This window comes from Aeromonas sp. 3P (genome assembly GCF_051919745.1).
Classification (GTDB): domain Bacteria; phylum Pseudomonadota; class Gammaproteobacteria; order Enterobacterales; family Aeromonadaceae; genus Aeromonas; species Aeromonas veronii.
Window position 1 is genome coordinate 691,089 of record NZ_JBQBED010000001.1, and the last position, 57,671, is coordinate 748,759.

The 57,671-nt window shown below is 57.9% G+C and carries 48 protein-coding genes and 1 pseudogene (2 of these 49 cut by a window edge); 22 read left to right on the forward strand and 27 right to left on the reverse strand.

From position 1 onward, the window contains the following. The 3 genes from nrfF to ACTG19_RS03085 all read left to right on the forward strand — a co-directional run. A protein-coding gene (nrfF, locus tag ACTG19_RS03075) for a heme lyase NrfEFG subunit NrfF (protein ID WP_439988723.1) crosses the window boundary here: on the forward strand, window positions 1-783 show its 3' portion. Its footprint begins 423 nt before the window's first position; only the last 783 of its 1,206 coding nucleotides appear in the window; the start codon falls outside the window, past its left edge; it ends in the stop codon at window positions 781-783. Between the two features lie 91 nt (window positions 784-874). After that, on the forward strand, window positions 875-1,504 hold the full coding sequence (locus ACTG19_RS03080; protein ID WP_416245645.1) for a DUF2268 domain-containing putative Zn-dependent protease: 630 nt from the start codon (window positions 875-877) through the stop codon (window positions 1,502-1,504). Between the two features lie 54 nt (window positions 1,505-1,558). Beyond that, window positions 1,559-2,011, forward strand: a complete 453-nt coding sequence (locus ACTG19_RS03085) for an NUDIX hydrolase (protein WP_439970460.1) — start codon at window positions 1,559-1,561, stop codon at window positions 2,009-2,011. Window positions 2,012-2,109: 98 nt separating this feature from the next. Here ACTG19_RS03085 and phnX read toward each other — a convergent pair whose 3' ends face one another. Genes phnX through phnW form a run of 3 tightly spaced genes read right to left on the reverse strand, consistent with a single transcriptional unit; the run spans window position 2,110 to window position 5,520 of the window. Continuing rightward, window positions 2,110-2,949 carry a phosphonoacetaldehyde hydrolase gene (gene phnX, locus ACTG19_RS03090; protein WP_439970461.1) on the reverse strand — a complete coding sequence of 280 codons (840 nt, stop codon included), beginning with the start codon at window positions 2,947-2,949 and terminating at the stop codon, window positions 2,110-2,112. After that, entirely contained in the window at window positions 2,942-4,381 is a 1,440-nt protein-coding gene (locus ACTG19_RS03095; RefSeq protein ID WP_439988724.1) for an aspartate aminotransferase family protein, read from the reverse strand. The genes phnX and ACTG19_RS03095 overlap by 8 nt, the downstream gene beginning before the upstream one ends. Continuing rightward, window positions 4,378-5,520: a 2-aminoethylphosphonate--pyruvate transaminase gene (gene phnW, locus ACTG19_RS03100; RefSeq protein WP_113739954.1), complete on the reverse strand. Its 1,143-nt coding sequence runs from the start codon at window positions 5,518-5,520 to the stop codon at window positions 4,378-4,380. Before phnW ends, ACTG19_RS03095 begins: the two co-directional genes overlap by 4 nt. Before the next feature lie 265 nt (window positions 5,521-5,785). Here phnW and phnR point away from each other — a divergent pair, with 265 nt between their 5' ends. The 6 genes and pseudogenes from phnR to ACTG19_RS03130 all read left to right on the forward strand — a co-directional run bounded on the left by phnR (window position 5,786) and on the right by ACTG19_RS03130 (window position 14,177). Beyond that, entirely contained in the window at window positions 5,786-6,493 is a 708-nt protein-coding gene (gene phnR / locus ACTG19_RS03105; protein ID WP_005352498.1) for a phosphonate utilization transcriptional regulator PhnR, read from the forward strand. A 120-nt stretch (window positions 6,494-6,613) separates the two neighbouring features. Further along, window positions 6,614-7,633, forward strand: coding sequence for a putative 2-aminoethylphosphonate ABC transporter substrate-binding protein (locus ACTG19_RS03110; protein WP_113739953.1), 1,020 nt, complete (start codon window positions 6,614-6,616; stop codon window positions 7,631-7,633). A 272-nt stretch (window positions 7,634-7,905) separates the two neighbouring features. Beyond that, window positions 7,906-9,000, forward strand: a complete 1,095-nt coding sequence (locus tag ACTG19_RS03115; protein WP_425855296.1) for a putative 2-aminoethylphosphonate ABC transporter ATP-binding protein — start codon at window positions 7,906-7,908, stop codon at window positions 8,998-9,000. Beyond that, window positions 8,997-10,732 (forward strand): annotated as a pseudogene (locus tag ACTG19_RS03120) (putative 2-aminoethylphosphonate ABC transporter permease subunit). The gene ACTG19_RS03115 and the pseudogene ACTG19_RS03120 overlap by 4 nt, the downstream one beginning before the upstream one ends. A gap of 18 nt (window positions 10,733-10,750) precedes the next feature. Beyond that, window positions 10,751-12,157 carry an FAD-dependent oxidoreductase gene (locus ACTG19_RS03125; RefSeq protein WP_113739950.1) on the forward strand — a complete coding sequence of 469 codons (1,407 nt, stop codon included), beginning with the start codon at window positions 10,751-10,753 and terminating at the stop codon, window positions 12,155-12,157. Window positions 12,158-12,674: 517 nt separating this feature from the next. Continuing rightward, complete coding sequence (locus ACTG19_RS03130; RefSeq protein ID WP_162628419.1) at window positions 12,675-14,177, forward strand: hypothetical protein; 1,503 nt, start codon at window positions 12,675-12,677, stop codon at window positions 14,175-14,177. Window positions 14,178-14,313: 136 nt separating this feature from the next. On the opposite strand, the gene sucD is transcribed toward ACTG19_RS03130, so the two are convergent. The 8 genes from sucD to sdhC form a co-directional block, all read right to left on the reverse strand. Next, window positions 14,314-15,186 carry a succinate--CoA ligase subunit alpha gene (gene sucD, locus ACTG19_RS03135; RefSeq protein ID WP_005333542.1) on the reverse strand — a complete coding sequence of 291 codons (873 nt, stop codon included), beginning with the start codon at window positions 15,184-15,186 and terminating at the stop codon, window positions 14,314-14,316. Then, a complete protein-coding gene (sucC, locus tag ACTG19_RS03140) occupies window positions 15,186-16,352 on the reverse strand; it encodes an ADP-forming succinate--CoA ligase subunit beta (protein WP_005361097.1) in 1,167 nt (388 codons plus the stop codon). The genes sucD and sucC overlap by 1 nt, the downstream gene beginning before the upstream one ends. Window positions 16,353-16,523: 171 nt before the next feature. Continuing rightward, complete coding sequence (odhB, locus tag ACTG19_RS03145; protein ID WP_005333546.1) at window positions 16,524-17,714, reverse strand: 2-oxoglutarate dehydrogenase complex dihydrolipoyllysine-residue succinyltransferase; 1,191 nt, start codon at window positions 17,712-17,714, stop codon at window positions 16,524-16,526. A 35-nt stretch (window positions 17,715-17,749) separates the two neighbouring features. Beyond that, window positions 17,750-20,557 carry a 2-oxoglutarate dehydrogenase E1 component gene (gene sucA, locus ACTG19_RS03150; RefSeq protein ID WP_439988725.1) on the reverse strand — a complete coding sequence of 936 codons (2,808 nt, stop codon included), beginning with the start codon at window positions 20,555-20,557 and terminating at the stop codon, window positions 17,750-17,752. Between the two features lie 115 nt (window positions 20,558-20,672). Beyond that, window positions 20,673-21,389, reverse strand: a complete 717-nt coding sequence (locus ACTG19_RS03155; RefSeq protein ID WP_005333549.1) for a succinate dehydrogenase iron-sulfur subunit — start codon at window positions 21,387-21,389, stop codon at window positions 20,673-20,675. Between the two features lie 16 nt (window positions 21,390-21,405). After that, window positions 21,406-23,172: a succinate dehydrogenase flavoprotein subunit gene (gene sdhA, locus ACTG19_RS03160; protein ID WP_346201523.1), complete on the reverse strand. Its 1,767-nt coding sequence runs from the start codon at window positions 23,170-23,172 to the stop codon at window positions 21,406-21,408. A 1-nt stretch (window position 23,173) separates the two neighbouring features. Further along, on the reverse strand, window positions 23,174-23,518 hold the full coding sequence (gene sdhD, locus ACTG19_RS03165; RefSeq protein ID WP_005333558.1) for a succinate dehydrogenase, hydrophobic membrane anchor protein: 345 nt from the start codon (window positions 23,516-23,518) through the stop codon (window positions 23,174-23,176). Then, window positions 23,512-23,889 carry a succinate dehydrogenase cytochrome b556 subunit gene (gene sdhC / locus ACTG19_RS03170; protein WP_021231296.1) on the reverse strand — a complete coding sequence of 126 codons (378 nt, stop codon included), beginning with the start codon at window positions 23,887-23,889 and terminating at the stop codon, window positions 23,512-23,514. Before sdhC ends, sdhD begins: the two co-directional genes overlap by 7 nt. A gap of 442 nt (window positions 23,890-24,331) precedes the next feature. Between sdhC and ACTG19_RS03175 the strand changes: the two genes are divergently transcribed. Continuing rightward, window positions 24,332-25,618 carry a citrate synthase gene (locus tag ACTG19_RS03175; RefSeq protein WP_439988726.1) on the forward strand — a complete coding sequence of 429 codons (1,287 nt, stop codon included), beginning with the start codon at window positions 24,332-24,334 and terminating at the stop codon, window positions 25,616-25,618. Between the two features lie 92 nt (window positions 25,619-25,710). Then, window positions 25,711-26,031 (forward strand): DUF4377 domain-containing protein, encoded by a 321-nt coding sequence (locus ACTG19_RS03180; RefSeq protein WP_005352532.1) that lies wholly within the window; start codon window positions 25,711-25,713, stop codon window positions 26,029-26,031. A gap of 77 nt (window positions 26,032-26,108) precedes the next feature. Here ACTG19_RS03180 and ACTG19_RS03185 read toward each other — a convergent pair whose 3' ends face one another. Both ACTG19_RS03185 and ACTG19_RS03190 read right to left on the reverse strand, forming a co-directional pair. Then, window positions 26,109-26,549 carry an acetyltransferase gene (locus ACTG19_RS03185; protein ID WP_005352535.1) on the reverse strand — a complete coding sequence of 147 codons (441 nt, stop codon included), beginning with the start codon at window positions 26,547-26,549 and terminating at the stop codon, window positions 26,109-26,111. Window positions 26,550-26,606: 57 nt separating this feature from the next. Further along, window positions 26,607-27,452: a DUF5718 family protein gene (locus ACTG19_RS03190; protein WP_439988727.1), complete on the reverse strand. Its 846-nt coding sequence runs from the start codon at window positions 27,450-27,452 to the stop codon at window positions 26,607-26,609. Between the two features lie 299 nt (window positions 27,453-27,751). Between ACTG19_RS03190 and ACTG19_RS03195 the strand changes: the two genes are divergently transcribed. The 4 genes from ACTG19_RS03195 to ACTG19_RS03210 all read left to right on the forward strand — a co-directional run bounded on the left by ACTG19_RS03195 (window position 27,752) and on the right by ACTG19_RS03210 (window position 30,744). Then, window positions 27,752-28,339 carry a class IV adenylate cyclase gene (locus tag ACTG19_RS03195; protein ID WP_236282375.1) on the forward strand — a complete coding sequence of 196 codons (588 nt, stop codon included), beginning with the start codon at window positions 27,752-27,754 and terminating at the stop codon, window positions 28,337-28,339. Next, window positions 28,336-28,728, forward strand: coding sequence for an NUDIX hydrolase (locus ACTG19_RS03200; RefSeq protein WP_236282372.1), 393 nt, complete (start codon window positions 28,336-28,338; stop codon window positions 28,726-28,728). Before ACTG19_RS03195 ends, ACTG19_RS03200 begins: the two co-directional genes overlap by 4 nt. Window positions 28,729-28,819: 91 nt before the next feature. Continuing rightward, on the forward strand, window positions 28,820-29,326 hold the full coding sequence (locus ACTG19_RS03205; protein WP_236282370.1) for a GNAT family N-acetyltransferase: 507 nt from the start codon (window positions 28,820-28,822) through the stop codon (window positions 29,324-29,326). Between the two features lie 299 nt (window positions 29,327-29,625). Next, window positions 29,626-30,744 carry a glycerol dehydrogenase gene (locus tag ACTG19_RS03210; RefSeq protein ID WP_439988728.1) on the forward strand — a complete coding sequence of 373 codons (1,119 nt, stop codon included), beginning with the start codon at window positions 29,626-29,628 and terminating at the stop codon, window positions 30,742-30,744. Window positions 30,745-30,846: 102 nt separating this feature from the next. Here ACTG19_RS03210 and pdxY read toward each other — a convergent pair whose 3' ends face one another. The 3 genes from pdxY to ACTG19_RS03225 form a co-directional block, all read right to left on the reverse strand. Next, window positions 30,847-31,710 carry a pyridoxal kinase PdxY gene (gene pdxY / locus ACTG19_RS03215; protein WP_019446110.1) on the reverse strand — a complete coding sequence of 288 codons (864 nt, stop codon included), beginning with the start codon at window positions 31,708-31,710 and terminating at the stop codon, window positions 30,847-30,849. Window positions 31,711-31,884: 174 nt separating this feature from the next. Continuing rightward, window positions 31,885-32,661, reverse strand: coding sequence for a DUF429 domain-containing protein (locus ACTG19_RS03220; protein WP_439988729.1), 777 nt, complete (start codon window positions 32,659-32,661; stop codon window positions 31,885-31,887). Window positions 32,662-32,745: 84 nt separating this feature from the next. Continuing rightward, the gene (locus tag ACTG19_RS03225; RefSeq protein ID WP_439988730.1) at window positions 32,746-33,309 is read right to left on the reverse strand and encodes a VC2662 family protein; all 564 of its coding nucleotides are present in this window, start codon (window positions 33,307-33,309) and stop codon (window positions 32,746-32,748) included. Window positions 33,310-33,569: 260 nt separating this feature from the next. On the opposite strand from ACTG19_RS03225, the gene ybcJ reads away from it, so the two are divergent. Continuing rightward, entirely contained in the window at window positions 33,570-33,803 is a 234-nt protein-coding gene (ybcJ, locus tag ACTG19_RS03230) for a ribosome-associated protein YbcJ (RefSeq protein WP_005361116.1), read from the forward strand. A 33-nt stretch (window positions 33,804-33,836) separates the two neighbouring features. Here the strand turns inward: ybcJ and ACTG19_RS03235 are convergent, their stop codons facing one another. From ACTG19_RS03235 to ACTG19_RS03250, 4 genes are all read right to left on the reverse strand, one after another. Beyond that, entirely contained in the window at window positions 33,837-34,310 is a 474-nt protein-coding gene (locus tag ACTG19_RS03235) for a DUF4442 domain-containing protein (protein WP_019446113.1), read from the reverse strand. 167 nt (window positions 34,311-34,477) lie between these two features. Then, complete coding sequence (locus ACTG19_RS03240) at window positions 34,478-36,229, reverse strand: ABC transporter transmembrane domain-containing protein (protein WP_439988731.1); 1,752 nt, start codon at window positions 36,227-36,229, stop codon at window positions 34,478-34,480. Further along, on the reverse strand, window positions 36,226-37,962 hold the full coding sequence (locus ACTG19_RS03245) for an ABC transporter transmembrane domain-containing protein (protein WP_439988732.1): 1,737 nt from the start codon (window positions 37,960-37,962) through the stop codon (window positions 36,226-36,228). Before ACTG19_RS03245 ends, ACTG19_RS03240 begins: the two co-directional genes overlap by 4 nt. A 166-nt stretch (window positions 37,963-38,128) precedes the next feature. Next, a complete protein-coding gene (locus ACTG19_RS03250; protein ID WP_439988733.1) occupies window positions 38,129-40,933 on the reverse strand; it encodes a response regulator in 2,805 nt (934 codons plus the stop codon). 187 nt (window positions 40,934-41,120) lie between these two features. Here ACTG19_RS03250 and trxC point away from each other — a divergent pair, with 187 nt between their 5' ends. Next, a complete protein-coding gene (trxC, locus tag ACTG19_RS03255; RefSeq protein WP_005352560.1) occupies window positions 41,121-41,555 on the forward strand; it encodes a thioredoxin TrxC in 435 nt (144 codons plus the stop codon). A 161-nt stretch (window positions 41,556-41,716) separates the two neighbouring features. Then, the gene (locus ACTG19_RS03260) at window positions 41,717-43,099 is read left to right on the forward strand and encodes an SLC13 family permease (RefSeq protein ID WP_005333606.1); all 1,383 of its coding nucleotides are present in this window, start codon (window positions 41,717-41,719) and stop codon (window positions 43,097-43,099) included. Between the two features lie 63 nt (window positions 43,100-43,162). On the opposite strand, the gene ACTG19_RS03265 is transcribed toward ACTG19_RS03260, so the two are convergent. Beyond that, complete coding sequence (locus tag ACTG19_RS03265; RefSeq protein ID WP_182963738.1) at window positions 43,163-45,637, reverse strand: glycogen/starch/alpha-glucan phosphorylase; 2,475 nt, start codon at window positions 45,635-45,637, stop codon at window positions 43,163-43,165. A gap of 375 nt (window positions 45,638-46,012) precedes the next feature. Continuing rightward, entirely contained in the window at window positions 46,013-46,210 is a 198-nt protein-coding gene (locus tag ACTG19_RS03270) for a DUF4250 domain-containing protein (protein ID WP_005333612.1), read from the reverse strand. Window positions 46,211-46,440: 230 nt separating this feature from the next. On the opposite strand from ACTG19_RS03270, the gene ACTG19_RS03275 reads away from it, so the two are divergent. From ACTG19_RS03275 to ACTG19_RS03285, 3 genes are all read left to right on the forward strand, one after another. Next, window positions 46,441-46,926 (forward strand): cell division inhibitor, encoded by a 486-nt coding sequence (locus ACTG19_RS03275; RefSeq protein ID WP_113739938.1) that lies wholly within the window; start codon window positions 46,441-46,443, stop codon window positions 46,924-46,926. Window positions 46,927-47,150: 224 nt separating this feature from the next. After that, a protein-coding gene (locus ACTG19_RS03280; protein ID WP_100654772.1) for an IS3 family transposase occupies window positions 47,151-48,355 on the forward strand; the annotation gives its coding sequence in 2 pieces (ribosomal slippage) (window positions 47,151-47,469 and window positions 47,469-48,355; 1,206 coding nt in all). A 321-nt stretch (window positions 48,356-48,676) separates the two neighbouring features. After that, the gene (locus ACTG19_RS03285) at window positions 48,677-49,111 is read left to right on the forward strand and encodes a YcgN family cysteine cluster protein (RefSeq protein ID WP_005361134.1); all 435 of its coding nucleotides are present in this window, start codon (window positions 48,677-48,679) and stop codon (window positions 49,109-49,111) included. A gap of 551 nt (window positions 49,112-49,662) precedes the next feature. On the opposite strand, the gene pflB is transcribed toward ACTG19_RS03285, so the two are convergent. The 4 genes from pflB to ACTG19_RS03305 form a co-directional block, all read right to left on the reverse strand. Then, window positions 49,663-51,945: a formate C-acetyltransferase gene (gene pflB / locus ACTG19_RS03290; protein ID WP_005352571.1), complete on the reverse strand. Its 2,283-nt coding sequence runs from the start codon at window positions 51,943-51,945 to the stop codon at window positions 49,663-49,665. Window positions 51,946-51,991: 46 nt separating this feature from the next. Continuing rightward, the gene (gene focA, locus ACTG19_RS03295) at window positions 51,992-52,840 is read right to left on the reverse strand and encodes a formate transporter FocA (protein ID WP_005333620.1); all 849 of its coding nucleotides are present in this window, start codon (window positions 52,838-52,840) and stop codon (window positions 51,992-51,994) included. A gap of 381 nt (window positions 52,841-53,221) precedes the next feature. Continuing rightward, window positions 53,222-54,982: a 30S ribosomal protein S12 methylthiotransferase accessory factor YcaO gene (gene ycaO / locus ACTG19_RS03300; RefSeq protein ID WP_103251413.1), complete on the reverse strand. Its 1,761-nt coding sequence runs from the start codon at window positions 54,980-54,982 to the stop codon at window positions 53,222-53,224. 190 nt (window positions 54,983-55,172) lie between these two features. Then, window positions 55,173-56,093, reverse strand: coding sequence for a LysR family transcriptional regulator (locus tag ACTG19_RS03305; RefSeq protein ID WP_113740037.1), 921 nt, complete (start codon window positions 56,091-56,093; stop codon window positions 55,173-55,175). Between the two features lie 127 nt (window positions 56,094-56,220). Between ACTG19_RS03305 and ACTG19_RS03310 the strand changes: the two genes are divergently transcribed. Continuing rightward, window positions 56,221-56,979 carry an SDR family NAD(P)-dependent oxidoreductase gene (locus ACTG19_RS03310; protein WP_069556261.1) on the forward strand — a complete coding sequence of 253 codons (759 nt, stop codon included), beginning with the start codon at window positions 56,221-56,223 and terminating at the stop codon, window positions 56,977-56,979. Between the two features lie 90 nt (window positions 56,980-57,069). On the opposite strand, the gene ACTG19_RS03315 is transcribed toward ACTG19_RS03310, so the two are convergent. Then, window positions 57,070-57,671 carry the end of a glycoside hydrolase family 1 protein gene (locus ACTG19_RS03315; protein ID WP_439988734.1) on the reverse strand. 832 nt of this gene lie beyond the right edge of the window, so the window shows 602 of its 1,434 coding nt (coding positions 833-1,434); its start codon lies beyond the right edge, outside the window; the stop codon is at window positions 57,070-57,072.

Consider the following 57,671-nt stretch of genomic DNA (forward strand, 5'->3'; position numbering starts at 1 on the left):
GCAATGATTGAACCCATTCATCAACCTGCGGCCGATCCCCGCAGCAAATTGAATTGGCTGATCATGCACGGGGAGCAGGCAGGCCTCGCCCCCGACCAACCACTCTACAGGGAGCTGAGCGCCGCCCGCCTGGCCAACGCCATCCCGGCGGCTGAGCTGGCCCTGCGCGCGCAACTGGCCAGCCAGCGTGACAATCGCGGCCGCAATAACCAGCACGGGCGGGCCTTGTTGCTGCTTGGCATCATGGCCATCGCGGCCGTTGCCGCTGTGTATTTCAGCAGCGGCCGCTATCAGGCATGGCAGGATTATGCATCCCGTCCCGATCCGCTGGCGGGGTTGAGCCCGCGGGATCTGCAGGACAAGGAGCTGGGGAGTCTGCATCAGAAGCTTCAACGCAGCCCCGCCGATCTCGACAGCTGGGCGGCGCTCGGCCAGCTTTATCTCTATCGGGGTGAATATGACAACGCCCTGCTCGCCTATAAGCGTATTGCCCTGCTGGAGGGGGGCGCCAGTGCAGCGACCCAGGCCGCCCAAGCCACTGTACTCTACTATCAGGCGGGCCAGCAGCTGACTCCCGAGGCAACCCGCCTGCTGGAGAGTGCCCTCAAGCAGGACGCGGGGGAAGTGAGCGCCCTGATGCTGCTCGCCTCCGATCACTTCCTGCATGGCCGCTACAGCCAGGCCATTGCGCTGTGGCAGCAACTGCTCGATGGCGAGCGCCCTCGCATCAACCGGGCCGCGCTGATTGAGGCGATCCAGACGGCAAGCATAATGGGCGGGTAACACCTTGATTGAAGGAGGGTAATCGTGGTGATATGGCGCCGCGACCACGCAAGTGGCTCAGCACTCTCTTTCAATAGACAAGGATGTCTGGATGCAACTCACCCTGTTAAACGACTCGGGCAAATTCGATGGACTCGATGACACCATTAGGCACGTTTTTGCCGAGACGGCGCACAAATTGAATGCCTTGTTCGATCTCCCCCAACTGGATGTCACCTTCAGCCCTTTTGCCGAGGGGGATGCGCCCGACTCGGGTATCGGTGGCTGGGCCATCAACATGTATCGAATAGAACTCCAGCTTGATCTGGAACGGCCCGACATCAAAGAGGTGATCATCACCGAATTGCCTGCCGTGCTAGCCCACGAAGTCCACCATATCGTGCAAAAGAAGAACAAGGTGGAAGCAGAAACACTGGCCGAAAACCTGATTTTTGAAGGGCTGGCCTGCTACTTTGAGCAGAGGTTCAATGGTGGCACACTCCCCTCGCTGTTCAAGGAGTCTCATCATCATGACTGGCAATCGCTCCTGGCAGAGATGACGCCCCATCTATCCAGCAAGCAGTTCAACTTTTTAGACTTTTTCTACTGCCGTGATAACCGGCCATTTCCCAAATATGCCGGTTACTGGGTGGGGTTCAATCTGGTGGCCAACTATCTGGCCAAAAATGGCCTGAATGAAATAGAGGTCATGGGCCTACCCGCCGAGGCGTATTTCAATTAACACGCCTTCACACTGTTCGTGGCTATCACAGAGCCCAAATCCGGAGAGAAGATCATGATCCCCATTCGCTGCAAGGCCGTCTCTGGCGTTGCCCTTACCACTGTCGATGGCGAAACCAAATTGCTGGTAATGAAACGGGTCAAGGGGGGCTTCTGGTGCCATGTGGCGGGCACGGTGGAGGCGGGTGAAACCGGCTGGCAGACCATTATTCGGGAGTTTGGCGAAGAGACGGGGATCAGGGTCACCGAACTCTACAACGGCCAGTATCTGGAGCAGTTTTATGAAGCGAGCTTGAATACGGTGGAGGTGGTGCCGGTCTTTGTGGTCTATTGCCCGCCCAATCAGGCGGTGACCCTCAACGATGAGCACACCGAATATCGCTGGTGTTCCCTGGCCGAAGCCAAGGCACTGGTGAGTTTCCCCGGCCAGAAGGCGCTCTACGACCATATCTGGCACCACTTTGTCGACAACGTCCCCTCTCCCCTGATGCGGGTCAATATCCGCTGACTGCGCACGGCTTCCCCCTGTAAATGCAACACGCCCCCGGATGGGGGCGTGTTGTATCTCAAGCCAGCCAAGCGCTTTTGTTAGACCAAGCAGATGGCCTACGGCCGCTCGCCAGCGGCCAGACGGCGGTTGATATCGGCGATAACCGGAGCGATTTCGGCAAGGGTATCAATCACATAGTGCGCCCCCGCCGCCCGCAGTTTGGCCTCGGCCGGTGCGCGCCGGGCGGCGATCTCAGCCTCACTCATGGCGGCAAACTCGTCCCAAGTGGCACCAAATTCGTTGCCGGAAACCGACAATCCCACCGTCCACATGCCCGCGTTAAGCCCTTCGCTGATACCCGGCACGGCGTCATCCACCTTGATGCAGCGATGCACGGCGCTCACTCCGAGCTCAATTACGTTGGCCAGCGCCATCCAGGGGCTGGGACGACCACCGGCTTTGAGATCGTCGGTGGCGACCCAGTGATCCGGGCGGTAGCCGTGATTGGCCGCCGCTGGCACCAGCGCCTCCATCACAGGACGGGGGTAACCGGAGCAGGAGCCGATTTTCATTCCCTGCCCCCGCAAAGCATCCAGCACCGGCAGCACACCTGGGATGGGGGCGGCAAAGCGGGTCACGGCGACAATCTGCAGCGGCATAAAGGTGCGATAAATGTGGTCAACCTCGGCGTGGCTCATAGGGTGGCTAAAGCGGGCCTGCCAGCGCGCATCCACCGAAGGCAGACGGCCCAGCGCGGCAATATGATCCCACTTGCCAAGGCCCATGGGCTGGCGTGCTTCGTCCAGGGTAACGGGGAAGTCATAGGCGCGGGCGAAGGCCTCGACGAAGATGGAGGTGGGGGCGAAGGAGCCGAAATCGACGACGGTACCGGCCCAGTCGAGGATCAGCGCCTCCACGTCGGTGGTCGGGTCGATGGCAGTCTGCAAGTCAGTCATGGTGATGTTCCTGTTTCGGTGAAAGTGCGATCTCGCCCAATGCGCGATCGAGAATGGTGATGGCCCGCACCAGATCGGCGCGAGCGATGTTGAGCGGCGGCGAGAGCTGGATGACATTGCCCTGAGAGACCTTGAAGCTGAGCCCAAGCTCCAGACAGCGGTAGAGCAGCCGTTCGGCAGCCTGGCTGTTGCGGGTGCGACTCTGGTGATCGACCACCAGATCGAGCGCCCAGAGCATACCAATACCGCGCACCTGCCCGATCAGCGGGTGACGCTCGGCCAACTTGCCGAGCTCGGCCGCCATAAAACGGCCATCCTCCTGCGCTTTTGCCAGCAATCCCTCTTCACGGATGGTAGTGATGGTGGCGAGCGCCGCCGCGCAGCCGATGGGGCTCTTCTCGTGGGTGTAGTGACCGAGCGAAATAGCTGCGGCCTGATTGAAACGGTCGCGGGTGATGAGCGCCGCAAACGGCACCACCCCGCCCCCCAACCCCTTGCCCAGACAGATGATGTCGGGTTCGATGCCGAACTCCTCGAAGCTGAACCAGTGGCCGGTGCGGCCCAGGGCATTGGGGATTTCGTCGACGATCAACAGCACCTTGTGGCGATCGCAGATCTCCCGCACCCGCTGCCAGTAGGCCTTCGAGGGCACCTGTACGTCGGTGTTACGGATGGGCTCGGCGATAAAGGCGCCGATCCCTCCCTCCTTCTCGATGACGTACTCCAGATAATCGGCGTAGTGCAGGTCATCCCCCTCCCCGCGATACCAGACGCCGCGATAACGGGTGGGCGGCGGGATGCGCTCCACTCCGGCCATCAAGGGGCCCATACCGGCGCGAAAACAGGCCTCGCCGCCGACCGAGATGGCATCGAGGGAGGCGCCGTGAAAGGCATCCCACAGGGACACCACCTTGCTGTTGCCGGTGATGAAACGGGCAAGCTTAAGAGCAATCCCCACCACCTCGCTGCCGCCGGGGGCGAACAGCACCCGGTTGAGATCGCCGGGGGCCAGCTCGGCCAGGGTGCGGGCACAGTCGATGGCAACCTGATGGGTGTAGCGGCGGGGCGCAAACGGCAGATCGGCGAGTTGCTGCTGCACCGCGGCCACCACCCTGGGGTGGCCGTGGCCCAGCTGATGGACGCTGTTGCCGTGAAAATCGAGGTAACGCTTGCCCGATACACTGGTCAACCAGCTCCCCTGCGCGCGCTCAAGCAGATCCAGACAGGGGGTGGAGAGTGCCTGATGGAGGAAGTAGCGGCTATCCTCAGCCAATCCCGCCTGCACCGCCTCGCACTGGTCTGCCCACCAGCGCGCCCGCCCCTCGCCGAGGTTGATATCCCCTTCGCTGTCGGCGCGGCCGCTGCCGTGCAGCTTATGGTCATGCAAATCGCGGCCACGCAGATCACGACCCTGAGCCAGCATGCTGGTCATCGCGCGTCCCCTTGCCAGTAGCAGGCGCTGGCCATGGCGGCGAGCAAGCTGCGCACCCGCTCCGGGGTCACGTCGCCGATATTGCCGATACGGAAGCAATCGGCCTGGGAGACCTTGCCTGGATAGATAACAAAACCCTGCGCCTTGAGCCGCTGGTAGAAGTCGGCGAAGCGGTAGTCAGGGTGGGCCGGAGAGTAGAAGGCGGTGATGATGGGAGATTGCCATTTTTCTGGCAGCAGCGGCGCAAAGCCGAGCGCCGCCATCCCCGCCACCAGCGTGCGCTGATTCTCGCTGTAGCGCTGATGACGGGCTTCAATGCCCCCCTCCTCGTCCAGCTCGCGCAGGGCCTGGGCAAAGGCAAGCACGGTATGGGTGGGCGAGGTAAAGCGCCACTTGCCCCCCTGCTGCTCCATGGTCTGCCACTGGGCATGCAGGTCGAGGGAGACCGAGCGGGCGCGCCCGGCGCAGGCCGCCAACGCGACGCGGCGAGCGATGACAAAGCCAAAACCCGGCACCCCCTGAATGCACTTGTTGGCCGAGCTGATGAGAAACTCGATGCCAAGGCGACCCATGTCGATGGGGATACCGCCAAAGCTGCTCATGGCATCGACGATCAGGCGGATGCCGCGGCGCTGGCAGAGCTCAGCTACCTCTTCAAGGGGGTTGAGCATACCGGTGGTGGTCTCGCAGTGGACCATGGCCAGATGGGTGATCTCGGGGTGGCGCGCCAGCATCGCCTCGATGGCGGTGGGCTCCGGGCGGGTGGTCTCACCGCAGTCCAGCTCGTGGTGGCGCAGGCCAAGGCAGCGGGCCATCTCCCCCATGCGGGCACCGTAGGCGCCGTTGTTGATGATCAGCAGACACTCATCGACGCCGATCGCCGAGCCCAGCACACTCTCCACCACATAGCTGCCACTCCCCTGCAGCAGCACGGCGCTGTAGTCACTTTGATATTCCGGGCCAGTGGCCAGCCGCACCAGCTCGCGGCGGATGGGCTCCACCACCCCCTGGTTGTAGTCCGCATCCCAGGTGCAGCTGTCTTGCAGCATGGCGGCACGCACAGTCGCGGTGGTCGAGAGGGGGCCCGGGGTCAGCAGCAGGTAATCGACGGCGCCGGGGGCCGCAGGAATATGGGTCATGACTTCGCTCCTTTTGGTATATACCAGAATGAGCGCATTGTGGGTAACTGCCCCGCCAAGGTCAAAGGGGTGGCGCTACGTGCAACAAAAAATTCATTTTCAGCGCCGGGATCGCGATAATCTAGGAAGCCTGAACAGCAGGGGCGATACTGGTATCTACCAACGCATGTTGATGTTGCCGTGTAACGACCGGGCAGATGACCTGCCCTATGCCCAGCCCATTGCCCAACTCATTGCACAACTTATTGCAAAACCAGGGATTTTCATGAGCAAACCGCAATATCTGCAGATCAAGGATGCCCTCGCCAACCAGATCCTGGCGGGGGGTCTGGCCCCCAACGACAAGCTTCCCTCCGAGCGGCTGCTGGGGGAACTCTATGGCACCACAAGAGTCACCATCCGCGAGGCACTGGTGCAGCTGGAGGCGAACGGCCTTATCTATCGGGAGGATCGCCGCGGCTGGTTCGTCACTCCGCCGCGCTTTCGCTTGAACCCCAGACGCACCTCCAACTTTCACCAGATAGTGCGGGAGCAAGGGGGAGAACCGCACACCGAGCTGCTGGAGAAAAGCCGCCAGGCGGTGCCGCCCGCGTTGATGGCGCAACTGCAGCTCAAGCCGTTCGACAGCCTGTTTCTGCTAAAACGGCTGCGCTACGCCAACGGGCGCGCCATCTGCTACTGCGAGAACCACTGCCTGCCAGAGCGGGTGCCCGGCCTGCTGGCACTGGATCTCAACGGCAGTCTGACCGAGATCTACCAGGCCCATTACGATCTCCACTACGCCCGCATGCAGGTACGTTTCTTCCCCACAGCCCTGCCGGACGAGGTGGCCAAGGCGCTGGGGGCCACCGCCGGTCTGCCCGCCCTGCGCCTCGAGCGGCTCAATTTCGATCAGCACGGACGGGTGCTCGACTTCGATCTGGAGTACTGGCGCCACGATAGTCTGGAGATCGAGGTGGATACCCAGGATTAGTCACGGACAAATCAGGAACGGCAAAACGTCACGGGGCTGTCACGGTCACGTCATAAAGATCCCCTAGCCTCTCTCTCGACCAATCTGGTTTATACCAAACCAATTTAACTGGAGAAGAGGATGAAACAGGGAACCCATCTGCTGGCCGCCGCCATGCTGGCAGCCATGACAGCCCCGGCACTGGCCGCGACCGATCTCACCGTCTACACCGCCTTCGAACCGGAGCAGCTCAACGAGCTGAAAACCGCGTTCGAACGCCAGCATCCGGATATCAACATCAAGTGGGTGCGTGACTCCACCGGCGTGGTCACCGCCCGCTTGCTGGCAGAAAAAGCGCAGCCCAAGGCGGATGTGGTGTGGGGACTGGCCGCCACCAGCCTGATGCAGCTCGATCAGCAGCAGATGCTCAATGCCTATGCCCCGAAAGGGCTGGATAAGCTCGACAGCCGCTTTCGCGACAGTAAGGCCGAGCCGCACTGGATCGGTCTGGACGCCTTCTTCAGCGCCATCTGCTTCAACAAGGTAGAGGCGGAAAAACAGGGGATCCCGGCGCCCACCAGCTGGGCCGACCTCACCAAGCCCATCTACAAGGGCAAGGTGATCATGCCCAACCCCAGCTCCTCCGGCACCGGTTACCTGAGCGTTGCGGGCTGGCTGCAGACCATGGGCGAGCAGCAAGGCTGGCAATTTATGAACGGCCTGCACCAGAACATCGACCGTTACACCCACTCGGGCTCCGCCCCCTGCAAGCTGGCCGCCAGCGGTGAAACGGTGATCGGTATCTCCTTCGACTTCCCGGCGACCAGCCTCAAAGCCAAGGGAGCCCCCATCGAGGTGGTGTTCCCGAAAGAGGGATCGGGCTGGGATATGGAAGCTGCCGCCATCATCAAGGGCACTCCCAAGCTGGATGCCGCCAAACAGCTGCTCGACTTTGCCGCCACCGAACAGGCCAACGCCCTCTACAACAAGTCGTTCGCCGTGGTCGCCATCCCCGATGTAGCCCAACCGAGAGCGGGCTATCCGGCGGATATCAAAGGCCAGATGATCGACAACGACTTTAGCTGGGCTGCCCGCGAGCGCAATACCATTCTGGCCCAGTGGAGCGCCAGCTTCGACGGCAAGACCGAAGCCAAGCAGTAAGCGTGAAGGGCTGCGGTTTGTTCACACCCCACACACCGCCACCAATAAACTGCCAGTCGAAGGCCAACAGGTGTTGGCCTTCGCTTTTTGGTTTTAACTTCCCGAGTTTGTATTGCCTTCAATTAGCGACGCCTCGCCCATCCGCACGGTGCCAAGCCACCTGCTGTCGACCCGTCGTCATCTGACTGTCATCAAGCTGTCATCCCCCGATCACCTGACCGTCACACTTCCCCCGCAAACTGGTATATACCAAATCAGTAGCGAGTCGAACCATGACCCAGCCCTATCTGGACATTCAACATCTCAACAAGCAGTTCGGTGCTTTTCAGGCCCTCAAGGGGATCTCTCTGACCATTGAGCCGGGGGAGTTTATCTGCTTTCTCGGCCCCTCCGGCTGCGGCAAAACCACCCTGCTCAGAGCCATCGCCGGGCTGGATCTGCCGGACAGTGGCGAGATCTGGCAAGGGGGGCGCAACATCTCCCGGCTGCCACCCCAACAGCGCGACTTTGGCATCGTGTTTCAGTCCTACGCCCTCTTCCCCAACCTGACGGTGGCCCAGAACATCGCCTTCGGCCTTGAGAATCAGGGGCTGGCACGGGATCTCATCAAGGAACGGGTAGATCACTGGCTGGGGTTGGTGGATCTCACTGCCCAGTCCCACAAATACCCGAGCCAGATCTCCGGCGGCCAGCAGCAGCGGGTGGCGCTGGCCCGGGCCTTGGCTCTCTCCCCCGGCCTGTTGCTGCTGGACGAACCGCTCAGCGCGCTGGATGCGCTGGTGCGCACCCACCTTCGCAGCGAGATCCGCGCCCTGCAGCAGCGCCTTGGCATCACCACCATCATGGTGACCCACGATCAGGAAGAGGCGCTGACAATGGCCGATCGCATCGTGGTGATGGAAGGCGGCCGCATCGTACAGGTGGGCACCCCGCAGGAGATCTACCACCAGCCTGCCAGCCGTTTCGTGGCAAGCTTTGTCGGCACCATGAACTTCCTCGACACCCTGGTGCTGAGCCCCACTCAGGTGCGCCTCAACGAACAACCGCTGCAGCTTGCCAACCGGGCCGCCGCCGGCAGCAAATTGCAGGTGGCGATCCGCCCTGAGGCGATCACCCTGAGTGCGCCGAGCGAGCTGTCTCTTGGGCAGCACGGCATCGACGCTCAGATTGATCAGGTGGAGTTTCTCGGTGCCGCCCAGCGCCTTATCTGCACCGCCGACACCTATCTGGGCCCGCAGCAAATTCTGGTGGAGCGCCCGACCCACGAGCTGCCCCGCCACGAACAGGGTGGCTGGCGCAGCGGCATGCGCTGCTCGCTGCACTGGCCTGCCGGGGCGATGCAGCTGTTTGAAGGAGAGCGCCCATGACTGCCCCCATTGCGACCTCCTCCCTGCTGCCACCAGCGACAGCCCGCCAAGACTCTCGCTGGCAGCGGCTCTGTCGCGGCTGGAGCCGGGATCAGCTGCTGCAACTGTTCCTGCTTGCGCTCGGCATCGCCCTGCTCACCGGCGGTCTGCTGCTGCCACTGCTCACCATGTTGCAAAAGAGCCTGCAGGATGAGAACGGCCTCTGGGTGGGCCTTGCCAACTTCAGCGCCTACTTCGACTCCCCTCATCTGGGGCGCACCATCGGCAACACCCTCTGGCTCGGGGTGCTGATCACCGCGCTGGTGGTGACCATCGCCTTTGGCTACGCCTATGCCCTCACCCGCACCTGCATGCCGGGCAAGCCCCTGTTTCGCCTCATCGGTTTGATCCCGCTCCTGATGCCCTCCCTGTTGCCCGCCATCAGTCTGGTCTACTGGTTTGGCAATCAGGGGATCGCCAAGGGGCTACTTGGCGGCGAGAGCATCTACGGCCCCATAGGCATCGTCATTGGTCTGGGCTTCTGGTGCTTCCCCCACGCCCTGATGATCCTCATCACGGCGCTGGGTCAGAGCGATGCCCGCCTCTATGAAGCCTCCCGGGTGCTGGGCAGCAGCGGCTGGCGCACCTTTGTCACCGTCACCCTGCCTACCGCCCGTTATGGCCTGCTCAGCGCAGCCATCGCGGTCTTCACCCTCACCATCTGCGACTTCGGGGTTGCCAAGGTGATTGGCGGCCAGTACAGCGTGCTGGCCACCGACATCTACCGGCAGGTGATCGGGATGCAGAACTTCTCGCTGGGCGCCGTTGCCAGCGTCACCCTGCTGCTGCCGGCGCTCGTGAGCTTTGCCCTGGAGCACAGAGTGCGCAGCAAGATGCAGGAGCAGAGCAGCACCAAGGCGGTGCCCTATCAGCCCAAACCCCATCGGCTGCGTGACCTGCTGGCGCTCGGCTGGTGTACCCTCTGGCCCTGCTGTTTCTGGCGCTGGTGGGGATGGCGGTTTACGGCTCCCTGGTGCAGTTCTGGCCCTACAACCTCGAGCTGACGCTGGATCACTACGCCTTTGACAGCAATAGCGTCTACGGCTGGCAGCCCTTTACCAACACCTTGCAGCTGGGCCTCTATACCGCGCTTATCGGCACCGTGCTGGTGATGGTGCTGGCCTGGGCGCAGGAGAAGGGGCGCCACTTTGCGCCGCTGCGCCAATTGCTACATCTGCTTGCCATGCTGTCGCTGGCGGTGCCCGGCATGGTGCTGGGGCTGGGTTATATCTTCTTTTTCAACGGCAATCCGCTCTTTGGCGGCCTATACGGCACCCTGCCGCTGATGGTGCTCTCCTGCGTCATCCACTACTACACGGTGGGCCATATGACGGCGCTGACCAGCCTCAAGCAGTTGCCCAAGGAGCTGGAGCTGGTGGCCATCTCATTGCGCATTCCGCTCTGGAAGGCGTTCTGGCGAGTCACCCTGCCCGCCTCCCTGCCCGCGCTGCTGGAGATCTTCATTTACCTGTTCGTCAACGCCATGACCACCACCTCGGCGGTGATCTTCCTCTACTCGAGCGACAGCGTGCTCGCCTCCATCGCCGTGCTCAACATGGAGGATTCCGGCGATACCGCCGCGGCTGCCGCCATGGCCACCCTGATCCTGCTGGCCGCCGCCACCGTCAAGCTGCTCCAGCTCTTTTTGAGCCGCGCCCTGCTGGATCGCACCCAGCGCTGGCGCCACCAATAACCTTATCGAGGAGTCATCATGTCCACTCTCCCCTTCTGGCTGGCCGAAGCGCTCGCCGCCGAACAACCCGCACCGCCCACGCCCCTAGTCGGCAACCACGAGGCCGATGTCTGCATCGTCGGTGGCGGCTTTACCGGGCTGTGGAGCGCCATCGCCCTTAAACAGGCCGAGCCCCACCTGCACGTCATAGTGCTGGAAAAAGATCGCTGCGGCAGCGGCGCCTCCGGGCGCAACGGCGGCTGTTTGCTCACCTGGTCGGCCAAGTATTTGACGTTAAGGCGCCTCTTTGGCGAGCAGCAGGCAGCCTGGCTGGTACAAAGATCCGAGCAGGCGGTGCACGAGATCGCCCACTTCTGCGAAACGCACAACATAGAGGCAGAGCTGAGGGTCGAGGGCACCTGCTACACCGCCACCAGCGAGGCCCAGCGTGGCCTGATGGAGCCGGTATTGCGGGAGCTACAGCGCGCAGACCTTAACCAGTGGCAGGCGATTGAAGAGGGTGAACTGGCGAGCCAGTGCGGTTCCCACGTTCATCTGGAGGGGCTCTACAGCCCCCACGCGGGCTCGGTGCAACCGGCGCTCTTGGTGCGCGGCCTGCTGCGGGTAGCGCGGGAACTGGGGATCGAGGTCTATGAGCACTCCCCCATGCAGCGCCTTGAGGCGGGCCAGCCAGCGCGGGTGCAAACACCGCAAGGTGAGGTACGTGCCCGCAAGGTGGTACTGGCCCTCAACAGCGCCATGGTGCAGCACTTTCGCGAGTTTCGCCGCAGTATCGTGCTGGTCTCCTCCGATATGGTGATAACCGACCCCGCGCCGGATACACTGGCTGCCCAGCAGCTTGAGCACGGCCGCAGCGTGGTGGATGGCCGCACCTTTGTCCATTACTACCGCTCCACTCCACAAGGGCGGCTGATGCTGGGCAAGGGGGGCAACACCTTCGCCTTTGCCAACCGCCATCTGGCCGAGTTTGATGCCCCCAGCCGTTACCTTGCCCCCCTTACCCGCACCCTGCGCCGCTTCTTTCCGGCGCTCAAAGAGGTGCCCATCGCCGCCAGCTGGTGCGGCGCCTCCGACCGCTCGGTAGATGGCCTCCCCTTCTTCGGCCACTGGCGAGGGCAGCCCAATATCGTCTATGGCCTCGGCTACTCAGGCAACGGAGTGGCGCAAAGCTGGATGGGCGGCCAGCTCCTGGCGGCCCTGGTGCGCGATGAAGTGCGGGAGGAGGACAAGCCTTGGCGTGAATGCGCGCTGGTCAGCGGCCCGCGCGGCTATTTTCCGCCCGAGCCGTTTCGCTGGCTGGGCGCCATGGCGGTGCGCAACGCCATCAGGCGCAAGGAGCGTGCGGAAGATGAAAACCGCCCGGTGGCCTGGTATGACAAACAGCTGGCCAAACTTGCCGATGCGGCGGGCAAGGCGGATAAATAGCCTTCCCAAGACCATATTTATTGAAACTGCCGCCCCTTGGGTCGGCAGTTTACAGGTGAAACCAGAGGGACATTATCAAGCAACATGACCAGCTGATTGACCCCTGCGTCAGCAGAATTGATGCATCAGCAGGACAGCTCCAGACAACGTTGACGCTGCGCAACAATCTTGGTTTGTTCAATTCTGGCGGCAGGCAATAACTATGACATACTCCCCCCCATAATCCGAATTCGTGTCGCTTTTTAAAGTCAAGAGTTCAAAAAATCGCCACCAATCACCTTGTTAACAAATTTATTGATCTCCGACTGCTTTTTGTCTTCATTCAGTTTGCATAGTTCACTGCGTCAGTTACCATGCCTCAATTGAGGATAAACCGCCTTAGTTGATGTTGTTTTCTAAGGTTGCATTTTCAATAAAGATTATATTGGGTTGTGACTTTAAGAATTAGCTTTCGTTTGAGTGATTATTATATTTCATACTTACATGACATTTTGTATTAACTTTTTTGGTGTTATTTATGAGTCGCTGGATAGAAAATTTTGAAAAGCATCCCTTCCAAGATACTTGGTCTCAAATTGTATCGTTAAAAGATAGTATCAACTCAGATGATAAAACAGTCATCACCGATACAACTGAAATAGCAAGACTCAAGAAAGTTGTAGCATTTATAAATGAACTTTTATTAGCCTGCGACCCAGAATTAATACCAGAACAAACATGGAGCAATTTTTCAAGCCAAGCTACTGCGTGTCTGCAAAGCATATCGAGCTTTAATAGCAGCCGAAATATTCAACATATCATTCAAGCCAACTCTAACTTGGATAATCTGTTAACTTATATACGCCCATACCAAGTAATAACAGGAAAGGCAGCTAGAGCGGCTAAAACAGCCTTTTCATCCTATACAAAAGAGATTTCTATAAGCCTAGACTCAATTAATAGAGAAATCACCACAAAATTTGACTCTATCCAATCTGACGCCGATTACCTGTTAGATGAAATTGAAAAAATAAAGAATAACGCAGCATCAGAACTGGAAAACTGCGAAATAATTAGTGAAAAAATCACAAACCTAGATGAAGGTTATTTTAATAACTCCGTGAACAAAAGTTTAAAGACTAGGATGGAAGAGTTTGAGTCAGAAATAACTCAAGCCCATGAAAAAATACTGAATTTCTCTGAAATTCTCTTTGAGGGAACTTCAACCGATGACTCTGTAGAACAGAAAATAAACGTTGCTCTCGATAATATAGAGTCAGATGCGAAAGAAAGCGCATCCCAACTTGTAAAGCTCAGGTCAAAGATTGATGACTTCAGTAATTATTACAATCTAGTTTTTGGTGAACTTCAGGATGATGAAAATAGAAAAGGAGGATTGAAATCAGAAATTGACACTAGAAAAAAAGAACTAGAAAAATTCAAAGAAACTCAAGAGTTAAAATATAAAACTCTTGTTGAAGAGATAGAGAGTTTACTCCCTAGTGCAACTAGCGCTGGTTTAGCAAGCGCATATAGAGAAATGAAAGTCAGCTTTGATGGTCCGATTATTCAAAACACAATAATATTCTACGGTACAATTGCCTGTTTAATTTTTACTGCACTTGTATCAATGACTCAAGAGCTTGGTTGGTTTTATATAAAGTTTCATAACATTCCAGAATTAACAACATTGGCCTCTAATATTTTATATAAAGCACCGATAATTATACCTGTAATTTGGTTAGCGTTGTTCTCTTCAAAAAGAAGAAGTGAAGCATTACGTTTACAGCAAGAATATGCGCATAAGGAAGCCTTGGCAAAATCATTCCAAAATTTCAAGGCTCAAATTGAGGCGTTAGGGGAGGAAACCCCTGTACTCATGAATAAACTTCTTGAGGCAGCCATTGATGCTGTATCAAAAAATGCATCAGACACATTAGATAAGAAGCATGGGGACAAGACACCTGTTCATCAAACACTTGATGGAGCACTTGACTCATTAGGAAAGATAAAGGCTTTATTCGAATCTAAAAAACCTTAACCATAGTTAAAATTAGATTGTAAGTTCGAATCGCAAAAAGCTAATTCGTGCTTACGATAAAGAAGAACGTATCCATCATAATAAAAACGCCGCCCATCGGGCGGCATTTTTATTATAGATAACGGGCTAACGGGAATTACCAGCCGGTTACTTCGCGCAGGGCCTTGCCGATATCGGCCAGGGAGCGGACGGTTTTCACGCCAGCATCTTCCAGCGCGGCAAACTTCTCGGCGGCGGTACCCTTGCCACCGGAGATGATGGCGCCAGCGTGGCCCATCCGCTTGCCGGGAGGGGCAGTAACACCCGCGATATAGGAGACCACCGGCTTGGTGACGTGGGCCTTGATATAGGCGGCCGCGTCTTCCTCGGCGTTACCGCCGATCTCGCCGATCATCACGATCGCTTCGGTCTGCGGGTCGTTCTGGAACATCTCCAGAATGTCGATAAAGTTGGAGCCCGGGATGGGGTCGCCACCGATACCGACGCAGGTGGACTGGCCAAAGCCCTCGTCAGTGGTCTGCTTGACCGCTTCGTAGGTCAGGGTGCCGGAGCGGGAGACGATGCCCACCTTGCCCGGCTTGTGAATGTGGCCCGGCATGATGCCGATCTTGCATTCACCCGGGGTGATAACGCCCGGGCAGTTGGGGCCGATCATCCGCACGCCGGTCTCTTGCAGCTTCACTTTGACGTCCAGCATATCCAGCGTCGGGATGCCTTCGGTGATGGTGACGATGAGCTTGATGCCCGCGTCGATCGCTTCCAGGATCGCGTCCTTGCAGAACGGCGCCGGCACATAGATGACGGAGGCGGTGGCGCCGGTCGCTTCGACCGCGTCACGGACGGTGTTGAACACCGGCAGGCCCAGATGGGTGGTGCCGCCCTTGCCCGGGGAGACGCCGCCCACCAGCTGGGTGCCGTAGGAGAGCGCCTGCTCGGAGTGGAAAGTACCCTGACCGCCGGTAAAGCCCTGGCAGATGACTCGGGTGTCCTTGTTGATCAGTACGCTCATCAGTTGGCCTCCGCTGCTTTGACGACTTGCTGCGCGGCATCGGTCAGACTCTTGGCCGCAATGATGTTGAGGCCGCTCTCGGCCAGCTTGATACCACCCAGCTCGGCGTTGTTGCCTTCCAGACGGACCACGACGGGCACCTTGACCCCCACTTCCTTGACCGCACCTATGATGCCTTCCGCGATCATGTCGCAGCGCACGATGCCGCCGAAGATGTTGACCAGCACCGCTTTGACGTTGCTGTCGGAGAGGATGATCTTGAACGCCTCGGTCACCCGCTCCTTGGTGGCGCCACCGCCGACGTCAAGGAAGTTGGCCGGCTTGCCGCCGTGCAGGTTGACAATGTCCATGGTGCCCATGGCCAGACCCGCGCCGTTGACCATGCAGCCGATGTTGCCATCGAGGGCCACATAGTTGAGCTCCCACTGGGCGGCGTGCGCTTCGCGGGGGTCATCTTGTGACGGGTCGTGCATCTCGCGCAGCTTGGGCTGACGATACAGTGCGTTGGCATCGATGTTGATCTTGCCATCCAGGCAGTGCAGGTTGCCCTGCGCGGTGATCACCAGCGGGTTGATCTCCAGCAGCGCGAAATCGCAATCCAGGAACATCTGGCCCAGACCCATAAAGATCTTGGTGAACTGTTTGATCTGATCGCCGACCAGACCCAGTTTGAAGGCCAGTTCGCGGGCCTGATAAGCCTGCGGACCCACCAGCGGATCGATGGCCGCCTTGTGGATCAGATGGGGGGTTTCGTGGGCAATCTTCTCGATATCCACGCCACCTTCGGTCGAGGCCATGAAGACCACGCGGCGAGAGCCACGGTCAACCACGGCGCCCAGGTAGAGCTCTTTGGCGATGTCGGTGCAAGATTCCACCAGGATCTTGGTGACCGGCTGGCCGTTGGCGTCGGTCTGGTAGGTCACCAGATTCTTGCCAAGCCAGTTCTGGGCGAAAGCACGGATCTCATCCTTGCTCTTGGCCACTTTCACGCCGCCCGCTTTACCGCGGCCACCGGCGTGTACCTGGCATTTTACGACCCAGGTATTGCCGCCAATCTTGTCGGCCGCTTCGGCCGCTTCTTGTGGGGTAGCACAGGCATAACCTTCGGAGACCGGCAGGCCATACTCGGCAAACAGCTGTTTTGCCTGATATTCATGCAGATTCATAGATGCTCTATCCGTGTTGTAGGTATTTCCGTCCGGGGCTGGTGTTTCTCAATCCCCTGTGAATGGGGGCCTAGGCGGCCCCTCGTTATCTTTCAATCGCTCGGGTATTACTCAAACGTCCAGCAGCACATCCGGCTCGGGGCGCAAACCCCTTGCCTGGGTGCCACAGGCTTAGACGTCCAGCAACAGACGGGTCGGGTCTTCCAGCAGCTCCTTGACGGAGACCAGGAAGCCTACCGATTCGCGTCCGTCGATGAGACGGTGATCGTAGGAGAGCGCCAGATACATCATCGGCAGGATCTCGACCTTGCCGTCAACGGCCATCGGGCGATCCTGGATCTTGTGCATGCCCAGAATAGCGCTCTGGGGCGGGTTGATGATCGGGGTGGACATCAGGGAGCCGAACACGCCACCGTTGGTGATGGTGAAGTTGCCGCCAGTCAGTTCATCCACGGTCAGCTTGCCGTCACGGCCCTTGCCCGCCAGATCCTTGATGGCCTTCTCGATGTCCGCCAGGCTCATGTTGTCGCAGTCGCGCAGCACCGGCGTCACCAGACCACGGGGGGTGGAGACGGCGATGCTGACGTCGAAGTAGTTGTGGTAAACCACGTCATCACCATCGAGCGCCGCGTTCACTTCCGGATAGCGCTTGAGGGACTCCACCACCGCCTTCACGTAGAAGGACATAAAGCCGAGCTTGATGCCGTGCTTCTTCTCGAAGATCTCGCCGTACTGCTTGCGCAGATCCATGATGGGCTTCATGTTGACCTCGTTGAAGGTGGTCAGCATGGCGGTGGTGTTTTTCGCTTCCAGCAGACGCTCGGCAATGCGCTTGCGCAGACGGGTCATCGGTACCCGCTTGTCGGTACGACCACCCAGCGGGGCAACCTTGGCTGCCGGGGCTGCAGTTGCGACCGGTGCGGCTGCCGCAGGCTGGCTCTTGGCCTTGATGAAGGCTTCCACATCATCCTTGGTGATGCGACCGCCCTTGCCGGTACCGGTCAGCTTGGTCACGTCGATGTCGTGCTCGCCAATCAGGCGGCGCACCGAGGGGCTCAAGCCATCGGCACCATCATCGGCCACCGCTTCAGCGGGTTTCTCTTTGGTCTCTTCACCGGCCACCGGAGCGGCGGTGAGGATGGCAATCAGTTGACGGGACAACACGGTTGCCCCTTCCCCTTGCAGAATATCCCCCAGCACACCGGCTTGCGGTGCCGGCACTTCCAGCACCACCTTGTCGGTCTCGATGTCGACCAGCACTTCGTCACGGGCGACCAGATCGCCCGGTTTTTTGTGCCAGGTGGCGATAGTGGCATCGGCCACTGATTCCGGCAGATCCGGTACCTTGATTTCGATAGTCATCCAATCAGTTCCTTTTTACTTCTATGCCAGAGGCTTTACAGGGTAAGGGCATCTTCCACCAAGGCTTTTTGCTGCTTGGCGTGGACAGACATGTAACCGACGGCCGGTGAGGCTGACGCGGGGCGGCCGGCATAACGCAGGGTGGCTCCGGCTGGCAGCACGCCATCGTAGTGGTGACGGGTGCAGTACCAGGCGCCCTGGTTCTGCGGCTCTTCCTGACACCAGACAAAGTCGGTGACGTGGCTGTAATCGGCCAGAATGGCGCGCACTTCCTCTTCCGGGAAGGGGTAGAGCTGCTCAATTCGCACCAGTGCCACATCTTGCTGCTCGGCCTTGCGACGGGCATCGAGCAAGTCGTAGTAGACCTTGCCGGAGCAGAAGACCACGCGCTTGACCGCTTTCGGATCCAGCGCATCGATCTCGCCGATGGCGTTCTGGAAGGTGCCTTCCGCCAGCTCTTCGAGCTTGCTCACCGCCAGCGGGTGGCGCAGCAGGGATTTGGGCGTCATGACGATCAGCGGACGGCGCATCGGACGCACTACCTGACGACGCAGCATATGGAACACCTGCGCCGGGGTAGAGGGCACGCACACCTGCATGTTGTGCTGGGCACACATCTGCAGATAACGCTCCAGACGAGCGGAGGAGTGCTCCGGCCCCTGCCCCTCGTAACCGTGCGGCAGCAGCATGGTCAGGCCGCACATCCGGCCCCACTTCTGCTCACCGGAGGAGAGGAACTGATCCACCACTACCTGGGCACAGTTGGCGAAGTCGCCGAACTGGGCTTCCCAGATGGTGAGGCCAGCCGGCTCGGCGCTGGCGTAACCATATTCAAAGGCCAGTACCGCGTTCTCGGTCAGCACAGAGTCATACACCTCGAACGGGCCCTGCTCGTCGTGCAGGTTGCACAGCGGGGTGTAGGTGCTGGCATCGGTCTGGCTGTGCAGCACGGCGTGGCGGTGGAAGAAGGTGCCACGGCCGGAGTCTTCACCGGTAAAGCGGATGCGGGAACCCTTATCCACCAGAGTGGCGTAGGCCAGGGTTTCAGCAAAGCCCCAATCCACCAGCTTCTCGCCAGCGGCCATCAGACGGCGGTCTTCGTAAATCTTCTCGACCTGCCGCTGCAGCACGTGAGTCGCCGGATACTGGCTCACCCGCTCGCCGAGGCTCTTGAGGTGATCCATCGGCACGGCACTCTCATAGGCCATGTTCCAGTCGTGGCCCAGATACGGCGTCCAGTCGACGGAGTGCAGCTCCATCGGCCGCCACTCCTTGCTCACCCGCTCGCCGCGATCCAGCGCTTCGCGATACTCGTTGACCAGTTCGGTCGCCCGCTCCTGAGCGAGGCTCCCCTCGGCCACCAGCTGATCGGCGTAGATCTTGCGCGGGGTCGGGTGCTGCTTGATCTTCTGGTACATCAGCGGCTGGGTCGCGCTCGGCTCATCCGCCTCGTTGTGACCGTGACGACGGTAGCAGACCAGCTCGATCACCACGTCGCGTTTGAAGGTATTGCGGTAATCCAGTGCAATCTGGGTCACCAGCACCACGGCTTCCGGATCATCCCCGTTGACGTGCAGCACCGGCGCCTGCACCGCCTTGGCGATGTCAGTGCAATATTCGGTGGAACGCAGGTCACGGATATAGGAGGTGGTGAAACCAACCTGGTTGTTGATGACGATGCGCACCGTCCCGCCGACACCATAGGCACGGGTCTGGGACATGTTGAAGGTCTCGGCCACCACGCCCTGACCGGCCATGGCCGAGTCACCGTGAATGGTGATGGGCAACACGTTGGAGCCATCTTTGTCACCGCGACGATCCATACGGGCACGCACCGAGCCGATGACCACAGGGTTGACAATCTCGAGGTGAGAGGGGTTGAACGCCAGCGCTAGGTGGACGTTGCCACCCGGGGTGGCGAAGTCGGAGGAGAAGCCCATGTGGTACTTCACATCACCGGTACCCCAGGATTCGCCATGCTTACCGGCAAACTCGTCGAACAGATCCTGAGCGCGCTTGCCCAACACGTTGATCAGCACGTTGAGACGACCGCGGTGGGCCATACCGATAACGGCCTCTTTGCAGCCCTGCTCACCGGCGCGACGGATCAGCTCCTTGAGCATGGGGATCATGGCGTCGCCACCTTCCAGCGAGAAGCGCTTAGCTCCCGGGAACTTGGCGCCCAGATATTTCTCCAACCCTTCGGCGGCGGTCAGGCTCTCGAGGAAACGGGTCTTCTCTTCGAGGGTGTAACTCCCCTTCCCTTCAATGGATTCGAGACGCTGTTGCAGCCAGCGCTTCTCTTCCGTGGAGGTGAGGTGCATGTAGTCGGCGCCGATGGAGCCGCAATAGGTCTTCTTCAGCGAGGCGTAGAGGTCGGAGAGCACCATGGTCTCGCGACCGATGGCGTAGGAGCCCACATTAAAGGTGGCCTCCATGTCTGCGCCCTGCAGGTTGTGGAACGCAGGATCCAGTTCGGCAACGGTTTCACGCTGCCACAGGCCCAGCGGGTCCAGATTGGCATTCTGGTGACCACGGAAACGGAAGGCGTTGATCAGCTGCAATACCCGCACCTGCTTGGCATCCACTTGCGGATCGGAGACGGGGGCACTGTAGCGAGAGGGATCCTTGGCCAGACGACGGAAATAATCGCGGACCTGGGAGTGGGGTTGTTCAACCGCATGGCCATTGACCTGGGGCAGCTCGCTAAACAGGCTGCGCCACTCGTCGGACACGGAGTCAGGATTTTCCAGGAAGGATTCGTACAAATCCTCGATATAGCTTGCATTCGCACCAGCCAGGTGAGATGACTCCAACCAGGCCTTCATCACGCCGTTATGCATTTCTATCCCTTGTACTTCTTGTTACTGCTGCGCAGCTTGTAGGGGTCAAATAGCCATCCTGCCACGGGTGGGATGGCTATCCAGAGGTCGGGCCAGCACCTGGCCGGCCCTGATACTAAACAGCCCGATTGAGCAACATCGACTTGATCTGGCCAATCGCCTTGGTCGGGTTCAAGCCTTTCGGACAGACGTTCACGCAGTTCATGATGCCATGGCAGCGGAACACGCTGAATGCGTCGTCCAGATTCCCCAGTCGTTCGGTGGTCGCGGTGTCGCGGCTGTCAGCCAGCCAGCGGTAGGCGGCGAGCAGCCCGGCCGGACCGATGAACTTGTCGGGATTCCACCAGAAGGAGGGGCACGAAGTGGAGCAGCAGGCACAGAGAATGCACTCGTACAGGCCGTCAAGCTTGGCGCGCTCTTCGGGGGATTGCAGGTGCTCACGCACCGGCGGCAACTTGTCATCATTGATGAGGAAGGGTTTGACCTTCTCCCACTGGGTGTAGAACTGGGTCATGTCGATCACCAGATCACGGATCACCGGCAGGCCGGGCAAGGGGCGGATAACGACGTTATTGCCCTTCTTCAGCAGGTCGGAGAGCGGGGTGATACAGGCAAGACCGTTCTTGCCATTCATGTTGAGACCATCTGATCCACAGACCCCTTCGCGGCAAGAGCGGCGGAAGGCGAGCGTGGGATCCAGCTCTTTCAACTGGATCAGTGCGTCGAGCACCATCATGTCGGAACCTTCAGGAATATCAAGACGATATTCCTTCATATGGGGGACGTTATCAACATCCGGATTGTATCTGTAGACAGAGAATGTGACGTTCATAGGGCTGGCTCCGCAATCAGTAAGTCCGGACCTTGGGCGGGAACGCCTCACGGGTCTTGGGTGACATGTTGACAGCGCGACGGGTCATGGACTCGGTGTCCGGATGATAGAGGCTGTGGCACAGCCAGTTCTCATCGTCGCGATCCGGGAAGTCGAAGCGGCAGTGAGCACCGCGACTCTCGGTACGGAAGTTGGCGGCAACCGCCGTGGCAAACGCCGTCTCCATCAGGTTGTCCAGCTCCAGGCACTCGATGCGCTGGGTGTTGAACTCTTTGGAGGTGTCATCCAGACGAGCTGACTTGAGGCGCTCGCGGATAACCTTGAGCTCGGCCAGCCCTTCTGCCATCGCCGCACCTTCGCGGAATACGGAGAAGTTGTTCTGCATGCAGCGCTGCAGGTCTTTGCGGATCTGCACCGGGTCTTCACCGTCACGGCAATTTTCCCAGCGGTTGAAGCGGGCCAGTGCGGCATCCAGATCCGACTCGGAAGCATCGCGGCCGTGATCTATCTCGCCCAGGGTGTTGACCAGATGCATGCCGGCCGCGCGGCCGAACACCACCAGATCCAGCAGGGAGTTGCCACCCAGACGGTTGGCACCGTGTACGGAGACACAGGCAATCTCGCCCACCGCAAACAGACCGACCACCGGTACATCGTTGCCGTTCTTGTCCTGGGTCAGGCACTGGCCATTCACGTTGGTCGGCACGCCGCCCATCATGTAGTGGCAGGTTGGGATGATCGGGATCGGCTCTTTGACCGGATCCACGTGAGCGAAGGTGCGGGAGAGTTCGCAGATCCCCGGCAGACGGGATTCCAGCACCTCTTTGCCGAGGTGATCCAGCTTGAGCTTGATGTGCGGGCCCCAGGGACCGTCGCAACCACGTCCTTCGCGGATCTCGATCATGATGGAGCGGGCCACCACGTCGCGACCGGCCAAGTCCTTGGCGTTCGGCGCGTAACGCTCCATGAAGCGCTCGCCATCTTTATTGAGCAGATAGCCACCTTCACCACGGCAGCCTTCGGTTACCAGCACCCCAGCCCCGGCGATGCCGGTCGGGTGGAACTGCCACATCTCCATGTCCTGCACGCCGACGCCGGCACGCAGCGCCATGCCGACGCCGTCACCGGTATTGATGTGGGCGTTGGTGGTGGACTGGTAGATACGACCGGCACCGCCAGTCGCCAGCACGGTGGCCTTGGCCTTGAAGTAGACCACTTCACCGCTCTCCATGTCGATGGCGGTACAACCCACCACGTGGCCATCCTGGTTCTTCACCAGATCCAGCGCATACCACTCGGAGAAGACAGTGGTCTTGTTCTTGACGTTTTGTTGGTAAAGGGTGTGCAGCAGGGCGTGACCGGTACGGTCGGCGGCCGCTGCGGTACGAGCAGCCTGCTCGCCACCGAAATTCTTGGACTGACCACCAAACGGACGCTGGTAGACAGACCCGTTATCGAAACGGGAGAAGGGCAGCCCCATGTTCTCCAGCTCATAGATAGCCTCGGGACCGGTTTTGCACATGTACTCGATGGCTTCCTGATCGCCGATGTAATCGGAGCCTTTTACGGTGTCATACATGTGCCACTGCCAGTTATCGTCGTGGGCATTGCCCAGCGCAACCGTGATCCCGCCCTGAGCGGAAACAGTGTGAGAACGGGTTGGAAAAACCTTGGACAACAGAGCGCAGCTCTTGCCGGACTGGGCAATCTGCAGCGCGGCGCGCATACCGGCACCACCGGCACCAATCACCACCGCATCAAATTCACGAGTTGGAATAGTCACCTTACACACCCCACAGCACGACGAAACCCGTCATCAGATAGACAAACAGCACCACGACCAGGGCAAATTGCAGCGCCCCGCGCAGCCCTACCGGCTTGATATAGTCAGTCAGCACCTGCCACAGACCAATCCAGGCGTGGATTAGTACGCAGAGCAGGGTCAACAGGGTGAATACCTTGGTGAATGTTTTGGCGAAGAAGCCGGCCCACACCTCGTAGGTGATGTCGTTGAACGCGACAAAGCCCACCAGATAGAGGACATAACAGGTCATGATGAGGGCGGTGGCGCGGATCAGGATGTAATCGTGAACGCCGCTGCGCCCGAAGGTTGCAGAATTGGTTACCATACAAGCACTCCCGCCAATACAGCCAGGATCGCGGTGATCACGAAGGCCACGCGGGCGCTCTGATTGCCGGATTCCAGCTCTTCCCAATAGCCCATATCCATGACCAGATGACGCAAGCCGCCCACAATGTGGTATGCCAGCGCAGTCAGGATCCCCCACAGCACGAGTTTGACCAGGAAGTTGTCCATGATGGCAACCACGGTTGCAAACCCTTCGGGAGAGGCGAGTGAAGTACCAAGCATCCACAGCAAGATGCCCAGTGCAACAAAGGTAATGACCCCTGAAACACGGTGCAGGATGGATGCAATGGCAGTGACAGGAAAGCTGATCGTCTGTAGGTCGAGGTTGACCGGTCTCTGTTTGTTTTTCACGCTTGCCCACTCAGCTCCATTGAGCACGTTAGTTATTGTTTTAACTCACACTTGAGGGCACGGAATGGTGATTGTTGGTTTTTTGTTACCAAAACACTCTGAAAAAGCCAAAACGCGAGTTTTCGGTTTCACATCAGGCTTTGCCAAAGCGTTTCAAACACCCGCAGCCATGACCCACGTGGCGCAGTATATCGGCGGCCTTAACCGAAGACAATCAATTAGCTACAAAGAAAACACAAAACCGCAAACTCGATCGCATATTTAATTTAACATTTCATTAATGCCATTAATGGGGTTCCAGCAAAATTGACATTGATAAGGAACTCTGTTTCAAATAAGGCGCTCCAGCCACTTCGGTATGGGTAACAACCTTTGCCAGCGTCATAAAAGTCGTAATAGAGTAGGACTGGAACCAAATTATAAAGAGCAAAGGAGACGTGCTATGGCTGATAAGATAGCCACCCTACACCTGCCCGGAAAAGATCCGGTCGAACTGCCGATCCTCTCCGGCACCATCGGCCCGGATGTCATCGATGTCAGAAAATTGGGATCACAGGGGTATTTCACCTTTGACCCCGGTTTTATGGCCACCGGTTCTTGCAAATCTGCCATTACCTACATTGACGGGGATCAGGGTGTCTTGCTGCACCGTGGTTACCCCATCGCCCAGTTGGCCACCCAAGCCACCTATCTGGAAGTCTGCTATATCCTGCTGTACGGCGAAGCGCCGACCAAGGCCCAATATGCCGAATTCGAACGCCTGGTCACCCGCCACACCATGGTGCACGAGCAGATAGCCTTCTTCTTCCGCGGCTTCCGTCGTGACTCCCACCCCATGGCCATCATGTGCGGTGTGGTCAGCGCCCTCTCCGCCTTCTATCACGATGCCCTCGACATCAACAACGAGCAGCATCGCGAGATCTGTGCCTTCCGTCTGCTCTCCAAGATGCCGACTCTGGCAGCCATGTGTTACAAGTACTCCATCGGCCAGCCGTTCATGCAGCCGCGTAACTCCCTCTCCTATGCCGGTAACTTCCTGCACATGATGTTTGGCGTGCCGACCGAAGAGTACAAGGTCAACCCCATCGTTGAACGCGCCATGGATCGTATCTTTACCCTCCATGCGGATCACGAGCAGAACGCCTCCACCTCCACCGTTCGTCTGGCTGGCTCCTCCGGTGCCAACCCGTTCGCCTGTATCGCCGCGGGGATCGCCTCCCTGTGGGGACCGGCCCACGGTGGCGCCAACGAAGCCTGCCTGCGCATGCTGGAAGAGATCGGCTCGGTGGATCGCATCCCCGAGTACATCGCCAAGGCCAAGGACAAGAATGATCCGTTCCGTCTGATGGGCTTCGGTCACCGTGTCTACAAAAACCACGACCCCCGTGCCACCGTGATGCGCGAAACCTGCCACGAAGTACTGACCGAGCTGCAGATCAAGGATCCGCTGCTGGACGTAGCCATGGAGCTGGAGCGTATTGCGCTCTCCGACCCCTACTTCGTCGAGAAGAAACTCTACCCGAACGTAGACTTCTACTCCGGCATCATCATGAAGGCGATCGGCATCCCGATGAGCATGTTCACCGTGATCTTCGCCATCTCCCGCACCATTGGCTGGATTGCCCACTGGAACGAGTTCCACTCGGACCCGGACAGCAAGATTGGTCGTCCACGCCAGCTCTACGTGGGTCACCCACTGCGCGAGTTCACTCCGCTCGAGCAGCGCTAACCACTGCGCTGATATGGTTTGTTACAAAGGCGGTCATTGACCGCCTTTTTGTTTGCCGCTCTAATGCCCCCTTTCGCGTTAAGGAGTCCATTATGAAACCACTGTTTATCAGCGCAGCCTTGCTGCTGACCGCCTGCCAGAGCGCACCCGCCCCGTCACAGGGGGAGACCCTCTATATCAACAGCCAGTTGGTCGATTGCGTCGGGGTTGGCCCAATGCAGTGCATGCAGGTTCGCAGTGATGAGCAGCAGCCCTGGACGCTGTTCTACCAGAATATTGAAGGTTTCCAGTTCGAGCCGGGTTACCGCTACCAGCTCACTGTCAGCAAGGAGCAGCTCACCGATGTGCCGGCCGATGCCCCCTCCGTGCGCTATCAGCTGATCAAGGTGGTGAACAAGGTCGCCAGCAAGTAACAAACACGATCAAAAAACGGGGGATGGCTGATGCCATCCCCCGTTGGTTTATGGGTACTGCGCCTCATCAGGCACGATCAGGTCGGCGCCAGCGCCATATGCAGCAGCGGATAGGGCTTGCCCTGACCATCCAGCGGCGAGCGACCCGTCACGGTGAATCCCATCTTCAGATAGAAGCCCACCGCCTGTTCGTTCTGCTCGTTGACGTCAACCTGCGTCGCGCCGCCCTGCGTGATGGCATGGGCCACCAGCAAACGCCCCACGCCACTGCCGCGCGCCCCGGGAGCCACAAACAGCATCTCCAGCTTGCCCTCGTACACTCCGCTAAAACCCGTAATCTGCCCCTCTTCTGTGCGGGCACTGTGCAGTGTCACCGCATCGAAGTAGTGCTCCAGAATAAGCGGTTTAAGCGCGAGGATCTCGGCCTCGGGCAGGAAGTGGTGGGTCGCCCGAACAGAGGCCTCCCACAGATCGATCAGGGCCGGATAATCGGCCCGGGATACCTGAACAATCGTCATGAAATGACTCGATATGATAACCAGCGGGAAGAGACACCTTCCCGCTAGCAACGGTGATTAGCGCGCCTGCACCGCCTGCAGCAGCACCGACATATCAGCGCCAAAGTGGCGGCTGCGGATCGCCTCGCGAATATCCGCTTCGCTATAACGGCTGCCCGGATAGACCACCACGCAGGAAGTGTCGCCCGGTTTGAGGAAGTGGGTCTCGCCAAACGGGGTATAGCGAGTGGCACCGATACTGATGAGCGCATGGGGAGGATGTCCCGCCTGCGCTAGCAGTCCCTGAATGTGCTCCGCCGGCCCCTCATCCTGCTGATGATTGAACTTGTCGATGGCCCAGTCGAGCAGCTTGCCGTGGAAGTAGCTGTAGTCGATGGCGGCGCTGTCTACCCCGTAAGCGTGCAGCTCACCATCGCGCTCCAGATAGCAGGCGATGCGATAGTCATCGAGCTCGCAGCCGGCAGAAAAACCGGAAAGCGGCAGCAGCTTGTCCGCCAACCCCTTGCTCTCTTCACCCCAGTTCTTTTTTTCGCTGATCTTCTTGGCGTTGGGACGACGGATGGAGCAGTCGTTATAGGCACCAAAGGCGCGGGGATGGATCGCCACCACCTGCTTGCCGGCATACTCCAGCTCGCACCAGAGGGCTACTTCCGGCTCGATCTGCACCTTCTCGTCACCGCTGACCGCCGCTTCCGGCAGGAAGATCGCCTTGTCGCTCAACGGGAATACCCCGAGCTGATCCGGATGGCCCGGCACGAAAAAGGGAAACAGCGCCTTGGGCGCCGTGGTGTCGCGCACGACTACCGCTACGAAGTCCGACGCTTCACCCGCCTGCTCCAGATGACCGGCGAAATTGCCCGCGACTCCGAGTCCGATAAACTTGCTCTCTGCTGCTATCTGCATCTTGCTCACCTGCATCTTGCCAACGCAAGGTAGCAGGCTCGTCACCTACTACCGCTAAAGTGGCAAGATTAAACCACAAGGACCCCGCCTTCGCCCAGTCCGGCCCTGTCGTGATGTGCGCCAGTCCGCTTTTTTAGGGTCGAAAAGTCTGTGGCGAACCAGCCATTGCGCACTCATTCAGCTACGCGGTCACCGCGCTGGAAACAGTGTGTTTCCGGCCTATCCCCTCTTTCTACTTGGGACTCAACTTCATCTTTGTTAGGCTGCCTGCCACACAGGCTCACAGAGGGATCTTCTTGATGTCACAGGCGCACTTTCAGGGCCGCTTCGAAGTCGAGTTCAAATATCAGCTGACGGATCGCCCCGCCTTCCTCAAGGCACTGCTCGCCCTCAATCCGGAGATCATGCTGGAGGATAATCTGGAGCAGGATCGCTACTTCGACACCCCGGATGATGCCCTTGCCCAGGCTGGCAAAAGTCTGGCTATCCGCACCATGCAGCCCTCCGGCATCCAGCTCTGGATCGTCAAGGGGCCCGAGAAGGATCGCTGCGAGGCGGTCACTATCAATGATGCGGACAAGGCCGTCAGCATGCTCTTGACCATGAACTACCGGCAGATACTCGTGATCACCAAAAGGCGCAGCATCTACTTCATTGGCCCGTTTCACGTCACCCTGGATCATCTGGCCGAGATCGGGGATTTTGCCGAGCTCGCCATCATGACCGATGACGAGAAACGCCTCCCGGCGTTTCGCCAGCAACTGCTCGCGCTGGCAGATCAGTTGGGACTTTCTCCCGATGCGCAGGAGCCTCGCTCCTACCGAACCCTGTACACCCGGTACATGCAGACAATACACACCACACAACCAGAGGATGCAACTCAATGATCGACAAACTCGCCTGGCTCACCTTTAAAGATCAGCAGCTGCTCTGCGCCCGCTCCCACGGCAAGGACATCTATTACATCCCGGGCGGCAAGCGTGAACCGGGCGAGAGCGACGAGGCGGCACTGATACGCGAGATTGCAGAGGAGCTGGCTGTCACCCTGCAGCCCGATACCCTGCGCTTTGCCTGCGAGTTCAGCGCCCAGGCCGATGGCAAACCGGCAGGAGTCGAGGTGCGACTGCGCTGTTACACCGGCGAAGCGAGCGGCACCCCGATCGCCTCGGCAGAAATTGCCGAGCTGCGCTGGCTCGACAGCTCTCACCTCGATGAGCTCTCCCCCGTCTCCCGCTTGCTGTTTACCTGGCTGGTTGAGCAGGGGCTGATCCGCTGACAAGCCGTACTCACGGCGAGCACAAGTACCCACCTCATATGAACCAACGGTGGCAGTCAGCCACATAACAGCGCAACAACAAGGATGTCAGATGGACATAGTGGAAGTTAATAGCGCAGCGACCTACCAAAGCGCGCTCATCACCCTGCTACAAGATTGTGTCGATAGCGGCGCCTCGGTCGGTTTTTTACCGCCGCTGACCACGGAGGAATCTACCCGCTACTGGCAAGGAGTTGAAGCGGATCTAGCGGCAGGTCACCGAAAGCTGTGGCTTGCCCTTGAGCAACAACAGCTCGTGGGAGCGGTTCAGCTCGCGCTCTGTGGCAAGACCAACGGTCGCCACCGGGCCGAGGTGGAAAAACTGATGGTACTGCAAACGGCGAGAGGCAAAGGTGTCGGTCGTGCGCTGATGCAGGCAATGGAACAAGGCGCCCATGCCGCGGGCCGTTCGCTGCTGGTGCTGGATACTCGCGCCGGTGATGTGGCCTCCCACCTCTATCGTCAACTCAGCTATCTTGAGGCGGGCCAGATCCCGAGCTTTGCACGCAACGCCGATGGCTCTCTTGCTGCGACCGTCATCTTCTACAAACCGCTCTGACCATCCCCTATGCCTTATCCACATACAGCAGGGCCGCACCAAGCGGCCCTGCTTGTTTCCAGCGTGACTGTTTGTTGAAGCAGTATTGCTTGCGACGGATTGCCACGATAGAGCCATTGCTCCTGTATGCCTCAACACCGCCAATCGTTCGCCCCAAAATACAACCAAACAAATAGAAAGATTAATTAATGATTAAAACGCCCCCCCTTTTCTTCTTCATCTATTGCCTCATCAGGCGTATCGTGAGAGACCCATTTGATAATCAATTTTATGTTATTCACTGCCTTGAGGAATAATGGATGCCCACTTTGCCCCGTACAGTTACCTCCCCCAAAAAGTTCATCATCGGTCAACACCTTCTCCCGCAACTCCATGAGCACGTTAAAGATTTTGGTGACTATGCGTTGCTCATCAGCGATGAGTTCATTCTGGAGCGGGTACGGGAAGAAGCTTTGGCGGGGCTCCTGCAGGCAGGCCTCAGGGGAGTGGTCGACAAGTTTCGCTATGAATGCACCGAACAGGAGATCCACCGCCTGACCCACCTTGCAGAGCAATATGGTGCGAACGTGATTGTCGGGATCGGCGGCGGCAAGACGCTGGATGTCGCCAAGGCCGTGGCCTTCTATCTGCGCCGTCCGGTTGTGCTGTTCCCGACGATTGCCTCCACAGATGCCCCCTGCACGGCACTGGCGGTGATCTACAACCAGGCGGGTGAATTTGAACGCTATCTGTTCCTGCCGCAAAATCCGGACGTGGTGCTGGCTGACACGGCCATCATTGCCGCCGCCCCTCCCCGCTTCTTTTCCGCAGGCGTTGGCGATGCCCTGGCCACCTATTTCGAGGCGCGCGCCTGCTATCGGGCCGACGGGCTCAATCTGGTCGGCAAGCGCCCTTCACGCACTGGCCTTGGCCTGGCACAGCTCTGTTATGAGCTGCTTGGTGAGAACATCGAGCTGGCAATGGATGCGATACGCCACCATGTCTCGACTCCGGCGCTTGAGCAGGTTATCGAGGCCACCATCTATCTCAGCGGGGTCGGCGCAGAAGCCGGTGGACTGGCCGCAGCTCATGCCGTCAACAACGGCATGTCACTGATCGCTGAGCTCCATCGCGCCCAGCATGGTGAGAAGGTAGTCTTCGGCCTGCTGACCCAACTCGTGCTTGAGCGCGCCCCGCAACATGAACTTGATGAGGTGTTTCGCATCATCGACTGTGCAGGCCTGCCCATGACGCTGCAAGAGCTGGGGCTCACCCACTTCCATGAAAGCGAGTGGCGCAAGGTGGCGCAGCTGGCCTGCGATCCCCTCGATACCATGGGCAACATGCCGATGACAGTGAATGAACAGGATGTCTACGCCGCCATGGTAGCGGCCAATGCCATGGCTGAGCGTTATCGCCTCCGCCATCCCCGCACCTGATTGCTTGCCGCACTAAACAGGCAAACAGTAAAAAGGCTTGCCCATTGGCAAGCCTTTTTCATCTGCATCCCCTTGTCGGGATAGACGAACGTCCGCGTTGACTCAGGGGAGTTTCACCGCTCGCACTGCAACCTCTGGCAGGGCGAAGGCATCTTGCGCGGCGATGAGTTGCAGCTCGTAAGCCTGCTGGCGCCAGGTCTCCTGCAGCACCGCATCCACCGAGGCGTTGGTGCGCTCGAACGCGCTGACCGCATCGTGACCGGCCAGCAAATTGGCCAGCATCAGAGCGCTGATAAGATCGCCCACCCCCACCGGCTGGCGGGCAAAGTCATAGAGCGGACGGGCAATCAGGTAATCCCCTTGCGGGGTCGCCAGCAGCATCTCGAAGCGGCTGGAGTCCTGCGCCGCACGACCGAGATGCTTGACCAGCACCAGCTTGACGCCGCGGGCCAGCAGCTGATGGGCAGCCGCGCGAGTCTGATCCAGATCAGCCAGATGGGTATCACAGAGGGTCTCCAGCTCCAGCAGGTTGGGGGCCATCATGTCGGCCACCGGCAACGCCTGCTCGGTCAGGAAACGGGTGACGCCGGGAGCGACGATACACCCCTTCTCCGGATGACCCATCACAGGGTCGCAGAAGTAGATGGCATCAGGGTTGGCCGCCTTGACGGCGTTGACCACAGTCAGGATCTCGTCCCCCTGCTCGGCAGAGCCAAGGTAGCCGCTCAGCACGGCGTCACACTGGCTCAACACCTCGATATTGCCCAATCCTTTCACCAGCGCACTGATATGACCCGCCGGCATCGCCATCCCCTGCCACCCCTGGGCATATTGGGTGTGGTTGGAAAACTGCACCGTGTTGATGGGCCATACATCCATACCAAGGCGACGCATGGGGAAGACGGCCGCGCTGTTGCCGGCACAACCAAAGACCACGTGGGACTGAATAGAGAGAACGGATTTCATCGGGAATACCACAGCAAAGGATCAGCAAGGTGGGCAATATATCGGATGAAGATAACGATGCGCCACCTTGGCGCGGGATGAACAGGCAATTTCCTGACTAAAGACAGGTTTTTTACGCCATTTGGCCCGCGTCCACAGGGTGAGCGGAGCCATGATCCGCCGCATCACCGTCCATCACATGCCGTTGTACTCAACGCCATGACGGGCAAAGTGATAGACCCATCCCTCATCACACGGCATGTCAGTGGGTGGCGAAATCAGCTCAGGCAATACCGTCACCTTGCCACCAGCGGCATATTGCAGCGCCATCAGGGCGCAGAGCGCCGCATCGTAGCGATCAGTGCCGACCAGCACATCCGCAGGCAGCTGCGCCGCCAGCTCGGGCCGTGCCGGAGAGGCCTTGCCGCCCACTTTGGCCAATGCCGGATAGACCTCCAGCACGGCGCGACTGGCCTTCGGGGCAACGGTCGGTACCAGTTGCAGATCCGAAAGCCGCGGCAGCATGGAGAGCGCCAGGGTGGCATTGTTACCGAGCCGATCGAAGGTGGCCGAGAGGGGCTTCTTGCCGTACTGCTGATACAACCAGCGCTCGCAGTCGCGATAGGCGTAGGGGTTGTCTATCTCCCGCTCGGGAGCGGCGCAGCTGTGTGGTTGGCCGTTGAGCAGATCCCGCAAGGCGCGGGGAAAGGCGAGCGGCGCATCGATACCGAGCGCCAGTTGCGGGCAGGCTTCTACCTGCATCAGGGTCAGCTCGTTTTGCAGGGCCGGACGCAGCAGAGCGGCCAGATCCGGCGCCACCCGCGAGCTCAGACGAAACAGCGGCGACACCCCGAGCCAATGCAGGTGGTTAGAACCGGCCTGCCAGCCCACTACAGCAACCGCCTGGGCACTGCCCTGCCAGCCCCGCACATCCCAGCCGATCCCGATTGCACTCATCTGCCCTGCCGTCATCAATTACCTCTTTTCACCTGTCACACGTTGCAAGAGGCACAGGGTAATCAGCAGAGGCCTTTAACGCAAAGCGAACCGCCTTGGTCAGAACGATTTCTGGAAGTTCACCAGCGGCAGAATGGGGAACACGCCGTTGGCGGCATAGTTGGCCAGCCCGATCTGCAAGCCATCGAGGTGCTGGGTGGCATTGATAAAGCCAATCTGGAAGGTGGTACGCTCGGCATAGTTGACGAAGCCGACGTTGGCCAGCGCATTGCCCTTGGCGATGTTGACGGCACCCCAGTTGAGCCCCTGCACATTGTTGGTCAGGTTGACTACCCCCAGATTGACGCCGGTATCCTGACCTTCGTGCCAGTTGATGGCGTTGATGGCGACACCGCCAAACTGGTGACGCACCCGACCAGCACCGAGGAAAATCCCGAGCTGCAGACCGCTGAACTGATCCACATCGGAGAGGGCGAAGATCGGCAGATCAATACCCTTCACCTGACCGGTCCGGCCGTAGAGCAGCGAGGCGCGCGCTCCTTCCACCTGATGGGACGCGGGCAAATTGACCCCGGGCAGCGAGACCTGCACCGGAGTACTGGCCTGCGCAACACCGCACAGAGTAAGGGCGCTGCATGCCAGCAGCAGGCGGGAGAGTGTCATGGAAAGTTCCTTGGGCCATTGAGAGTGGCCCGATCCTAACAGTCAAGGGAGAGTGTGGGCACACCAGCAGGGACGAGGTGCGTCACGATACGTCACGGGTGGCCCTCTCACCTCTCCATCAGGTCTTGCGAAAGCGCCACCTTAAAGACAATCGGCCACTTTTTCGCAGCGAGTGGCCCCTCTTCCTTTCTTTGCCTGAGCGAACTGCCTAAAATAGTCGCCCTGCTGTATCCGGCATTCATCCATCTAGAGGATTTCCCATGGAGACGTTTCTGCTCGAAGGTCACCCCTTCGTTGCCTTGTGTGACCTTATCAAACATCAGGGGTGGGCCGATTGTGGCGGCGCCGCCAAAGCCCTCGTTGCCGAAGGGCTGGTCGAGGTGGACGGTCAGGTGGAGACCCGCAAGCGCTGCAAGATCGTGGCCGAACAGGTGGTCAACTTCAACGGCATGAAGGTCGTGGTGAAAGAGGGCGTCAGCCCGGAGATTGGCTAAACCCGTTTCGGGGAGCCACTCTCCGGCAACCCGCTAGCTGGCCTTGATCGACAGGGTCAGCACAAAACGCGCCATCGCCTCATCCCCGTTCAATGACGGACAAGTGGCCACCACCTGGATGGGGCGATTGATGCGCTGACCGCTTGCCAGCGATTCGTCGATCATGGCGTCAATCTCCTCCCCCGCTGCGCAGTCGAACTGCACATCCCCCTCCGGGCGTTTCAAAAACTCCCCCTGCACATCCTTGAAGGCGAAGTGCACCTTCTTGCGCCGCTGCCGCCCCTTCTCCATCACCAGCAGACCGCCTACCAGATCGGCGCCGGTCGCCAGCGCGCCAAAATACATGCTGCCCAGATGGTTGCGGGTACGCCATCCAAGGGGAATGCGAATGCGCAGCGCCTTGGCGTTCATCTCTTCGATGATCGGGGCACAAAACCCGATGACGGGAATGTAGCGCCAGGCAAACAGCCGAAGCGCCAGATTGGCTTTGAAGCGTTGCAAATCCATATGCGAACTGATCCGATGAGTTAATGTAAACAACATGTTGCCTGCATCTGCGCCATTCGACAAGCACAGGGATCACGGTTACGACCTTTTGCCCAACCCAAAAAAACAGAGGGAACCGCACCGGTTCCCTCTTTTCGCTCATGTCGCTGTTACAGCAAATGTGCCGATCAGGCGCGCTTCTCTTCCAGCCAGGCCCCCTGACTCTGCATCTCGAACAGCTGGGCATAGTGACCGCCGAGGGCCATCAATTCACCATGGGTCCCCCGCTCATTCACCTGACCGCGGGAGAGCAGCAGGATCTCGTCCGCATCGACGATGGTCGAGAGGCGGTGGGCGATGGCGATGGTGGTGCGGCCACGACGGGCAGCAGAGATCGCCTGCGACAGCGCCAACTCGGTCTGGGAGTCCACGCTGGCCGTCGCTTCATCCAGAATGAGGATACGCGGATCCCCCACCAGCGCGCGGGCAAAGGAGAGCAGTTGCCGCTGGCCGGCGGAGAGGTTCTTGCCCCCCTCTTCCATCAGGGTGTTGATCCCCTGTGGCAAGCTGCGCACAAACTCGGCCAGCTGCACCTCGCTCAGCGCCTGCCAGAGCCGCGCGTCATCTATGCCGGCGCGGCCGAGACGCAGGTTCTCCGCCAGGGTGCCGACGAAGATAAAAGGATCCTGCTGCACCAGCCCGATGCTGCGGCGCACCGCCGCCAGCGACAGGGTATCCAGTGCGTGATCATCGAAGCGGATCTGCCCCTGATCCAGTGGATAGAAGCCCATCAGCAAGCTGATGATGGTGGACTTGCCGCTGCCGGTATGGCCCACCAGCGCCAGCATCTGGCCCGGTTTTGCGGCAAAACTGACCTCCCGCAGCACCTGCTGCTCACCATCGTAGGAGAAGCTCACCCGCTCGAAACTGACCCGCCCTTCCAGCGGGCGCAGCTCGCCCTCGGTGCTCTCGCGGGTTTCATCGAGCAGGGCAAAGACCCGCTCCCCCGCCACCATCGCCTGCTGCAGCTGGTTAAGCTGGTTGGTCATCTCGATGAGCGGCTCGATCATCCGGCCCAGATAGCTGATAAATGCGTAGAGCACACCCACCTGAATGGCGCCAGTGCTGCTCAGTCCCTCGTGGGCAAACAGCGCCAACAGACCGATCAGCACCATCATGTAGAAGAGATCGATGAGCGGACGCAGCAAAATGCCGTTGATCTTGAGGCTCTTGATCCGTGCCGACCAGTGCTGCTGATTCACCTCGGCAAAGGCGTTGGCAAAGTGGCGCTCCTGCACCATCGCCTGGATCACCGGCATCCCCTGCAGCGACTCGTTGAGGCGGCTGTTGATGTCGGAGAGCAGGCTGCGGGTCGCTCGCACCACCGGCACGCTCAGTTTCTGGTAGAGCCACATCACCCCGCCCACCGCGGGCAGCAACAGGGAGCAGACCAGCATCAGCCGCAGATCCAGCAGCGCCATGGATATGAGGATGCCGCACAAGAGCACCACCTTTTGCACCAGCAAGCCGATCACCTGCACATAGAGGTTCATGATCGCCTCGGTGTCGTTGGTGATGCGGGAAATCAGCGAGCCGGAGCGATGCTTGTCAAAGTAGCGAGCCGGCAAACGGATGGCGGTAGCAAATACCTGCTCGCGCAGGGTTTGCACCACCGCCTGAGCGATGCGATTGAAGCGCAGGGATTGCAAATAGAAGCCCGCCGCCGACAGCACCTGCAAGCCCAGATAGCCCGCCGCAATCAGGGCTATGGTGGGCAGCACGATATTGCGAGGCGCCAGATAGTCATCGATAAAGAGCTTGATCAGCAGCGGCCCGGCCACTTCGGCGCCGGTAGCAAGCAGCAAACAGATCCCAGCCTGGAGCAGCCAGCGAGGATACTGGGCGCAGTAGGCGAGCAGTCGTTTAATGGTCGGATTCACAGGCTCTCCTCCACCGCTTCTTCGAGTCGCTGGTAACGCACCATATCTGCATACCATCCATTGTGCGCCATCAGGGTACCGTGATGACCCCGCTCGCTAACGGCTCCCTGCTCCAGCACCAGGATCTCGTCGGCCTGTTCCACCGCCGTCATGCGATGGCTGACCAGGATCAGGGTGCGACGATGGGCTTTGAGGGCATGCAGAATTTGCTGCTCGGTGTGGGCATCTACCGCCGAGAGCGCATCATCGAGCACCAGAATGGGCGCATCCAGCAACAGGGCGCGGGCAATGGCCAGCCGCTGTTTCTGGCCGCCGGAGAGGGTCACCCCTTTCTCCCCCACCTCGGTCTCATAGCCCTTGGGGAAACGCACAATATCATCGTGGACACAGGCAATGCGCGCCACCCGTTCGACCTCCTCGCGGCTCGCATCGGGTTTGCCCAGGGCGATATTGGCGGCGATAGTGGTGGAAAACAGGAATGGCTCCTGCGGCACATAGGCAAACTGGCTGCGCAGTGTGGCGAGCGGCAGCTGGTCAATCGGAACGCCCCCCATGACAATCGAACCGTGAGTCGGATTGGCAAGGCGCATCAACAGCTTGAGCAGTGAGCTCTTGCCTGCCCCGGTGCGCCCCACCACCCCGAGCATCCCCCCTTGCTTGAGGGTAACGTCGATATCCGCAAGCAGGGTGCGCTGCTCGAGTTGATAGCTCACCCCTTTGATCTGCAAAGTAAAGGCAGAGGTAAACACCGCCGGCTGGGCGGGCTCTTCGATATCGCTGCGCTCCCCCAGCAGACTTTCGATACGGGAGTAGGCGGCGCTGCCCCGCTCGATGATGTTGAACAGCCAGGCGATGGCAAACATCGGCCAGATCAGCTGGCCGAGGTACATGGTGAAGCTGGTGAGCTCACCCAGAGTCAGCTCATCGCGCAGCACCAGCACACTGCCCCCCGCCACCGCGAGGAAGTAGGAGCAACCGATACAGAGATAGATGACCGGATCGAATTTGGCATCGATGCGGGCCACCGCCATATTGCGCTCCCCCGCCTGTTTGGTCAGCTCGGCAAAGCCTTCATCTTCCAGCGATTCAACCGCATAGGATTTCAATACTCGCACGCCGGAAAGGGCCTCCTGGGTCTTGTTGTTGAGCTTGGAGAAGGCCCCTTGCGCCGCCTTGAACTGGGTGTAGATCTGGGTGCCGAAGCGGTTCATGAAATAGGCCATCACCGGCAGCGGCAGCAAGGAGACCAGCGTCAACTGCCAGGAGTACTGGCTGCACATGATGGAGAGCACCAATACCCCGACCATGATAGAGTCCACCAGAGTCAGCACCCCTTCGCCAGCGGTCATCTCCACCGCCTGAATGTCATTGGTGGCATGGGCCATCAGATCGCCGGTACGATGACGCTGATAAAAATCTGGGCTCATCCGGGTGAAATGACTGAACAGGCGATTGCGCAATACATAGGCCAGACGGTAAGAGGCACCGAACAGCATCACCCGCCAGACGTAGCGCAGCAGATAAATCAGCACACCCAGACCAAACAGCCCCGCCAGATAGCGCATCAGGGTGTCATTGTCGAGACCGCCCTTGGTGATGCCATCCACCACCCAGCCCACCACTTTGGGCGGAATAACGGTCAACAGGGCCACCATCAGCAGCAGGGAGATGGCAGCCAGATAACGGGGCCACTGCTCCTTGAAAAACCAGCTCAATCGTAGAAATACGCTCACACCACCAACCTTTAGCGCTCTCTGCCCGTGACCGCTCCAATGAGCCGCCATCAGAGAAGCCACGCAGAAATAGAAGAATGAAAACAATCGCCTCCGGCTGGAGGCGATTCGAACGAAAGCTCATCATATCCCGAACCGGGATGGTTGAGAATAATTACTATTTAATTCACTGTGACATGCGATCATCCCCTGATGAATAGGGATTATACGAATTTTCATGCTGCTCACCGGTCAACAGGAAGTGTGACACCTCTTCCCGGGTCTGGCTAAAGACCTGTTGCAACTGCTCCAGATCCGTCTCGCTTAGCACCTCGTTTTGCCGCAAGCGCCACTCCAGCTCGCCAGCCACCAATTGCAGGCGGGCAGCCGAGATATTGGCAGACACCCCCTTGAGGGTGTGCAGCAGCTTGCTGGCCACCTCGGGCTGCTGACGGCGCAGGGCGGAGCGGATCTCCCACAGATCGTCCTTGTGCTCCGACATGAACAGCTTGAACAGGATCTGCAATGCCTCCTTGTCCTGCTCCAGCCGCTTGAGTGCATCCTGCAGATCGAGGATCCCGATCATATCCGGTGGTTTCACCTCCATGATCCCCGCCTGCTCCACCCCTTGCGGCTTTACCCACTGCAGCAGGTTGTTGTAGAGATCCAGCTTGCTCACCGGCTTGGTGACATAGCCATTCATCCCCACCCCCAGACAACGCTCCTTGTCACCGGGCATGGCACTGGCGGTGAGGGCAATGATGGGCACATCGTGTTTGTCGACCATCTTGCGGATCTGGCGGGTGGCATCGAGTCCGTCCAGCACCGGCATCTGCAAATCCATCAGGATCACGTCAAAAGGCTGCTCGGCGACCCGCTCCACCGCCTCGCGACCATTGTTAACCACGCACACTACCGCATCGACCCGACGTAGATATTCGATGATGAGCTGCTGATTGACCCGGTTGTCTTCGGCCAACAGCACTCGGGTACCCTGCAACAGGGATTTGAAGTGCTGCTGATCCCCCTGAGCCTCTGCCTTGCGCAGATTGAGTTCATAAGAGCTGCCATTGAGCAACTCGTCCACCTTGGCCAGCAGGGCATTCTCGGTCATCGGCTTGGGCAGAAAATGGGTCAGCCCCATGCTGTCCATCCGGGCGTGCAGCCCCTCTCTGGCCCAGGCGCTGATCATCAGGATGGGTATCCGCCGCCACTGGCTGTGCTGATACATCTCCAGCGCCAGATCGAGTCCATCCTCCTGCCCCATGCGCCAGTCGAGGATTGCCAACCGCAGATTGGGCCCCTCTTCACGCAATAATTGACGGGCACGGGAAAGGGAGTTGACCGGCAGCACTCGCACACCCGCCCGAGTCAGGATGTCCCGAGCCAGATCCAGCACCAGTTCGTTGTCATCCATCACCATCACCAGCGGCTGGTTTTCGAAGAAAACTTTCCGTCCAGCCACACCGTAGACCGCCTGTGCCATCGGGATATCGAACTTGAACAGAGAGCCGACGCCAGGCTTGCTCTCTACGGTGATCCGCCCCCCCATCAGCTCCACCAGCCGCTGGGAAATATTGAGCCCAAGACCCGAGCCGCCATATTTGCGGGTATTGCCCGCCTCCAGCTGGGTAAACGCCTGAAACAGTTGGGTCTGCTTCTCTTCGGCAATGCCGATGCCGGTATCGCGCACACTGAAGCGGATCCGCATTGGATGGGAGTTGGCCAGATCGATGGAGACTTCGACCTCACCACGTTCGGTGAATTTGATGGCATTGTTCACCAGATTGACCAGAACCTGCCCCAGCCGCAGAGGATCCCCACGCAAGAAGACAGGCACCTCCGGCGATTTGCGAATAACCACCTCCACATGTTTGCGCTCCGCCAGATCGGCAAACATGCCCGCCAGCGAGTCGAGCTGCTCGCTGAGATCGAAGTCGATCTCCTCCAACGTCAGCTTGCCGGACTCCACCTTGGTCAGATCGAGAATGTCGTTGATAAGCAGCAGCAAGGTATCTGATGAAGACTTTATCTTGCCCAGATAGTCCCGTTGTTGCTGATCCAGCTCGGTCTGCAGTGCCAGTGAGCTGAAACCGATGATGGCATTCATGGGGGTGCGGATCTCGTGGCTCATATTGGCCAGAAAATCGCTTTTGGCCTGTGCCAGCAAGGCCGTCTGACGGGACAACTCGCTCAACTTCTGGTTGCGGCGCCACAGGGTGAAGGCCACCAGCGCAAAGCAGATCAAAGCCCCACACAGCACCATCAGATAGAAGCGGTTCATCAAAGAGGAGGCGCGCTCCAGCTTGTCGAGTTTCCAGCGCACCAGACTCTCGATCACATGCATGTCGATGAGCTGGTAACGCAAGGTGTGATAAGCAATCACCTGCTGGCTCATCTCCTTGCTCAGGCGGATCAGGGTGGCGATCTCCGGCAAGTTGCCATAACGGGATTGCAACTGCTGTTGCAGCTGGTCCAGCGTAGTCTGTTCACGTTTGTCCCAACTGCGCTGCAGATAGTTGCTCAGTTGCGCCAACTCCTCCAGGTCGCGATGGAGAGCACTGTCTGACGGGCTTATCCCCCGCACCTTTTTAATCTGGGCCTGCAGGGGCGCATTGAGGTACTCGATAGCCATCTCAATGGCATGAAGCCTGGCCAGCGCCATCAGATAGTTGTCCATGTCATCAAGCAGAGCCTGGGAAAGGTCGTCTTGCACCAGCTCGGGATCGCTTCTGACTTCCCGTACAAAACCGTCAAGGGTGATGGATAACTGGTTCAGGCGCTGCTGGACATTGCTGTCATTGGCCTGCTCCCGCCCAAGCAGATAGAGGGTATCGGCGTTGATCCTGTTCAGCACCACCTCGGCCGCTTCGTTCAGGTTGTGGGCCTGCTGCTGCTGACTGAGCGACTGCCAGCAGTAGCCCGAAAAGGCAAGCAGCAGGGCAACAATCAGCCCTGGCACAGCACGGTTTTTCCGTGATCCTTTATTCATCCCGTCTCGACTCTCATCTGGTGGTCGCTGAATTATCCGGTCAGGCAATGAACCCTGGGGGAATTATCCACTCCCGCTGGGCACTGTGTTACCGTTATTGCTCTGATATTTCGCTATTGTTTCGCGATTGCTTCATTCTGGCTTTTCATCATATCCCCGGCCAGAGCTGATTTAGAAGGAACCAATTATGTCATTTATCACTACTTATTGTAGCCACTGCTTTACCAGGAACCGCCTGCCCGTTACCCATATCGATACATCTGCCAAATGCGGGCGCTGCAAAGCCCTCCTGTTCAGCCAGACCCCTTGCCTCGGGAATGCGGATAACTTCGATACCCTGATCAACTCAGACATCCCGGTCGTGGTCGATTTCTGGGCCAGCTGGTGCGGCCCCTGCCAGCAATTTGCTCCGGTATTTCATGAGGTTGCCCATGAACTCGAACCACGGATGCGCTTTGCCAAAGTCGATACCGAGCAACAGAGCACCATTGCCGCCCGTTACGCCATTCGCAGCATCCCCACCCTGATGGTCTTCCAACAGGGCAAACTGGTGAACCAGATAAATGGCTCCTTGCCCAAGAGCATGTTCAAGCAATGGCTGGAACAGTTCATGGATGTTTGATTTATATTTCGCACATGTTTTATTTATGTGTTCATTTCCTCATTTTTATCAATGAGTATGTGAGTAGAGGCTGATTTTCAACATGTGAGTCTGTTTCAAACAAGTGAATGGATGTAATCTCGGCAACACAAAAAAAACCATAAATTAACCGAGAGAACATTATGCACACATCAGCTGTACCCTCTGCTCCATCTCGCTGGCTGGACATCAAATCAGGGATCGTCATCCTGGATGTCTTGCTACTTTGTGCCATGCTCGCCTGGCTCCCGTTTGACCCCATGGTTAACAAGGGGCTGGGCATTCTGGTCTTTATCGCCATCCTCTGGCTGACCGAAGCACTGCACGTCACCATCACCGCGCTGCTGGTACCCCTGCTGGCTACCGTGCTCGGGGTGTTTGACATGAGCAAATCCCTCACCGATTTTGCCAACCCGATCCTGTTCCTCTTTTTTGGCGGTTTCGCCCTCGCGGCAGCCCTCTCAAAACAGGGACTGGATACCCTGATGGCAGGCAAGGTGATGCACCTGGCCAATGGTCATCTGGGTTGGGGCGTCATCCTGCTCTTTACCATCACAGCCGCCATGTCGATGTGGATCAGCAACACCGCTACCACCGCCATGATGCTGCCACTGGCGATCGGTATGCTGGCACGCCTCGATAGCAAAAAAGAGCGCGCCACCTTCGTCTTCGTATTGCTGGGGATCGCCTACAGCGCCAGTATCGGCGGCATCGGTACCCTGGTGGGTAGCCCACCCAACGCCATCGCAGCCGCCCAGATGGGGATTGGCTTCACTGACTGGATGAAATTCGGTGTTCCAGTCGTGCTGATCCTGATGCCCTGCGGCATTGCCCTGCTCTATCTGGTAACCCGCCCGCGTCTCAGCCACCGCGTCGAGATCCAGGATGTCACCATCAACTGGACCCGCGAGCGTAAAGTGACGCTGGCAATCTTCCTGACCACAGTTGTGCTCTGGATCGGCTCACAACCCATCTCCAACGCCTTTGGCGGTATTCCGCAACTCGACACCCTGATTGCCATGGGCGCCATCGTGGCCATCGTGGTCAGCCGTGTCGCCAGCTGGGATGACGTCAACCAGAACACCGACTGGGGCGTGCTGATGCTGTTTGGCGGCGGTCTGACCCTGAGCGCCATTCTCAAGGCCACTGGTACCAGCGCATTCCTGGCCAGCCATTTGTCGGCTGTACTCTCCAACGCCAACATTTTTGTTGTGTTGCTTATGCTGGCCGCCTTCGTGGTGTTCCTGACCGAGCTGGTCTCCAACACCGCCACCGCCGCGCTGTTGGTTCCCCTGTTTGCCGGTGTCGCCGAGGCGCTGGGTGTATCACCTGTGGTGATGTCGGTGTTGATCGCTATCGGTGCCTCATGTGCCTTTATGCTGCCGGTCGCCACGCCGCCCAATGCCATCGTCTTCGCCAGTGGCCACATCCGCCAGAGGGAGATGATGAAAGCCGGTATGGCTCTGAACGTGGTCTTTACCGTGTTGCTCGCCCTGCTGGCCTACTTTGTTGGCGATATCCTCTGATCCAGCTCCCCCCAATAAACAAAAACCCCCGCATTGCGGGGGTTTTCTCATTTATGAATCCGATTAGCCGATGTTGCAGGCCTTCAGATCCCAGATCCGATCCACATAGTCCTGGATGGAACGGTCTGAGTTGAACTTGCCCATGGTGGCCGAGTTGATGATGGCCTTCTTCGCCCACAGTGCCGGATCCCGATACCAGGTATCGATCAGCTTGTGTGCATCCGAGTAGGACTGGAAGTCCGCCAAGGTCAGGTAAGGGTCTCCCCCTTCCAGCAAAGAGCGCTTGATGGAGGCCAGCTCACCCGGACGACCCGGCGTGAAGTAGTCGGTATCAAACCAGTCCAGCACGGCCTTGAGCTCGGAGTTGGCATAGTAGAAGTCGTACGGATTATAACCGCGCGCCTTCAACGACTTCACTTCGTCCACGTTCAGACCGAAGATGGCACAGTTTTCGGCCCCCGCCTCTTCAGCGATCTCGATGTTGGCTCCATCCAGCGTCCCGATGGTGATTGCACCGTTGAGTGCCATCTTCATGTTGCCGGTACCGGATGCTTCATAACCTGCAGTAGAGATCTGCTCGGAGACATCTGCCGCCGGGATCAGCTTCTCGGCCAGACTCACGCGATAGTTCGGCATGAACACCACTTTCAGCTTGCCCTGGATACGAGCATCGTTATTGACCCGATCCGCCAGCTTGTTGATGGCATAGATGATGTCTTTGGCCAGCTTGTAACCGGGCGCCGCTTTGGAGCCGAAGATAAACACACGCGGATGCATGTCATAGTCCGGGTTGGCCAGCAGACGACGATAGAGCGCCATGATGTGAATGAGGTTCAGCTGCTGGCGCTTGTACTCGTGCAGACGCTTGATCTGAACGTCAAAGATCGCCTCGGCACTGACATCGATACCGGTTTCGTCTTTGATGACCTTGACCAGCTTCTCTTTGTTGTGACGCTTGATGGTCATGAACTGCTGCTGGAACGCCTTGTCGTCGGCAAACTTCACCACGCCACGCAGTTTGTCCAGTTGCAGCGGCCACTCCTTGCCCACTACTTCGTTGTAGAGACCCGCCAGCTCCGGGTTGCAGGCCAGCAGCCAGCGACGCGGGGTTACCCCGTTGGTCACGTTGCACATTTTTTCCGGCCACAGCTCGGCATACTCGGGGAAGAGATCTTCCTTCACCAGCTTGGAGTGGATCTCGGCCACACCGTTCACTTTGGACGAACCGATCACGCACAGGTTGCCCATGCGAACCTTGCGCACGGCTCCCTCTTCGATGATGGAGAGCTTGGCCTTGATGGCATCGTTGCCCGGCCACTTGGGCTCCACCAACTCGTTCAGGAAGCGGGCGTTGATCTCGTAAATCACCTCCAGATGGCGAGGCAGTACTTTCTCGAACAGGCTGACCGACCACTTCTCCAGCGCTTCCGGCAGCAGAGTGTGGTTGGTGTAAGAGAAGACCTGATAGCAGATGGCCCAGGCGGTATCCCAGTTCAGATCTTCCTCGTCAACCAGCACCCGCATCAGTTCCGGGATGGCGACAGTCGGGTGAGTATCGTTGAGCTGAATGGCAATTTGCGCGGCAAAGTTGCTGAAGTCACTGCCATGGACCCGCTTGTAGCGGCGCATGATGTCCTTGATGGAGCAAGCACAGAAGAAGTACTGCTGGATCAGACGCAGCTCTTTACCTGCATCGGTCTCATCGTTCGGATACAGCACCTTGGAGATGGTCTCGGCCTGGGCTTTCTCAGCCTGAGAGTCGATGTAACCACCGGCGTTGAACACGTCCCAGTCGAAAAACTCGGAGGCGCGGGATTCCCACAAACGCAGGATGTTGACGGTGTGACCGCCAAAACCGACCACCGGAATATCCCAAGGCACCCCTTTAATCTTGCGACCGGCGTGCCATACCTTCTTCAGGCCGCCATTGTCACCAAACACGGTCTCGACGTAGCCATAGAGCGGCACTTCTTGCACCGACTCGGGACGGCAGATCTCCCAGGGGTTGCCATATTCACGCCAGGAGTCCGGACGCTCGATCTGGCGGCCATCCTGGATTTCCTGACGGAACAGACCGTGTTCGTAGTGGATACCGTAACCAACCGCCGGATAGTTCAGAGTGGCCAGCGAGTCGATAAAGCAGGCAGCCAGACGACCCAGGCCGCCGTTGCCAAGTGCCATGTCCGGCTCTTGTTCGCACAGGTCGGTCAGTTCCAGACCGAGTTCGCCCAGCGCCTCTTCGCAAGTCTTGTAGAGGGAGAGGTTGTGCAGGTTGTTGGAAGTCAATCGTCCCATCAGGAATTCAGCAGAGAGATAGTGAATCGCACGAGTATCTTTCTTGAAATGAGTCTGCTGAGTGCGGGTCAGGCGCTCGTACACCTGTTCATTGACAGCCGCAGCAGTGGCTTTCCACCACGCTTCGGGAGAGGCTTTCTGTTCGCTTGTTCCCAAGGTAGAACGCAGGTGACGCACGATACTCGCCTTGAGCTGATCTTTATCCAGTTGGAGATCCTGGTCTGTCTTCTTCTTGGTAGCCATAAACCATATTCCTTCGTTACAAATAAAATTGTTATCCCGCTTGCGGGACCGGCGCTGTTGTTATCTCAAAATATGTACCGGCGTGAGAATACTAACTAAAGCGGCAGAATTAAAAGTTAACGCAAGTCACACTTTAACCGATAAAAACAGCCTGAAAAGCTTGAAAACCCTTTCCTTTAATTGATCACACAAAAACAAACATTCCCTTTATTATCATAAACTTAATGAAATAATAAAAATATTCTGGCATGAATAGGTTTTCAGAGATTGCCAAGCCTTGAAAATCCCTGAAAATAGGCAGCAAGACGGCACATTGAAACCGGTTTCAATGTGCCTGAAAAATTACCGTATAAATATGAAGCAATCATTGCACCCTTAAAGATGTGCCTTGAACTGATTACTCAATGGATCGTAATGGTACCCAATCTGATCCAGACGCCCTGCCAACTGCTCTTCACTCATATCATAATAGGCCAGCAACTCCTCCAACCCGTCGCACTCAAGCCTTAGCTTCTCATTGATGATGCCCAGCAAGATGTTGGCATCAAGACGTTGCAAGGTACTGATATCCATGGCGGCACCTCCTGTAAATGACCTGTATAACCATGGGCGGTTACGCAAGGTTTGTCCATAGTACGAAAAACACCCAGCCAGCTTTATATTAAATAGTGTTTAAAAACATAACCTTACTAACGACACATGCCAACACCATCACATTTTTCAGCAAAAACACCTTGTCACTGCCACAGGATAGAACTACTGTATGCGCATACAGCTTGGATATTCATACAGGAACCCCATATATGAACCAGCCCCTGCACTCACTGCCCTTTGCGATGAATCGTGTCATGAGCAAGCCCTGGCCAACCAGAACCGCCTGCAAAGCGGAGTTGGCTCATTATGGTGTGACTATCCAGTCTGATGATCAGTTTCTGAGCGAGCTGACAAAGCTTGGGGAGGCTCATACCGGCTGGATCTTGTTGATCGCCCCGCCGGGACGCCCCACAGTCAGCCGTCTGGAAGAGCGAGGTATCGATCCCAGGAGAGTGCTGGTGGTACATAGCCCCAAAATCAAGAACTGGCAGCAAACCCTGGAACGCAGTCTGGGCAATGGTCACTGCGCCGCCGTATTTACCTGGCTACCCGAGCAGATCGAGCTGGATCACGTCAAGCTGCAGCGACTGGGACAGCAATCTGGCGTACTCACCCGCTTCTTTGGCGCGAAACGGACTAACCTCGGCACACCTCTGCTGGCCTATTCAGAGCAAGATATCTATCTCAATCATTAAGACAAAAAACGAACGCCTACGCAGGCTCTCCCGCGGGTCGCAGTGACAGAAGGGCGCAAACAATATGTGACCAGCTGCTTTATTTGAAAGACAAGCTTGCAACAGCCTGACGGTAGGCATCGGAGATCATTTGTAGATTGGCCCCTTGAAGATCCAGACACTTCGCCCCTCTTAACTTAAGAGGTAGTCTTGGAGCTATGTTCAGTACTAGTCACAACGAGAAGATGGTCGAAGTGTTAACAGGGGCCGAGCGCCGTCGACGCCGGACTCCACAAGAAAAGATCGCCATCGTGCAGCAGACCTTTGAGCCCGGGATGACCGTCTCTCATGTTGCTCGCTTGCACGACGTCAACGCAAACCAGCTTTTCAAATGGCGTAAGCAATTCCAAGAAGGGTCTCTCACGGCGATCACCGCCGGTGAGGATGTTGTTCCTGCTTCCGAGTTGGCTGCTGCCATCAAGCAGATCCGAGAGCTTCAGCGTCTGCTCGGGAAGAAGACCATGGAGAACGAGATCCTCAAAGAAGCCGTGGAGTATGGTCGAGCAAAAAAATGGATTGCGCATGCGCCCTTGTTGCCGGGGGACGACGATTAAGTGCTGTGAGCCAGGCTCTTAATGTATCGCGTGCGCAGCTATCCGTTCGTGTTCATCGAAAACCGGGTTGGCAAGATGGTCGTCATCATCGCCAGCGTGATGATGCAGCCTTACTTGGCCGTATCATGGAGGCGATGGCAGAGCTTCCCTCCTATGGCTATCGCCGGGTCTGGGCGCTGTTACGGCGTCAGTCTGAGGCAACAGAACAACCTGTGGTAAACGCTAAGCGGGTATATCGCGTCATGCGCGAACATGGCTTGCTGCTGGAAAGAAAACCAGCTGCACCATTGGCCCAGCAGGCACATAAGGGGCGTGTTGCCGTCAAGGAGAGCAATCGACGGTGGTGCTCAGATGGCTTCGAGTTTCGCTGCGATAACGGTGAAAAACTACGTGTCACGTTCGCCATGGATTGCTGCGATAGGGAAGCGTTGGACTGGGCGGCCAGTACTGGGGGTTACGATAGTGACACTGTGCAAGATGTCATGCTGAGGTCTGTCGAACGTCGCTTTGGGGATTCGTTGCCGGCATCACCGGTGGAGTGGCTGACTGATAATGGCTCGGCGTATCGAGCCCATGAGACCCGCGCGTTTGCACGAGAAATCGGGTTGGAGCCCAGAACGACAGCAGTGAGAAGCCCACAGAGTAACGGTATAGCGGAGAGCTTCGTGAAGACGATGAAGCGAGACTATATCGAGATGATGCCAAAACCGGATAGCCGAACAGCGGTAGGCAATTTGGCTATCGCGTTTGAGCATTATAACGAGCACCACCCGCACAGCGCCTTGGGATACCGTTCACCACGGGAATTTCTGCGCAGTCGGGTATCACAACCCTAAGCGGGAAAAAGTGTCTGGACCTATGGGGTCAAATCCAATTTGACCCTGCTTGCTGCAAGCAGACAAACATCAAAAGATGTAACGGATAAAGAAGCAGAAAATAAAACCTGAACTGGACAATCATGCAGCCCAAGTATTCAAACCTGCGGGACTTCCTGCCCACCAGCGAACCCGTTTGAGCAATATGATGAGGCTGAAAGTCATTGCATTCATTTGAGCTGATCACGACAATTTTCCCCCCGGAGTGACCCTCTCCTTGAAATACCGGGTAACAAGGGGTATAACCACGCGTTTTATCAGGTGTAATAAGTGAGCGGTATGATGCAAGCCCCTTTTTGGCAGACCAAGAGTCTGCAGCAGATGACTGAATCCGAATGGGAATCCCTCTGCGATGGTTGCGGAAAATGCTGCCTCAACAAGCTGATCGATGAAGATACCGACGAACTGGTTTTCACCAATGTCGCCTGCAATTTGCTTAACACCAAGACCTGTCAGTGCTCTGATTACGCCAATCGTTTCAAAAAAGAGCCTGACTGTCTGCAGATCACCCATGACAAGATCACCGAATATGACTGGCTCCCCTCAACCTGCGCATATCGCCTGCTGTCTGAAGGTGACGCTCTTCCAGAGTGGCATCCTCTGCTGACCGGCAGTCGTTCCGCGATGCATCAGGCTGGTCAATCCGTCCGTGGCAAAGTCATTCACGAGGATCAGGCGGGTGAATGGATCGATCACATCATCACCTGGGCCAGCTGACACGCTCAACCCGCTATTCTCCAGAGGCAAGGGCTGCACAATGTGCAGCCCTTGTTATTTCTGCAAGCAGGGTTTGTAGTTTGGTTGGCTTAAGCCACACACATATCTGGCTGGCTAAACCTGAGACCTCCCAGCTACGTATGGAGAGGCAGAGGCAGAGGCAGAGGCAGAGGCAGAGGCAGAGGCAGAGGCAGAGGCAGAGAATGATTCCATAGTCACAGGCTTATGGGTATTGCTTGATACCCGCGATGGCGCCTCTGTTCACCCCTTAAACCTGATCAGCTGTTCCACGAGCCATAGCAACACTGATGCAATGGCAGGCAAAGCAACCGCCTATCCCCTTAGAGCGCTAATAAAGCATAATCGCATTACAGACGGGGCCTAGGTCAATCCTGGTGAGCCCCTCCCCTTAATCCTCTTCGAATACCCAGTAACAACTGTTGTGGTTGCGATGGAACTGGAGGCGATTCGCAGGGGATGATTACTCCCCCTGAATCGCACGCATAAAAAAACCGGCGCCTTGGCGCCGGTTTTTGCTCACTATGTCTCGATTACAGAGAAGCAGTGAAGGTACGGGTGATGACGTCTTGCTGTTGCTCTTTGGTCAAAGAGTTGAAGCGAACGGCATAACCGGATACGCGGATGGTCAACTGCGGATATTTCTCCGGGTTTTCCATGGCGTCCAGCAGCATTTCACGGTTCATCACGTTAACGTTCAGGTGCTGACCACCCTCTACGTTGGATTCGTGGTGGAAGTAACCGTCCATCAGGCCAGCCAGGTTGGCTTTCTGGGCTTCCATATCTTTACCCAGTGCGTTTGGAACGATGGAGAAGGTATAGGAGATACCATCTTTAGCGTAAGCGAACGGCAGCTTGGCTACGGAAGTCAGGGAAGCAACAGCACCTTTCTGGTCACGACCGTGCATCGGGTTTGCACCCGGGCCGAACGGAGCACCGGCACGACGGCCATCCGGGGTGTTACCGGTCTTCTTGCCATATACCACGTTGGAGGTGATGGTCAGAACAGACTGGGTAGCAACAGCACCACGGTAGGTGTTCAGCTTCTGAATCTTCTTCATGAAGCGCTCAACCAGGTCACAGGCGATATCATCGACGCGAGCGTCGTTGTTACCGAACTGCGGGTATTCGCCTTCGATTTCGAAGTCGATGGCAACGCCATCTTCGTCACGAATCGGCTTGACCTTGGCGTACTTGATGGCAGACAGGGAGTCAGCGGCTACGGACAGACCAGCGATACCACACGCCATGGTGCGATATACGTCACGGTCGTGCAGCGCCATCAGAGAGGCTTCGTAGCTGTACTTGTCGTGCATGTAGTGGATGATGTTCAGCGCAGCAACGTATTGCTTGGCCAGCCAATCCATGAAGTGGTCCAGACGATCCATTACGTCGTTGTAGTCGAGGTACTCGGACTTGACCATCTCGGTTTTCGGACCAACCTGGATCTTGAGCTTCTCGTCCATACCACCGTTGATTGCATACAGCATGGTCTTGGCCAGGTTGGCACGAGCACCGAAGAACTGCATCTGCTTACCAACGATCATCGGGGATACACAGCAAGCGATGGCGTAGTCATCGTTGTTGAAATCCGGACGCATCAGATCGTCGTTCTCGTACTGAACGGAAGAGGTCTCGATGGATACCTTGGCACAGTACTTCTTGAAACCGACCGGCAGCTTCTCGGACCACAGGATGGTCAGGTTCGGCTCAGGGGACGGGCCCATGGTGTACAGGGTGTTCAGCATACGGAAGCTGTTCTTGGTGACCAGAGTACGGCCATCAACGCCCATGCCAGCCAGGGTCTCGGTCGCCCACATCGGGTCGCCGGAGAACAGTGAATCGTATTCCGGAGTACGCAGGAAGCGAACCATACGCAGCTTCATGACCATGTGGTCCATCAGCTCCTGGGCTTCTTGCTCGGTGATCAGGCCTTTTTGCAGGTCACGCTCGATGTAGATATCTAGGAAGCTGGAGGTACGACCGAAGGACATGGCTGCACCGTTCTGGGACTTGACTGCCGCCAGGTAGGCGAAGTAGGTCCACTGTACGGCTTCTTTGGCGTTCTTGGCCGGTACGGAGATATCGCAACCGTACTTGGCAGCCATCACCTTCATCTGTGCCAGGGCACGGTGCTGCTCGGAGATCTCTTCGCGCAGACGGATGGTGGCTTCCAGGTTGACGCCGTTTTCCAGGTCAGCTTGCAGGGACTTGAACTGGGCCAGTTTGTCGGCCATCAGGAAGTCAACACCGTACAGAGCAACACGACGGTAGTCACCGATGATACGGCCACGGCCGTAGGCATCCGGCAGACCGGTGATAACACCAGACTTGCGGCAGTTCAGGATGTCTTTGGTGTAAACGTCAAACACGCCCTGGTTGTGAGTCTTGCGGTATTCGGTGAAGATCTTCTCGACCATCGGGTCCAGTTGACGACCGTACACTTCGCAAGAAGTTTTAACCATCTTGATACCGCCGTTGGCGATGATGGCGCGCTTCAGCGGCTTGTCAGTCTGCAGACCAACGATCTGCTCCAGGCTCTGATCGATATAACCGGCATCGTGTGCGGTAATGGTGGAGGGCAGGTCAGTATCAAAATCAACCGGCGCATGAGTGCGGTTCTCGATTTTGATCCCTTCCATGACCTTGTCCCACAGCTTGGTGGTCGCTTCGGTCGCGCCAGCCAGGAAGGACTCGTCACCTTCATACGGGGTGTAGTTCTTCTGGATGAAGTCACGGGTGTTGACAGAGGTCTGCCATTCACCGGCCGCGAAGCCTTCCCATGCTTTTTGGAACTGTTCGTTAAGTTCTGCCATTTTTCATTACCTCACACGGTATTGATGTAGTATCCCGCAATCATCCTTAATGATGACGACGGAAGATAAACCAGTAAGTCAGACCAACCATCACGCCACCACCGATGATATTGCCGATGGTCACGGGGATGAGGTTGTGTAGGACGAAGTTGGATACGGTCAGGTCAGCAAAGGTTGCCGGATCCTGGCCGATGGCCTGCCAAAATTCCGGACTAGCCACGCTGTGGATAGCGATACCAACCGGAATCATAAACATGTTTGCGATGCTGTGCTCGAAACCTGAGGCAACGAACATGGCAACCGGCAGCAGCATAACCACTACCTTGTCAGTCGCGCTGCGGGCACCAAAGGCCATCCATGCAGCAAGACATACCATCAGGTTACAGAGGATACCGAGCGCCACCGCTTCGAAGAAGGTGTGGTGAATTTTGTGTTGGGCCACTTTGAGGGCGTTAAGGCCCCACTGACCGTCTGCTGCCGTGTACTCTGCAGAAACGATGATCAGCGCCACCATCAGCAGACCGCCAATCAGGTTACCGAAGTAGACCAAACCCCAATTCTTGAGCAGCTGAGCCCAGCTGATGCGATTGGCAGCCTTGGCCACCAGTGTCAGGGTGGTGGAGGTGAACAGCTCGGCACCGAGCAGCACACAGAGAATAAGTCCGAGAGAGAAGCAGAGACCGCCCACCAGCTTGGCCATACCCCAAGGCATGGAGCCGGTTCCGGTCGTCACTGTGATGTAGAAGATAAATGCGATGGCGATGAAAGCGCCTGCGGTGATGGCCAGTGGAATGACCTTGTATGCCGGCTTGGTAGCCTTGGCATAGGTGATGTCTTCAGCCAGTGCAGCGATGGCTTCGGGCTTGAGACAATCGAATGGAGATTCAGCTTTCAATTATTTTCTACCTGAATGTTTTGCCTGTTGAAATCATAACAAAGGGCCAAATAGCCAAAATTGACATTGATCAAGTTTATCAGAGTGCGAATGTAATTTTACTACAAATATTTTAGTGCGATGGCTACGCCACTTTACACCAGGTATCAGCTGAAACAGAAATATCACATTTTTAATGCAATGATTTTAAAGAATTTATTTCCAATCATGGAAATATGGTATTGGCAAGATATCTTTGCAGATCGCCAGCACATCCCCTGCCCTGCCATCAACCTCCTTAGGGGTATTTTTTGTTTTTTATTTCATCTTTGAATAACAATCCCGTGCCTTGCCGCACGATAAACAGAAGGGGCCACTCGGCCCCTTCCTTTACAGCAACAATCACGCCCAGTGATGGGCTCGCTTGGCCTTTTGCAGCTTCTCGTAAGCCGCCAGCAGCTTCTGGTGCAGCGGGAACTGGGAGAGCGACAGGTCGGCCGCCTCCAGCCCGTGGAAGCGTGCTTCGCCAGTGGCGTTGGCCCATGCCTGTGCCAGCGTCTCTTCGCCATACATGCGAGTGAAGACGGCGCGATACTGCTCCGGATCCCGCTCCTCGTCGAGGAACAACTCGACGCAGGCACGCAGGGCGCGGTAGTAGCTGGCACGCTCGGCAGTAAACACCGACTGGTTGAACTCCATGGTCCAGTCGATGAGATCCAGTGCGGTCTCCAGCTCACCGGCGGCCAGCGCCAGCATGGCTTTCAGCTCGCCAACGCGCAGGGTGTGCAGCGCGGTCCCCTTGGCAGCAGCGATGCCCAGCAGCTCGCGTACACGGGTGCGCTCGTCGTGCCCCTCTTCATCCAGTTGATCAAACAACGCCATGTACTGCTCGGCATCCCAATCAAGTGATGGCAGTGCCAGGATCACTTCGCGCAGGTTGGCGCCCATGTTGTTGTTGGCCAGCAGCAGATCTTCGGCCGGATAGATGTCGGACATGCCCGGCACCAGAATGCGGCAGGCGTAGACACCCAGATGCTCGTAGTCGGCGATATAGACCGGCTGCTCCAGCTCATGGAAGATGCCGATCAGGTGATCGAACTCCTCCTGCGAGGTGCCACGGAAGTCCCAGTCGGCAAACTCGAAGTCCGCATCCTGCTTGAACAGATCCCAGCTGATAAGGCCCGAGGAGTCGATGAAGTGGGTCTCGAGGTTGTGGTGATCCGCCACCTGCTCGTTGTCGAATGACGGCGGCACAAACACGTCGAGATCCTTGAGACCGCGGCCCTGCAGCAGCTCGGTGACGGTACGCTCGAAGGCCACTTCGAAGCGCGGGTGGGCACCGAAGGAGGCAAAGCAGGTGCCATTGCTCGGATTGAGCAGCACCACGCAGATGACCGGATAACGGCCACCCAGAGAGGCATCGAAGCTGTAAATGGGGAAGCCTTCCGCTTCGAGCGCCGCGATGGAGGCGGCAATCCCCGGATAACGGGCAATGACCTCGTCCGGGATCAACGGCAGGCTGATGGCCTCGGCGATGATCTTGTTCTTCACGTGGCGCTCGAACACCTCGGAGAGCGCCTGGGTGCGCGCTTCGGTCTTGGTGTTGCCAGCGCTCATGCCGTTGGAGACATAGAGGTTGCCGATGATGTTCATCGGGATGTAGACGGTCTCGTGATCGGACTGACGCTCGAACGGCAGGGCGACGATACCGCGCTCTTCGTTGTTTGACTGCAGATCCACCAGCATGTCGGCGGTCACTTCACCGTCCGGGTTGTAGAACTTGCGGGTGAAGCTGTCGAGCAGACCGGCCGGGAACTGGTCACCCTCGATGGGGAACCACTTTTCGTTCGGGTAGTGAACGAAATCGCCGTTGGCGACCTGCTCGCCCAGATAGAAGTCGGCGAAGAAGTAGTTGGTGGAGAGACGCTCGAAATATTCGCCAAGGGCGGAAGCGAGGGCTGCCTTCTTGCTGGCACCCTTGCCATTGGTAAAGCAGAGGGGGCACTCTTTGTCCCGAATATGCACCGACCAGACGTTCGGCACGGGGTTGAGCCAGGAGGCCTCTTCGATATCAAACCCTAAGGCTTGCAGCTTGGTCTGGAAGCGTTCGATGGAGTCTTCCAGCGCCGCGTCCTTGCCGGGAATAAAAGTGTGGTCAGTCATCACGATATCCTGATTTTTATTGGCTCATGTTCGGCCGCAGATAATAGCAGGGGTCGCCGACTTTGGCAGGACAAAATCGAGTCAATGAGTTCTCCAGAAAAATGAAGTCATCGCGTGAATGACAACGACCACCGAGATCCTGCCGGCACCTTGCATCGCAGACAAAACTGATCCAGTGATCCACACAGGCTCACAAAACCTCCATCGAGCCCTCGTCGATCGCCGTATTTAGCACGCCTCCCAACCAGTGAATGAACGCCAGAACCCTAGGTGAGAGCTGGCGACGATGCGCATAGAGCGCATGAACGGGCAAGGGAGGTGCCTGCCACTGGGGCAGCACCATGACCAGTTTTCCACTGGCGAGCAGCTCTTCTACTCCGATTCGCGGCATCTGGATGATCCCTAACCCCGCCAGTGCAGCTGCCAGATAGGTTTCACTGTCGTTTACCGTGAGCGCTCCGGTCATCGCCAGTACGGCGCGGGAACCATCGCTCTGCTGGTACTCAAAACCGGCTTCGCGGCCACCTGACACGGAGCCATAGTGGATCAACCGGTGCCCAGCCAGATCGGTCAACGTTTCTGGTACACCATAACGAGTCAGGTAAGCCGCGCTGGCACAATTGATTTGACGATAGTGGCCCAGTGGACGAGCTACCAGGCTGGAGGATTCCAGCGCCCCCATCCGCACCACACAGTCGAAGCCTTCGCGCACCAGATCGACCCGCCGATCTGTACTGCTCAGCATCAGCTGCAAGTCAGGGTGGTCCGCCAGAAAAGCAGGCAATGCCGGTATGACCAAATGGCGAGCCATCCGACTCGGCATATCCACCCGCAGCTGGCCGCTGAGCCGTCCCCCGTGCCGAAACAGCCCATTAAACTCCTCCATATCGGCCAGCAACTCCTGACAACGGGCATAACAGAGCTGCCCATCAGTGGTCAGTTGTACCCGCCTGGTAGTGCGATGGAGCAAACGAGTTCCCATCTGTTCCTCCAACCGCCGAATCGCTGCGGAAAGCGTTGCCTTGGGGATACCCAGTTGCTCGGCGCTGCGGGTGAAGCTCTCAAGCTCAGCCACCCGTATAAACAATCTCATCGCATCAAGTTGATCCATGGCCTCATTGTCAATGTAAACGGAACAGTGCATTCATTATTACCGGCTTTATCCATCACACAAGCACTAATAGAGTGATAACACATGCTCAGACCGAGCCCTCCCCACTCTTGATAGGAGTTGAACCATGACCCTTCCCATCGCTCTCATTACTGGTGCCAGCCGCGGCCTCGGTAAGCACTCGGCACTGGCCCTCGCAGCCAAAGGCGTCGACCTCATTCTCACTTACCGCAGTCAGGCGGAAGAGGCGGCAGCCGTGGTGGCACAAGCCAATGCACTCGGCGTAAAGGCTCATGCCCTACCGCTCGATGTGGCCGACTGTGCCTCCTTTGCAGCCTTCGCCGTTGAAGTACATCAACTGTTGCAACGGGAGTGGCAACGCGAACAGTTCGATTTTCTGGTCAACAATGCCGGGATCGGCATCCACGCCAGCTTTGATCAGACCACTGAGGAGCAGTTCGATACCCTTGTGAACATTCAGCTTAAGGGTACTTTCTTTGTAACCCAGCAGCTGTTACCTCTGATCCGCGATGGTGGCCGGATCATCAATATTTCAACCGGCCTAACCCGTTTTGCCCTACCGGGCTACGCCGCTTACGCGGCCATGAAGGGAGGAGTAGAAGTGCTGACCCGCTATCTGGCCAAGGAGCTTGGTCCACGGAGGATCGCCGTCAACGTGGTGGCCCCTGGTGCTATCGAGACCGATTTTGGCGGCGGTGTAGTGCGGGACAATCAGGCAGTCAACGACTTCATTGCCAGCCAAACAGCACTTGGACGAGTCGGCCAGCCCGATGACATCGGCGGGGTGATTGCAGCCCTGCTCTCGGATGACAATCGTTGGATCAATGCCCAGCGCATTGAAGCTTCGGGAGGAATGTTCCTCTAGCATCCCACGGCCAGTGCAGGTCAAAACATGCCATGCAAAAGGCCCTGACAGGAGCCAGGGCCTTTTCGTATGACAAGCCAAGGAGATATGTTAAAGCACCTTGCCGCCTGAAGTGATGACCGCCTGATACCAGTGGAAGCTCGCTTTCTTGATCCGGCGAAGGGAGCCCCCCTGCTCGTCACGATCCACATAGACGAACCCGTAACGCTTCTGGTAGCCGTTGAGCCAGCTCAGGATGTCGGTGAACGACCAGGCGCAGTAGCCGAGCAATTCCACCCCATCCTGCATCGCCTCCTGGCACGCCTTGACGTGGCTGCGCAGGTAATCGATACGGTACTCATCGTTCACCTTTTCGCCCGCCTCCAGCTTGTCGAACTCGCCAAGACCGTTCTCGGTGATCATCAGCGGCAGGCCATAGCGGGAAGAGAGGCGACGCAGGGCGATACGCATCCCGGTCGGATCGATGGCCCAGTCCCAGTTGCTGGTCTCAAGGTACGGATTGGGCGCCGTCTTGTAGAGGCCGGGGATGCCGCTCGATGGCGTAGTACCCTTCTTGCCGGTGGTGTTGATCCGCTGCAGGGTCTGACCGCCCAAGGGGTTATCTGTGTAGGTCAGGGTGTAGTAGTAGTTGACGCCGATATAGTCGGGCGTCCCCTCGCGCAGCAACTCCATATCGCCCGGCAGGATCTCCG

Coding starts and splice junctions, on each gene's coding strand:
- ACTG19_RS03080 (WP_416245645.1), top strand. CDS start 875: ATGCAACTCACCCTGTTAAACGACTCGGGCAAATTCGATGGACTCGAT.
- ACTG19_RS03085 (WP_439970460.1), top strand. CDS start 1,559: ATGATCCCCATTCGCTGCAAGGCCGTCTCTGGCGTTGCCCTTACCACT.
- phnX (WP_439970461.1), bottom strand. CDS start 2,949: ATGACTGACTTGCAGACTGCCATCGACCCGACCACCGACGTGGAGGCG.
- ACTG19_RS03095 (WP_439988724.1), bottom strand. CDS start 4,381: ATGACCAGCATGCTGGCTCAGGGTCGTGATCTGCGTGGCCGCGATTTG.
- phnW (WP_113739954.1), bottom strand. CDS start 5,520: ATGACCCATATTCCTGCGGCCCCCGGCGCCGTCGATTACCTGCTGCTG.
- phnR (WP_005352498.1), top strand. CDS start 5,786: ATGAGCAAACCGCAATATCTGCAGATCAAGGATGCCCTCGCCAACCAG.
- ACTG19_RS03110 (WP_113739953.1), top strand. CDS start 6,614: ATGAAACAGGGAACCCATCTGCTGGCCGCCGCCATGCTGGCAGCCATG.
- ACTG19_RS03115 (WP_425855296.1), top strand. CDS start 7,906: ATGACCCAGCCCTATCTGGACATTCAACATCTCAACAAGCAGTTCGGT.
- ACTG19_RS03125 (WP_113739950.1), top strand. CDS start 10,751: ATGTCCACTCTCCCCTTCTGGCTGGCCGAAGCGCTCGCCGCCGAACAA.
- ACTG19_RS03130 (WP_162628419.1), top strand. CDS start 12,675: ATGAGTCGCTGGATAGAAAATTTTGAAAAGCATCCCTTCCAAGATACT.
- sucD (WP_005333542.1), bottom strand. CDS start 15,186: ATGAGCGTACTGATCAACAAGGACACCCGAGTCATCTGCCAGGGCTTT.
- sucC (WP_005361097.1), bottom strand. CDS start 16,352: ATGAATCTGCATGAATATCAGGCAAAACAGCTGTTTGCCGAGTATGGC.
- odhB (WP_005333546.1), bottom strand. CDS start 17,714: ATGACTATCGAAATCAAGGTACCGGATCTGCCGGAATCAGTGGCCGAT.
- sucA (WP_439988725.1), bottom strand. CDS start 20,557: ATGCATAACGGCGTGATGAAGGCCTGGTTGGAGTCATCTCACCTGGCT.
- ACTG19_RS03155 (WP_005333549.1), bottom strand. CDS start 21,389: ATGAACGTCACATTCTCTGTCTACAGATACAATCCGGATGTTGATAAC.
- sdhD (WP_005333558.1), bottom strand. CDS start 23,518: ATGGTAACCAATTCTGCAACCTTCGGGCGCAGCGGCGTTCACGATTAC.
- ACTG19_RS03175 (WP_439988726.1), top strand. CDS start 24,332: ATGGCTGATAAGATAGCCACCCTACACCTGCCCGGAAAAGATCCGGTC.
- ACTG19_RS03180 (WP_005352532.1), top strand. CDS start 25,711: ATGAAACCACTGTTTATCAGCGCAGCCTTGCTGCTGACCGCCTGCCAG.
- ACTG19_RS03185 (WP_005352535.1), bottom strand. CDS start 26,549: ATGACGATTGTTCAGGTATCCCGGGCCGATTATCCGGCCCTGATCGAT.
- ACTG19_RS03190 (WP_439988727.1), bottom strand. CDS start 27,452: ATGCAGATAGCAGCAGAGAGCAAGTTTATCGGACTCGGAGTCGCGGGC.
- ACTG19_RS03195 (WP_236282375.1), top strand. CDS start 27,752: ATGTCACAGGCGCACTTTCAGGGCCGCTTCGAAGTCGAGTTCAAATAT.
- ACTG19_RS03200 (WP_236282372.1), top strand. CDS start 28,336: ATGATCGACAAACTCGCCTGGCTCACCTTTAAAGATCAGCAGCTGCTC.
- ACTG19_RS03205 (WP_236282370.1), top strand. CDS start 28,820: ATGGACATAGTGGAAGTTAATAGCGCAGCGACCTACCAAAGCGCGCTC.
- ACTG19_RS03210 (WP_439988728.1), top strand. CDS start 29,626: ATGCCCACTTTGCCCCGTACAGTTACCTCCCCCAAAAAGTTCATCATC.
- pdxY (WP_019446110.1), bottom strand. CDS start 31,710: ATGAAATCCGTTCTCTCTATTCAGTCCCACGTGGTCTTTGGTTGTGCC.
- ACTG19_RS03220 (WP_439988729.1), bottom strand. CDS start 32,661: ATGACGGCAGGGCAGATGAGTGCAATCGGGATCGGCTGGGATGTGCGG.
- ACTG19_RS03225 (WP_439988730.1), bottom strand. CDS start 33,309: ATGACACTCTCCCGCCTGCTGCTGGCATGCAGCGCCCTTACTCTGTGC.
- ybcJ (WP_005361116.1), top strand. CDS start 33,570: ATGGAGACGTTTCTGCTCGAAGGTCACCCCTTCGTTGCCTTGTGTGAC.
- ACTG19_RS03235 (WP_019446113.1), bottom strand. CDS start 34,310: ATGGATTTGCAACGCTTCAAAGCCAATCTGGCGCTTCGGCTGTTTGCC.
- ACTG19_RS03250 (WP_439988733.1), bottom strand. CDS start 40,933: ATGAATAAAGGATCACGGAAAAACCGTGCTGTGCCAGGGCTGATTGTT.
- trxC (WP_005352560.1), top strand. CDS start 41,121: ATGTCATTTATCACTACTTATTGTAGCCACTGCTTTACCAGGAACCGC.
- ACTG19_RS03260 (WP_005333606.1), top strand. CDS start 41,717: ATGCACACATCAGCTGTACCCTCTGCTCCATCTCGCTGGCTGGACATC.
- ACTG19_RS03265 (WP_182963738.1), bottom strand. CDS start 45,637: ATGGCTACCAAGAAGAAGACAGACCAGGATCTCCAACTGGATAAAGAT.
- ACTG19_RS03270 (WP_005333612.1), bottom strand. CDS start 46,210: ATGGATATCAGTACCTTGCAACGTCTTGATGCCAACATCTTGCTGGGC.
- ACTG19_RS03275 (WP_113739938.1), top strand. CDS start 46,441: ATGAACCAGCCCCTGCACTCACTGCCCTTTGCGATGAATCGTGTCATG.
- ACTG19_RS03285 (WP_005361134.1), top strand. CDS start 48,677: ATGCAAGCCCCTTTTTGGCAGACCAAGAGTCTGCAGCAGATGACTGAA.
- pflB (WP_005352571.1), bottom strand. CDS start 51,945: ATGGCAGAACTTAACGAACAGTTCCAAAAAGCATGGGAAGGCTTCGCG.
- ycaO (WP_103251413.1), bottom strand. CDS start 54,982: ATGACTGACCACACTTTTATTCCCGGCAAGGACGCGGCGCTGGAAGAC.
- ACTG19_RS03305 (WP_113740037.1), bottom strand. CDS start 56,093: ATGGATCAACTTGATGCGATGAGATTGTTTATACGGGTGGCTGAGCTT.
- ACTG19_RS03310 (WP_069556261.1), top strand. CDS start 56,221: ATGACCCTTCCCATCGCTCTCATTACTGGTGCCAGCCGCGGCCTCGGT.